The sequence below is a fragment of the Rhizobium sp. BK176 genome (assembly GCF_024808055.1).
The window spans coordinates 112,467-170,137 of sequence record NZ_JANUBV010000013.1; the positions used below are offsets into that span (position 1 = coordinate 112,467).

Annotated in this window: 51 protein-coding genes and 2 tRNA genes (2 of these 53 cut by a window edge); 14 read left to right on the forward strand and 39 right to left on the reverse strand. The window is 59.7% G+C overall.

The features are described from left to right. On the reverse strand, window positions 1-960 hold the 5' portion of the coding sequence (locus FHT76_RS29075) for a DUF3095 family protein (RefSeq protein ID WP_183862930.1). The gene continues 72 nt to the left of window position 1, outside the view; 960 of the gene's 1,032 nt are visible here — the first part of the coding sequence; the start codon lies at window positions 958-960; its stop codon lies off the left edge, out of view. A 67-nt stretch (window positions 961-1,027) separates the two neighbouring features. Next, window positions 1,028-1,423 carry an Ohr family peroxiredoxin gene (locus FHT76_RS29080; RefSeq protein ID WP_183862932.1) on the reverse strand — a complete coding sequence of 132 codons (396 nt, stop codon included), beginning with the start codon at window positions 1,421-1,423 and terminating at the stop codon, window positions 1,028-1,030. 228 nt (window positions 1,424-1,651) lie between these two features. Here FHT76_RS29080 and FHT76_RS29085 point away from each other — a divergent pair, with 228 nt between their 5' ends. The 5 genes from FHT76_RS29085 to FHT76_RS29105 all read left to right on the forward strand — a co-directional run bounded on the left by FHT76_RS29085 (window position 1,652) and on the right by FHT76_RS29105 (window position 8,161). Beyond that, window positions 1,652-2,959 carry an epoxide hydrolase family protein gene (locus FHT76_RS29085; protein ID WP_183862934.1) on the forward strand — a complete coding sequence of 436 codons (1,308 nt, stop codon included), beginning with the start codon at window positions 1,652-1,654 and terminating at the stop codon, window positions 2,957-2,959. Between the two features lie 53 nt (window positions 2,960-3,012). Then, window positions 3,013-3,420, forward strand: a complete 408-nt coding sequence (locus FHT76_RS29090; RefSeq protein ID WP_183862936.1) for an Ohr family peroxiredoxin — start codon at window positions 3,013-3,015, stop codon at window positions 3,418-3,420. Between the two features lie 96 nt (window positions 3,421-3,516). Beyond that, complete coding sequence (locus tag FHT76_RS29095) at window positions 3,517-6,363, forward strand: winged helix-turn-helix domain-containing protein (RefSeq protein WP_183862938.1); 2,847 nt, start codon at window positions 3,517-3,519, stop codon at window positions 6,361-6,363. Window positions 6,364-6,646: 283 nt separating this feature from the next. Further along, the gene (locus FHT76_RS29100) at window positions 6,647-6,844 is read left to right on the forward strand and encodes a hypothetical protein (protein ID WP_183756250.1); all 198 of its coding nucleotides are present in this window, start codon (window positions 6,647-6,649) and stop codon (window positions 6,842-6,844) included. Between the two features lie 297 nt (window positions 6,845-7,141). Then, the gene (locus tag FHT76_RS29105) at window positions 7,142-8,161 is read left to right on the forward strand and encodes a GlxA family transcriptional regulator (protein ID WP_183862940.1); all 1,020 of its coding nucleotides are present in this window, start codon (window positions 7,142-7,144) and stop codon (window positions 8,159-8,161) included. 15 nt (window positions 8,162-8,176) lie between these two features. On the opposite strand, the gene FHT76_RS29110 is transcribed toward FHT76_RS29105, so the two are convergent. From FHT76_RS29110 to FHT76_RS29140, 7 genes are all read right to left on the reverse strand, one after another. Further along, window positions 8,177-9,508 (reverse strand): diguanylate cyclase, encoded by a 1,332-nt coding sequence (locus FHT76_RS29110; RefSeq protein ID WP_183862942.1) that lies wholly within the window; start codon window positions 9,506-9,508, stop codon window positions 8,177-8,179. Window positions 9,509-9,692: 184 nt separating this feature from the next. After that, the gene (locus FHT76_RS29115; RefSeq protein WP_183756247.1) at window positions 9,693-10,523 is read right to left on the reverse strand and encodes a response regulator; all 831 of its coding nucleotides are present in this window, start codon (window positions 10,521-10,523) and stop codon (window positions 9,693-9,695) included. Window positions 10,524-10,661: 138 nt separating this feature from the next. Beyond that, window positions 10,662-10,838, reverse strand: coding sequence for a glycine cleavage T C-terminal barrel domain-containing protein (locus FHT76_RS29120; RefSeq protein ID WP_405049275.1), 177 nt, complete (start codon window positions 10,836-10,838; stop codon window positions 10,662-10,664). 74 nt (window positions 10,839-10,912) lie between these two features. Next, on the reverse strand, window positions 10,913-11,176 hold the full coding sequence (locus FHT76_RS29125; protein WP_183756246.1) for a hypothetical protein: 264 nt from the start codon (window positions 11,174-11,176) through the stop codon (window positions 10,913-10,915). Window positions 11,177-11,297: 121 nt separating this feature from the next. Continuing rightward, a complete protein-coding gene (locus FHT76_RS29130; RefSeq protein WP_183756245.1) occupies window positions 11,298-13,844 on the reverse strand; it encodes a mechanosensitive ion channel family protein in 2,547 nt (848 codons plus the stop codon). An 80-nt stretch (window positions 13,845-13,924) separates the two neighbouring features. Further along, window positions 13,925-14,482: a DUF924 family protein gene (locus FHT76_RS29135; protein WP_183862944.1), complete on the reverse strand. Its 558-nt coding sequence runs from the start codon at window positions 14,480-14,482 to the stop codon at window positions 13,925-13,927. Between the two features lie 40 nt (window positions 14,483-14,522). Continuing rightward, on the reverse strand, window positions 14,523-15,962 hold the full coding sequence (locus FHT76_RS29140) for an MFS transporter (RefSeq protein WP_183862946.1): 1,440 nt from the start codon (window positions 15,960-15,962) through the stop codon (window positions 14,523-14,525). 295 nt (window positions 15,963-16,257) lie between these two features. Between FHT76_RS29140 and FHT76_RS29145 the strand changes: the two genes are divergently transcribed. Then, a complete protein-coding gene (locus tag FHT76_RS29145) occupies window positions 16,258-17,370 on the forward strand; it encodes an acetate/propionate family kinase (RefSeq protein WP_183862948.1) in 1,113 nt (370 codons plus the stop codon). Window positions 17,371-17,380: 10 nt separating this feature from the next. Here the strand turns inward: FHT76_RS29145 and FHT76_RS29150 are convergent, their stop codons facing one another. Both FHT76_RS29150 and FHT76_RS29155 read right to left on the reverse strand, forming a co-directional pair. Further along, a complete protein-coding gene (locus FHT76_RS29150; RefSeq protein WP_246719909.1) occupies window positions 17,381-18,019 on the reverse strand; it encodes a CBS domain-containing protein in 639 nt (212 codons plus the stop codon). Window positions 18,020-18,305: 286 nt separating this feature from the next. Further along, window positions 18,306-19,460, reverse strand: coding sequence for an amidohydrolase (locus tag FHT76_RS29155; RefSeq protein WP_183862950.1), 1,155 nt, complete (start codon window positions 19,458-19,460; stop codon window positions 18,306-18,308). Window positions 19,461-19,626: 166 nt separating this feature from the next. Between FHT76_RS29155 and FHT76_RS29160 the strand changes: the two genes are divergently transcribed. Both FHT76_RS29160 and FHT76_RS29165 read left to right on the forward strand, forming a co-directional pair. Then, window positions 19,627-20,412, forward strand: a complete 786-nt coding sequence (locus FHT76_RS29160) for an IclR family transcriptional regulator (protein WP_183756239.1) — start codon at window positions 19,627-19,629, stop codon at window positions 20,410-20,412. A 215-nt stretch (window positions 20,413-20,627) separates the two neighbouring features. Continuing rightward, window positions 20,628-20,987, forward strand: a complete 360-nt coding sequence (locus FHT76_RS29165; protein WP_016554366.1) for a response regulator — start codon at window positions 20,628-20,630, stop codon at window positions 20,985-20,987. A gap of 80 nt (window positions 20,988-21,067) precedes the next feature. Here FHT76_RS29165 and FHT76_RS29170 read toward each other — a convergent pair whose 3' ends face one another. From FHT76_RS29170 to FHT76_RS29215, 10 genes are all read right to left on the reverse strand, one after another. Further along, window positions 21,068-22,726, reverse strand: coding sequence for a phosphoethanolamine transferase (locus FHT76_RS29170; protein WP_183862952.1), 1,659 nt, complete (start codon window positions 22,724-22,726; stop codon window positions 21,068-21,070). Window positions 22,727-22,889: 163 nt separating this feature from the next. Then, the gene (glpK, locus tag FHT76_RS29175) at window positions 22,890-24,404 is read right to left on the reverse strand and encodes a glycerol kinase GlpK (RefSeq protein WP_183862955.1); all 1,515 of its coding nucleotides are present in this window, start codon (window positions 24,402-24,404) and stop codon (window positions 22,890-22,892) included. 143 nt (window positions 24,405-24,547) lie between these two features. Continuing rightward, a complete protein-coding gene (locus FHT76_RS29180; protein ID WP_183756235.1) occupies window positions 24,548-26,272 on the reverse strand; it encodes an ABC transporter substrate-binding protein in 1,725 nt (574 codons plus the stop codon). Between the two features lie 78 nt (window positions 26,273-26,350). Continuing rightward, on the reverse strand, window positions 26,351-26,632 hold the full coding sequence (locus FHT76_RS29185; RefSeq protein WP_183756234.1) for a DUF2160 domain-containing protein: 282 nt from the start codon (window positions 26,630-26,632) through the stop codon (window positions 26,351-26,353). Window positions 26,633-26,648: 16 nt separating this feature from the next. Continuing rightward, window positions 26,649-27,476 (reverse strand): carbohydrate ABC transporter permease, encoded by an 828-nt coding sequence (locus FHT76_RS29190; RefSeq protein ID WP_016554371.1) that lies wholly within the window; start codon window positions 27,474-27,476, stop codon window positions 26,649-26,651. Between the two features lie 14 nt (window positions 27,477-27,490). Then, complete coding sequence (locus FHT76_RS29195) at window positions 27,491-28,357, reverse strand: carbohydrate ABC transporter permease (protein WP_016554372.1); 867 nt, start codon at window positions 28,355-28,357, stop codon at window positions 27,491-27,493. Window positions 28,358-28,360: 3 nt separating this feature from the next. After that, the gene (locus FHT76_RS29200; protein ID WP_183756233.1) at window positions 28,361-29,431 is read right to left on the reverse strand and encodes an ABC transporter ATP-binding protein; all 1,071 of its coding nucleotides are present in this window, start codon (window positions 29,429-29,431) and stop codon (window positions 28,361-28,363) included. Between the two features lie 11 nt (window positions 29,432-29,442). Then, window positions 29,443-30,519 carry an ABC transporter ATP-binding protein gene (locus FHT76_RS29205; RefSeq protein WP_183862957.1) on the reverse strand — a complete coding sequence of 359 codons (1,077 nt, stop codon included), beginning with the start codon at window positions 30,517-30,519 and terminating at the stop codon, window positions 29,443-29,445. A 41-nt stretch (window positions 30,520-30,560) separates the two neighbouring features. Then, window positions 30,561-32,078, reverse strand: coding sequence for a glycerol-3-phosphate dehydrogenase (glpD, locus tag FHT76_RS29210; RefSeq protein WP_183862959.1), 1,518 nt, complete (start codon window positions 32,076-32,078; stop codon window positions 30,561-30,563). A 195-nt stretch (window positions 32,079-32,273) separates the two neighbouring features. Beyond that, a complete protein-coding gene (locus FHT76_RS29215; RefSeq protein ID WP_183862961.1) occupies window positions 32,274-33,092 on the reverse strand; it encodes a helix-turn-helix domain-containing protein in 819 nt (272 codons plus the stop codon). Window positions 33,093-33,201: 109 nt separating this feature from the next. On the opposite strand from FHT76_RS29215, the gene FHT76_RS29220 reads away from it, so the two are divergent. Then, entirely contained in the window at window positions 33,202-34,413 is a 1,212-nt protein-coding gene (locus FHT76_RS29220) for an MFS transporter (protein ID WP_183863036.1), read from the forward strand. 82 nt (window positions 34,414-34,495) lie between these two features. Here the strand turns inward: FHT76_RS29220 and FHT76_RS29225 are convergent, their stop codons facing one another. The 9 genes from FHT76_RS29225 to FHT76_RS29265 all read right to left on the reverse strand — a co-directional run bounded on the left by FHT76_RS29225 (window position 34,496) and on the right by FHT76_RS29265 (window position 45,285). Beyond that, complete coding sequence (locus FHT76_RS29225; protein ID WP_183862963.1) at window positions 34,496-35,263, reverse strand: SDR family NAD(P)-dependent oxidoreductase; 768 nt, start codon at window positions 35,261-35,263, stop codon at window positions 34,496-34,498. A gap of 394 nt (window positions 35,264-35,657) precedes the next feature. After that, window positions 35,658-36,917, reverse strand: a complete 1,260-nt coding sequence (locus FHT76_RS29230) for a glycerate kinase (protein WP_259127958.1) — start codon at window positions 36,915-36,917, stop codon at window positions 35,658-35,660. Window positions 36,918-36,959: 42 nt separating this feature from the next. Next, a complete protein-coding gene (locus FHT76_RS29235) occupies window positions 36,960-38,615 on the reverse strand; it encodes a GMC family oxidoreductase (protein WP_183862967.1) in 1,656 nt (551 codons plus the stop codon). Window positions 38,616-38,627: 12 nt separating this feature from the next. Beyond that, window positions 38,628-39,407, reverse strand: a complete 780-nt coding sequence (locus FHT76_RS29240; RefSeq protein WP_183862969.1) for a 3-ketoacyl-ACP reductase — start codon at window positions 39,405-39,407, stop codon at window positions 38,628-38,630. After that, the gene (locus FHT76_RS29245) at window positions 39,404-40,909 is read right to left on the reverse strand and encodes a GMC oxidoreductase (protein WP_183862971.1); all 1,506 of its coding nucleotides are present in this window, start codon (window positions 40,907-40,909) and stop codon (window positions 39,404-39,406) included. The genes FHT76_RS29240 and FHT76_RS29245 overlap by 4 nt, the downstream gene beginning before the upstream one ends. Before the next feature lie 19 nt (window positions 40,910-40,928). Further along, entirely contained in the window at window positions 40,929-42,044 is a 1,116-nt protein-coding gene (locus FHT76_RS29250; RefSeq protein WP_183756224.1) for an ABC transporter ATP-binding protein, read from the reverse strand. 4 nt (window positions 42,045-42,048) lie between these two features. Beyond that, window positions 42,049-42,993 carry a carbohydrate ABC transporter permease gene (locus tag FHT76_RS29255; protein ID WP_016554384.1) on the reverse strand — a complete coding sequence of 315 codons (945 nt, stop codon included), beginning with the start codon at window positions 42,991-42,993 and terminating at the stop codon, window positions 42,049-42,051. Next, window positions 42,990-43,943 (reverse strand): carbohydrate ABC transporter permease, encoded by a 954-nt coding sequence (locus FHT76_RS29260; protein ID WP_016554385.1) that lies wholly within the window; start codon window positions 43,941-43,943, stop codon window positions 42,990-42,992. Before FHT76_RS29260 ends, FHT76_RS29255 begins: the two co-directional genes overlap by 4 nt. Window positions 43,944-44,025: 82 nt before the next feature. Next, the gene (locus tag FHT76_RS29265) at window positions 44,026-45,285 is read right to left on the reverse strand and encodes an ABC transporter substrate-binding protein (RefSeq protein WP_016554386.1); all 1,260 of its coding nucleotides are present in this window, start codon (window positions 45,283-45,285) and stop codon (window positions 44,026-44,028) included. Between the two features lie 322 nt (window positions 45,286-45,607). On the opposite strand from FHT76_RS29265, the gene FHT76_RS29270 reads away from it, so the two are divergent. Beyond that, on the forward strand, window positions 45,608-46,672 hold the full coding sequence (locus tag FHT76_RS29270; protein ID WP_246712627.1) for a LacI family transcriptional regulator: 1,065 nt from the start codon (window positions 45,608-45,610) through the stop codon (window positions 46,670-46,672). 142 nt (window positions 46,673-46,814) lie between these two features. Here the strand turns inward: FHT76_RS29270 and FHT76_RS29275 are convergent, their stop codons facing one another. The 5 genes from FHT76_RS29275 to FHT76_RS29295 are packed head-to-tail and all read right to left on the reverse strand — an operon-like array spanning window position 46,815 to window position 52,762. Further along, window positions 46,815-48,320 (reverse strand): aldehyde dehydrogenase family protein, encoded by a 1,506-nt coding sequence (locus FHT76_RS29275; RefSeq protein WP_183862973.1) that lies wholly within the window; start codon window positions 48,318-48,320, stop codon window positions 46,815-46,817. Beyond that, on the reverse strand, window positions 48,320-49,099 hold the full coding sequence (locus FHT76_RS29280; RefSeq protein WP_183862975.1) for an enoyl-CoA hydratase/isomerase family protein: 780 nt from the start codon (window positions 49,097-49,099) through the stop codon (window positions 48,320-48,322). The genes FHT76_RS29275 and FHT76_RS29280 overlap by 1 nt, the downstream gene beginning before the upstream one ends. Next, window positions 49,092-50,705: an acyl CoA:acetate/3-ketoacid CoA transferase gene (locus FHT76_RS29285; protein WP_259127931.1), complete on the reverse strand. Its 1,614-nt coding sequence runs from the start codon at window positions 50,703-50,705 to the stop codon at window positions 49,092-49,094. The genes FHT76_RS29280 and FHT76_RS29285 overlap by 8 nt, the downstream gene beginning before the upstream one ends. A 9-nt stretch (window positions 50,706-50,714) precedes the next feature. Beyond that, on the reverse strand, window positions 50,715-51,719 hold the full coding sequence (locus FHT76_RS29290; RefSeq protein WP_183862979.1) for a Gfo/Idh/MocA family protein: 1,005 nt from the start codon (window positions 51,717-51,719) through the stop codon (window positions 50,715-50,717). Beyond that, the gene (locus tag FHT76_RS29295) at window positions 51,716-52,762 is read right to left on the reverse strand and encodes a LacI family DNA-binding transcriptional regulator (RefSeq protein WP_183862981.1); all 1,047 of its coding nucleotides are present in this window, start codon (window positions 52,760-52,762) and stop codon (window positions 51,716-51,718) included. Before FHT76_RS29295 ends, FHT76_RS29290 begins: the two co-directional genes overlap by 4 nt. Window positions 52,763-53,018: 256 nt before the next feature. On the opposite strand from FHT76_RS29295, the gene FHT76_RS29300 reads away from it, so the two are divergent. Then, entirely contained in the window at window positions 53,019-54,185 is a 1,167-nt protein-coding gene (locus FHT76_RS29300) for a dihydrodipicolinate synthase family protein (protein WP_259127928.1), read from the forward strand. 537 nt (window positions 54,186-54,722) lie between these two features. On the opposite strand, the gene FHT76_RS29305 is transcribed toward FHT76_RS29300, so the two are convergent. Continuing rightward, window positions 54,723-54,799, reverse strand: a tRNA-Arg gene (locus FHT76_RS29305). A gap of 49 nt (window positions 54,800-54,848) precedes the next feature. Continuing rightward, the gene (locus tag FHT76_RS29310) at window positions 54,849-55,154 is read right to left on the reverse strand and encodes an ETC complex I subunit (RefSeq protein WP_016554394.1); all 306 of its coding nucleotides are present in this window, start codon (window positions 55,152-55,154) and stop codon (window positions 54,849-54,851) included. Window positions 55,155-55,477: 323 nt separating this feature from the next. Here FHT76_RS29310 and FHT76_RS29315 point away from each other — a divergent pair. Further along, window positions 55,478-55,554 (forward strand) — tRNA-Pro (locus tag FHT76_RS29315). Window positions 55,555-55,700: 146 nt separating this feature from the next. Here FHT76_RS29315 and FHT76_RS29320 read toward each other — a convergent pair. Further along, window positions 55,701-56,183 carry a DUF192 domain-containing protein gene (locus FHT76_RS29320; protein ID WP_259127813.1) on the reverse strand — a complete coding sequence of 161 codons (483 nt, stop codon included), beginning with the start codon at window positions 56,181-56,183 and terminating at the stop codon, window positions 55,701-55,703. Beyond that, window positions 56,183-56,761 (reverse strand): cold-shock protein, encoded by a 579-nt coding sequence (locus FHT76_RS29325; RefSeq protein WP_183756217.1) that lies wholly within the window; start codon window positions 56,759-56,761, stop codon window positions 56,183-56,185. The genes FHT76_RS29320 and FHT76_RS29325 overlap by 1 nt, the downstream gene beginning before the upstream one ends. A 195-nt stretch (window positions 56,762-56,956) precedes the next feature. Here FHT76_RS29325 and gloA point away from each other — a divergent pair, with 195 nt between their 5' ends. After that, entirely contained in the window at window positions 56,957-57,397 is a 441-nt protein-coding gene (gene gloA, locus FHT76_RS29330; RefSeq protein WP_183862987.1) for a lactoylglutathione lyase, read from the forward strand. A gap of 155 nt (window positions 57,398-57,552) precedes the next feature. Then, window positions 57,553-57,671, forward strand: partial view of a D-Ala-D-Ala carboxypeptidase family metallohydrolase gene (locus FHT76_RS29335; protein WP_183862989.1) — the start only. Its footprint extends 931 nt past the window's final position; only the first 119 of its 1,050 coding nucleotides appear in the window; its start codon is at window positions 57,553-57,555; its stop codon lies beyond the right edge, outside the window.

Sequence of the window (57,671 nt, forward strand, 5' to 3'; positions counted from 1 at the left end):
GTCCAGGAAGTGCAAATGGGCGCCCGGAGCACCGGTCGGCACGAGGCAGGTCATCAGCGCGTGAGACTGACGATGCACTCCGAAATAGACCTCACCGCGATCTTTCGCCGAGGCCAGGAGCGCTTCAATGTCCTCAATCTGCTCTGGCGTACAGTCCAGGGTCAGGCGAAGGACATCGTCGTACCTCCTGTAGTCCGAGTTCAGAACGACGTCTTCCCATCCCTTTCCGCCAAGATAGTCAGCGACGTCGTCCGTGATCACGACATCGTTGGGAACGGGGCGCGATGAGCCGTCCCTCGCACCGAGCGCAGTGAGCAATTGCCTTGCCAGCACGGTGAAGGCTTCCTGCCGCGTATGATCCTGCGGCTCAACAAGAAGGGAGACGATATCTCCACGCTGACTTGGGATGGGTGCCCACTCGCAAGTCAATCCTTTCAGATCGGGGGGTGTGTAGTCCTCGCATGGCAGGAGCGCGTGATTTCCAGCCTTGATTTCCCTGTCAGCCCAGTTCAGCCCGCCGCCCGCAAACATGGTATATGTGGCTGTTTCCGATGCGGCGAATTGCGCGACCTTCACGTCACTTCCAGCCGCTCGTATGTCCTTGACTTCCACCAAGCCGATTCTGAGGTCGAGCCGCAGTTGATCGCGCGCATAGCCCGCGACGCGGCGCAGGACGCCGATCGCGGTGCCTCTTGCACCAGGGTCGAAGGCAAATGCTGCACCGTCGCCGCGAAACACGAATGGAAAGTCGAAGTTGCCGAAAGCATTGCCCAACGCCGCAATCGCCGACGCACCGGCGAAATTCACATCCTTATAGTGCCCTCGGGCAATAGCCGAGGTTGAATCGACGACGTCGGTGATTCCGATCAGCCAGTCATCGGGTAAGGGCGTGTAGCTTGTCGTGTCCAGCAGTTCGGCGAAATCACGGCTGGCTTCGGGTCGTCGGAATGCCTTGTCCATTGAATCCTCCTACATCAAAGGTTTGCCCACCTGGCCCACCAAAGCGGCAGACCAGGCGGGTTTCCGTTCACATAAGGGTCGTCACGACATCGACATTGCCGTGTGTTGCCTTCGAGTACGGGCAGATGTTGTGGGCGTCATCCAGCAGCTCGGTTGCCACTGCGGGGTCGATGCCAGGAACGCTTACGTTGAGGCGAGCACTAAGGAAGTACGAACCTTCCTCCAGATTCAGGTCAATCTCGGCGTCAACCGCGACTCCGGCCGGAAGCTTGATGTGCTTCAGCGACGCCGCATACTCGATAGCGCCCATGTAGCAGGCGGACCAGGCGGCACCGAACAGGTTTTCGGCTGCCGGATGTGGCTGCTTCATCTTGATGTCCAGATGGCCATCGCTGCTGCGTGCGCCGCCATCGCGACCGTTTGTGTTGTGGGTCTTACCGGTGAAAAGAACCTTGTGTGTCATGGCGAAACTCCTCTGTGTTGGTTGAGTGTCTGCACCGTTGTGCTGCCAACAGAGGTACTGCCGCACGACCGAAATCGCACGTTAGGCGTTGTTAGACGTTGATTGATGCGGCGCTCCAACAAACAAGGATTAACAACGCCTAACGTGAGCGTCGGACCTCCTCGGCGTAGCTTTTAGGGCAGCACAACGGTGCAGACTCTCAATCGCCATTTCTCGAGGAGAGAGACCATGACCACCACCAGAACCGAAGTTATCGACGTGAACCGACGCCGGCTTTTAGGCGCGGCCGCAACTGGCGCCGCCGCACTCGGCATCGCAAACCTGTTCCCCGACCGCTCTATTGCAGCGAGCGATCCCGAAGCGATCCGCCCGTTCCGGGTCAACGTTCCAGAAGCTGATCTTGATGACCTACGTTATCGGCTGGCCCGAACCCGCTTGCCGGAGAAAGAAACGGTGAGCGACTTCTCGCAAGGGGTGCCGCTGAAGACCATCAAGCAGGTCTTGCGGCACTGGCAGACCCAGTATGATTGGCGCAAGGTCGAAGCCCGGATCAATGCCGTGCCGAACTTCCTCACGGAGATCGATGGCCTGGATATCCACTTCATCCACGTTCGTTCGAAGCACGAAAACGCACTGCCGCTGGTCGTGACGCACGGTTGGCCGGGCTCGATCGTCGAGCAGCTGAAGATCATTGGCCCTCTGACCGACCCGACTGCCTATGGAGGTGATGCCTCCGACGCGTTCCACGTCGTCATCCCGTCCATGCCAGGCTATGGCTTTTCCGGAAAGCCCGACGCCACCGGCTGGGGACCGGAGCGCGTGGCGGCCGCATGGACTACCCTGATGCGTCGGTTGGGATACAAGAACTTCGTTGCCCAGGGCGGCGACTGGGGTGCAGTGGTCACCGACATGATCGGCGTACAAGCCCCACCCGAACTGCTCGGCATCCACACCAACATGCCCGGAGCAATTCCCGTGGAGATCAACAGCGCATCCTTTGCCGGCGCTCCTGCTCCGGAGGGCTTGTCCGACGAAGAGCGGAGCACGTACGACCAGCTCGTCTTCTTCTACAAGCACGTGTACTACGCCTTCCTGATGGGAACGCGACCGCAGACGCTGACTGGATTGGCCGACTCTCCGATCGCCCTTGCGACATACATGCTCGACCACGATGCCCGGAGCCTTGAACTGATCGCCCGCTCCTTTGACGGCCAGAAAGAAGGTCTGAGCCCCGACGACGTACTCGACAACGTCACGCTGTTCTGGCTGACCAACACAGGTGTGTCGGCCGCTCGTCTCTACTGGGAAAACAAGCTCGCCTTCTTTGCGCCCAAGGGCGTCAAGGTACCTGTCGCGGTGAGTGTCTTCCCGGATGAGCTTTATCAGACGCCGCGCAAGTGGGCCGAGGCCGCCTACCCCAACCTCATCCACTACAACAAGGTGGCAAAGGGCGGCCATTTCGCGGCCTGGGAACAGCCCAAGCTCTTTGTCGATGAAGTGCGGACCGGGTTCCGCAGCTTGCGGAAATCTGGCTGACCACTTCAGGCGCGTGCACGGCGCGCGCCTCCCTCCTTCCCCGGGGTACGATCATGCAACATGTGCATACTGCCAGGACAGAGACGATTGGCAGCCGAGAGAACGGCTTCGCCCGCAGCTCGGACGGTGCTCTCGATATCAGACTTTCCAATCCTGCCGGCAATCGGCTCGGTACGAACCCGGAGCAGCTTGTCGCGATCGCCTGGTCGGCGAGTTTCGCAAGTTCGCTGAAGCATGTCGCCGACCTTAGGCGGATCAAGCTCCACGCAGATGTCAGGATATACGCCAATGTGGAGTTATCCTCGGACGACCAGGGATACGTCGTCGGCGTCCGCCTAGACATCTACCTGCCAGGGCTGGATCGCGAGAGTGCATCACTTTTGATTGAGGCGGCTCGGCATGAGTGCCCATACTGCCGGGCAACACACGGCAACATCCGTGCCTTCTACAATCTCGTCTGAGTACTCGAAGTGCGCAAACCGAATGTTGAGCCGCCATGGCTCCGAAGAAGGCGTTGGAGTATAACGAGGGCGGTGGAGGTGGTCAGGGGGAATGCCATGACGCGGGCTGGTGGCGATGCAGCAGGTGACCTGTCCTTCGGCCCCTTTTGTTTGAATGTCGGTCAGCGGCTGCTTGCGAAGGAAGGGGTTCCGGTCGAGCTTGGCGCCCGCGCCCTGGATCTTTTGATCGCGCTGGTATCCGCTCCGAACACCCTCTTGAGCAAAAGTGATTTGATGTCCCGGATTTGGCCGGACGTTATCGTTGAAGAGGGTAATCTGCGCTTCCACATGACCGGGCTGCGCAAAGCCCTTGGCGATGGGCAGGACGGTGCTCGCTATATCACCACGATCCCCGGCCGCGGCTACTGCTTCGTCGCGCCCATCACAGGCTCGGCCCACGTGCTGGTGACTGATGATGGCGCGGCGAAATTCAGGCATGCCAATCTCCCCAACCGCTTGGAACGCATGGTCGGGCGCGAGGGTGATATCCTCGACCTCTCGGAGAGACTGTCGAGGTTTCCCGTCGTATCCATCGTAGGGAGTGGAGGCGTCGGCAAGACCACCGTCGCGATTGCATTGGCCAATCATTTGGCGACGACGTTCGATGGAGCCGCGGTACTTGCCGATTTCGGAACGCTAAGCGATCCATCACTTGTTTCGCCCGCCCTCGCGTCCATGCTTGGAATACCCGTCGGCTCCGATGACGTGCGCCCCAGCCTGCTCGCTTATCTCCGTGACAAGCGGATCCTTCTTGTGTTCGATACCTGCGAGCACGTGGTCGATACCGTGGCAGACCTTGCAGCTAGCATAATCGACGCCGCGCCGCAGGTCCGCATCGTGGTCACGAGCCGCGAAGCTCTCAGGATCGAAGGCGAAAGCATCTACAAGCTCGACACCCTTGCCTGCGCACCGGACGATCCGGAAATTACAGCCGAAACCATTCTCTCCTATCCGGCTTCCCAATTGTTTGTCGAACGAACTGCCGCAAGCGGCGCCGCGTTGGCCATAACTGACGAGGACGCGCATATCATTGCAGCGATCTGCCGTAAGCTCGACGGTATGGCGCTCGCGCTGGAACTGGCCGCGCGACGGGTCGAGGCCTATGGCCTTTCCCAGACGGCTGCCCTACTCGATCAGCATCTTGCCCTCGCATGGGTGGGATCACGCAACGCGCCGCCTCGTCAGAAGACCCTGCAGGCGACACTCGACTGGAGCTACGGGCTGCTGCCGGAACTGGATCGCACCGTTCTTCGGAGACTGGCGATCTTCGTTGGCGATTTCACGCTTGATGCCGCCTGGGAAGTGATCGCGACACCTCCCCTTGATCGACCTGCGCTTTTTGGTGCCGTCGATAGTCTTGTTGCCAAGTCCCTGCTGAGCGCGAATTCCTTCGGCGCGATGATGCGCTATCGATTGCTCGATACCACGCGAGCCTACGCGCTCCATGGGCAGACCGAAGATGATCGCGCGGAACTGGCTGCAAGCCACGCCTCATACTACCGACGTTGGCTTGAGCAGTTTGGCCCAGATTGGCCAACGCTCTCCAGCGGACCCGAGCGACTACCCTATTTCCTTGGAATCAACAACGTCCGGGCTGCCTTGGAATGGGCGTTCGGCAACAACGGCAACGCCGACGTCGGCATCGGCCTGGCCGCTGCGGCGGTTCCTGTATTTCAGGCGATGTCGCTCTTTCCGGAATGCCAGCGCTGGTCCGAGCAGGCTCTTTCTGCAATGGACGATCGCCATCGGGGAAGCCGTGAGGAGATGCATCTTCAGGCCGGCCGCGGCATTTCCCGCATGTATCTTCACGGCGGCCGTGACACGCTCCCCGCCCTCACCAGGAGCCTCGAGATAGCAGAGGGACGAGGAGACGCGGTCGATCAGCTAAAGGTTCTCGGCCCATTGAACATGTTTCATCTCCGGACGGGAGATTTCAAATCGGCGCTCCAGTGCGCCTTTCGGTGTTCTTCCGTCGCTGAGGCAACCGGAGAGGCGTCCGCGATTTCGCTTGGGCACTTCTTCCTCGGCAATTCATTGCACTTCAGCGGCGAACTTAGCCGCGCCAGGGTCGAACTGGAGGCCGCGCTATCGAGCGACCCGCTCCCGGGCCGCGCGCCCGGAAGCTATGTCGGTTTCCAGGGTCGCGGGCTGGCAGGCGGAATACTCGCGAGAAACCTTTGGCTACAAGGCCTTCCTGACCAAGCTGAATTCAGGGCACGGCAAACGATCAAGGAAGCGGCTGAAGCGGACCATTCGTTGACGCTTTGCATCGCGCTGCTCGGTGGCATCGCGGTTTTTCTTTGGCGCGGCGACCTAGAGAGTGCGCAGCAGCACATTGATTGGCTCATATCCCGTGCGGGGCTGCACTCCCTGTCGCCATACGTATCGGTGGCGAGAGGCTTTGAGGGAGAAATCGCCATCCGGCGGGGCGACCCCAGCGCAGGTGTCCGTAGCCTCCGAAGCTGCGTCGAAAGACTGCATGGGGCGACCTATGAGGTCTTCACCACCATGCTGGAACTCTCGCTTATCAAAGGGCTGGCGTTGTCGGGCAAAGCCTACGAAGGGTTGGAACGGGTCGAGAAAGCCCTCCAATCGGTCGAAGCCAACGGAGACTTCTGCTACAGCCCTGAACTCTTGCGAATAAAGGGGAACCTTTTGCGATCGACTTCTCCTTCGGAGGAGGCGCGCAGATGCATTAGAGCGGCCATCGACGCAAGTCGAAAGATGGGCGCACGCGGGTGGGAATTGCGCGCTTCCTGCGATCTCGCCGCTCTTGAAACGGAATACGGGAAAAAAGAGGAAGCCGCGGCAATTCTTCAACCAATCGTTGTTGGGTTCGACGAGGGCCAGAACACGGAGGATCTGAAGGCAGCTGAAGATATAATGATGCGTACCGAATGCTAGGGACGGACCATACCAGTTCCTCCGTGGCCTCACCGCAAGGGCTGCGCCGGTCCACACTTACAGGCCCTACGGCTCCACAATCGTGAGCAAGGCGGCCGAGCCCCTCGACGAACCGACAGTGGTTTCATCAATCAACTCGCGAGCGGAACGGTGCGCGGCGGGCGTGCCCATCATTCAAAAATGCTGATGGTATCCATAAACTCTATTCGTTTGATTGATGGGAGCAGAACACCCATATTCCATACATCAAACAAGCGTCATCCGACGATGAAAGGAAACGGAAATGACGACGATTACCTTCAGGCACACCAAGACGCCTTCAACCGAAGCCCATTTGCATATTGCCGACTACGCCCGTAAGCTGGTTCATGCATGGCACCAGTGGCAGGCTGCTCGCGAGATCGAATCCATGTCTTTCGATATGCGGAAGGACATTGGTTGGCCGTCGGCGGATGGCGCGGATGAGCGCAAGGTTATGTAATGAATCCGACATTCCTCCCCGTGTGAAAGCGGCGCCTTGCTTTCGAGCAGCGCCGCTTTCTCCGTTTTTAGGGCCACCCAATTAAATCTTGAATTTCATACACATATTTTTGCTGAAGCCGGCTTTTGTGAACTTTTGAAGACGGCAATCGTCATTTGATCATCGTCAATTTCAGCAATGTCGCAAATTTGCTCTTTGCGGCCGCATTTATCCATGAGAATGTCGCTTTCAGGATATCGAAACGACGTATTCCAAGCAACGAATAGTGCATTCGCACCTCCAGCACGGATTTGTCTCATGAACAAGATGTCGCATAAGCAACGCTCTCTCGTCTTCTTCATGGTTCCGCAGTTTACGATGCTGCCGTTTTCGGCGGCAATCGATACGCTGCGCATCGCCAACCGCATGCTCGGCTACCAGGCCTACACGTGGCGACTGACCTCGGTTGACGGCCAGAAGGTCTATTCTTCCTGCGGCATCGGCGTCGAGGCAAACACGTCGCTTTCTGACGAGCGCCGCAACCTCGGTGGCGAGCATCGCCCGAACATGGTGCTGGTCTGTTCCGGCATCGACGTCGAGGACTTCAACAACAAGTCCGTCAGTGCCTGGCTGCGCGAATCCTACAATCGCGGCGTCGCCGTCGGCAGCCTCTGTACGGGCGCACATATCCTCGCGCAGGCGGGCCTGCTGAATGGCAAGCGCTGTGCGATCCACTGGGAAAACCTGCCGGGTTTTTCGGAAGCCTTTCCGCAGGCCGAGGTCTATGCCGATCTCTATGAGGTCGACAGCAACCTTTATACCTGTGCCGGCGGCACCGCGTCGCTCGACATGATGCTGAACCTGATCGGCCAGGACTTCGGCGAAACACTTGTCAACCGGGTCTGCGAGCAGCACCTGACCGACCGCGTCCGCAGCCCGAACGATCGCCAGCGGCTGCCGCTCCGCGCGCGCCTCGGCGTCCAGAATGCCAAGGTTCTTTCGATCATCGAATTGATGGAGGGCAATCTCTCGGAGCCGCTATCGCTGCTTGAGATCGCGGATGGCGTCGACCTGTCACGCCGCCAGATCGAACGGTTATTCCGCCAGGAAATGGGGCGTTCTCCCGCCCGCTACTATCTGGAAATACGGCTAGATCGCGCCCGCCATCTGCTGGTACAGTCCTCTATGCCGGTCGTCGAAGTCGCCGTCGCCTGCGGCTTCGTTTCGGCCTCGCACTTCTCCAAGTGTTATCGCGAACTCTACCACCGTTCGCCGCAGCAGGAGCGCGCAGAGCGCAAGATGACGATGGCAACGGCGCGCCAAGCCATCGCAGCCTAAATGACGCCGGGGCGGCTATTGAGCCGCCTCCTCCGTCATCCGCGCGTCGGAATAGACCTGATTGCGCCCTTTGTGCTTGGCCATATACAGAAACTGGTCGGCGGCATTGAGATAGTTGTCGAAGGTTTCGTAGTCGGAAACTTCGGCAACGCCGATCGACACGGTGACGGAAAGTTCCTCGTCGTCCGCCATCACCTTCAGGCGTGAGATATCCGACCGGATCTCGTCACACAGTTTGCTCGCGGCGCTCGAATCCATCATCGGAAACAGGATCGCAAACTCCTCGCCGCCAAGGCGTGAAAGAAGGTTGTCGCTTCCCTCGAAGATTGTCGCCAGTCGATCCGCGACCGCCTTCAGCACCTCGTCTCCGATCTCATGTCCATAGGTGTCGTTCAGCCGCTTGAAATGATCGATATCGAGAATCGCCACCGCGGCCGCAGCCTTGTGACGCAGGCAATCATTCACCAGCTTCGGTCCGAGGTCGTAGAAATAGCGTCTGTTATAGAGGCCCGTGAGATAGTCGCAGGCCGCGGCCGCCCGAAGTTGCTTCAGCTGCGCCAAGGTCTCGACGTTGTTAGCGATACGGCACTGCAGTTCTTCGGCCACGAACGGCCTGTAGAGAAAATCGGATGCGCCGGCCTTCAAGAAACTCGCAGAAAGCATGCGGTCGCTCGAGGATGAAACACCAATGATCCGCAACCTGTCTGAGCCATAGTGCCGACGTATCCGCCGGGTCAACTCGTAACCGCTCATATCGGGCATATGGTGATCGGTGATGACGACCTCGATGTCGTCGTAGGCCTCCAGCGCGGCGAAAGCCTCGAGCCCGGAAACCGCTTCGATAACCATGTATTGCTGTGCTTCCAGCAATCCGACAAGGATCTGGCGTGCGGAAGCCACATCATCGACCACGAGGATCCGTGTCTTCCTGTTCGACAATACACGTCTGGCGCTGGCGACCACGTTGTCGAGCGCGAACTCGTTGTCCTTCAGTACATAGTCGACAACACGGCGCTCCATGATGCGGTTGCGCGTATCAAGATCGAAGGTGGCGGTGAAGACGATGGTTGGCACACCTGCCTCGATGGTGCAGTCGAGCGCCTCGCCATAAGGCGCATCCGGCAGATTGAGGTCGACGATCGCCATCATATAGTCGTTCGGCGACTGGGCGATGGTCTCGTTCAGTATCCTTAGAGAGGAGCACGGTTTGACGTTCAAACCAAGTTCCGCATGAAGCCGATGGCACAAGACCGCGGAAAACATCCGGGAATCCTCAACCAGAAGTACCCACTGGCCACCAAAGCGTGGCCCGGATCCATCCCGATGGAGATCCTCCCGGAAAGCCATTCACCCTTATCCCCCAGAAAGTCGCCGCGGTTCGAATCGACCATCTTTTCGACTTTTGTGAAGATAACTCACAGAAACACGCGTGAGAAGATATCGAGACTTGGCAACACTTGAAATTGCAAAAATCTCAATCTCAGAAGGGTGAGCGGGCCTCCGCCTAACATCGCCGGGCGGAGGCCGTTTGTCAGGCAACGGCCCGTTCCTTACGCATCGACTGGATCTGCAACAGTGTGTCAAGGTTCTGGTTGACGCGGCAGTAGAACTCTTCGTCGATGAACGGCCGCAGCATGAAGTCATTGCCGCCCGCCTTGAGGAACCGTGCGGACAGCAACCGGTTCGACGATGACGATACGCCGATGATGCGCAACTCATGCGAACCAATGCTGGCGCGGATGCGCCGGGTGAGCTCGAACCCATCAATGTCGGGCATGTTGTAATCGGTGATCATCAAGCCGATGTCGCGGTTTGTCTTGAGGATCTCGAGCGCCTTGGCGCCGCTATCAGCCGTGCTCACACGGAAATTGTAGCGCTTGAGGCGGCTCGACAGCAGAGCGCGAGCCGTCGGGCTGTCATCGACAATCAGGACGTGGTGACGGTGATTGGTGAGGAAACGGCAGATCGATTCTGCAAGCAGATCAACGGCGAAGACATTGTCCTTGAGAATGTAATCGACGATGTCCTTAGCCATCAGCTTGTCGCGCATACCCTCCTGGAAGGTGCCGGTGAAGACGATGGTCGGGATGCTGAGATCGATCAGGTATTCCAGCGCCTCGCCATTTTCGGCGCCCGGCAGATTGATGTTGGAAATGGCAAGCGTGATCGGGTCCGTGGATTTGTCATAGGACAGTTGCAGCTCTTCGAAACTCCGGCAGATTTCCACGTCGATATCGAAGAGCTCTTTCAGCCGTTTGCCGATCATCGACGTAAATACGTTGGAATCCTCCGCCAGAATAATGCGCGCATCAGCAAACATGCCTCCGGAATATTGCATTCCCGAAATACCCAAAAACGCCATTTCCAAACCTTTTGATGAAACTCCTGTCCCCGGCTGAAATCGGTACAACACCCGGTTTGAATAAGTATTAATCGGCCATCGCCACTGACCAACAAAAAGGCGACCACAAGGGCCGCCTTGGCATTCTTCAAAACATGCTTAAAAGACTATGCGCGCAGCCGCATTGTCAGGATCGAACTGGCTCTCGCCGACAAGGGTGGCGTTGTACGTCGTTCCGAGAATCTTGATCCTCAGCCTTGTGCCTTCCTTGGCATAGTCGGGCCGCAGCATCGCCAAGGCCAGCGATCGATTGGTACTTGTGGACCTGGCCGACATGCAAATAGGCAAGCCGCAAGAGGCCTTTGGCCGAAAATCCGTGAACAGAAATGGCAGTCAGAGTGTCGCGTCATTCACTTTACGACGGCCGAACCCTTGATGATGTCGATCGTTTCACCGCCGCTGAGACCAATCCGATCGCCATCAGGCGCAGTGATGAAGCAGCCCGCCGGGCAGAACGTTTGCGACGCGCCGGGATCGAGCACAAGCTGCATCTTGTTGCCGCCCTCGGTAAGGACGATCACAACAGCGGCGCTGTCGGTGTTGGTGATGGAAGCTGCGTAAGTTTGGCCTGCGGCCATGAGTGACAGAAACAGTACGACGGCAAATTTTGCCATGCAGTGCGGCGCGGATGAAGCGCCCTCCCTTGGAGCGTCTCGGCGCTGCTGCCCCCAGCAACGAAAACCCGATTGCCGACGTTATATAGCGACCGCTCTGAACGATCGCTGAACAACGCCTTTACCCCTTGAGATTGCCATCTGCCGATTTGCCGCGCAACCGGCGCACCGTACCGGCTTCTTCGTCCACTTCACTCGCCTCGGAGGCGTCTTCGATCTTCGCTGGTGGTTTGCCGGCGGCAGTTGCCGTTCCGACGTGGTCCGCCTGACGATGGAACACGACATCGCTCTGCGGGAGGGGAATTTCGACGCCCTCCTCCCGGAACCTCTTGAGGATCGCGATACGCAGATCATTCCTGACCTTCAGGCCGTCACCCATGTCCGCAAGCATGAAACGAAGCTCGAAGTCCAGCGAATACGGCCCGAACCGCAGGAACTCCACGTGTGGCTCAGGATTGCGGAGCACCACGGGTACGGCGTTGACGAGTTCCAACAGAATATCCATCACCTTTTGCGGGTCGGACTCGTAGCTTACCGAAACCGGAATTTCGGACCGCCCCATCTTGTTGCGGTGCGTCCAGTTGCCGACAGATGCGTTGATCAATTCGGAATTCGGCACGATGATCGACTGCTTGCGGAACGTCTCGATCTCAGTCGCGCGCACGGAAATCCGCTTCACGATGCCTTCGGCGGTGCCGGAGACTACGTGGTCGCCCACCTTGAACGGCCGCTCGACAAGCAGGATCAGGCCGGACACGAAGTTCGACACGATGTTCTGGAGACCGAAACCGATACCAACCGAAAGCGCGGAGGCAACGAGCGCGAAGCTCGAGAGGTCAATGCCCGCTGCTGAAACGCCGACAATCGCCGCAAGGCCGACGCCGAGATAACCGATGCCCGTCTTGACCGAATTCCGAACGCCGAGATCGACATGGCTGCGGGCCATGACGTTGCCGTCAAGCCAGCGCTGGATCCAACGGGTCAGCAGGTAACCGCCGGCAAAGAGCAGGATACCGGTCATGATGCCGACCAGCGAAATACTGATACCGCCCAGCCGGACCTCCGTAAGAAGGCGATAGGCGATGAGCTGGAGGTCCTGGATATGGAAGCCCCACAGCAGCAGCACCAGCGGAATGCCGACCATCAGCGCAATCGCCGAGATGCACATCCCGACCAACAATCCCGCTTGGTCGATGGCGACCGGGCCGAGTTTGAAGCGTCGCTGAAGGAAGCGGCCAAACGACGTCTCGCCGAAGGTCTCGCTGCGAGAAATGGCCTTCCCCGACAAAAGACCGATATAGGTCGTAACGATGATCGCGCCGGTGATGATCAACTGGGTGGCAACGAAGCGGGCAAGCCCGACGTAGCCGGTCAAAGCTGTTATGATCAAACCTGCACCAAGCACGCGCAAGATGATCGCCATGCCGCGTGGCCAATGCCGTCCCGGCGCGTCCGGATCACCGTTTCGCGCCAGCATTGGACGACCGAAAGAGGCTGCGATCAGGATGAGGCCGATGATCAGGGCCGCGATCAGACTCTTGACGACGGTCAGGACCAGTGGAGATCCGAGCTCCTCGCTGATGCTGCCGAGGAGATAATCGAGCGCGTTGACGACGGCCATCGCAAGCAGGCAAGCGCCAATCGAGCTCGCGCCGCGGTTGGAAAGCTTGACAAGGCGCCAATGCGGCTCCTTGGGCGCGAACACTGCATTGGTGAAGCGCCTGACGAAATAGATCAGCCCTATCGACCCGAAGAGAGCGCCGATGATGGGCGCGATATCAGGCCTCAAAACGTTGAAACTGTTGAGGAAGAAGTAGGACGTGACCAGCAGGGCGGCGAGCGCGAGCGTCCTGATGAGCGTCGACCAGAAAGCAATGGAGAGACGGTTTATGTAGGAAGGTTGCTCGTCCGTCTCCTTGCGCTGCAGGTAGCGGCCGAAGACTCGATAGCCGCCGGATAGAAGCACAAGGGCTGTCGCCAGGGACATGAAGATGGCGGCAAAGAAGGCGAAAGCCTTGAACTTCAAGACGAAGCCGAGCCAGCTGCTCAGGGCCTGGATGAACTCCGAGCCTTCCTGAACGAAGGCGCGTCCCGCATCGTCGAGGACAGAAAACGAAATGTCCGTGCGCCGTAGCAGAGTAGCGGCGAAGAGCTGACGGCGGGTCTCGGCAATGCGGTTGCCAAGCTTGCCAATGGCGGCAGAAAGGGTTTCGGCATCGCCGGTGACGGCGTTGATCTGCGCACGCTCCGAGGTCAAGGCGTTACGCTCGGTCGTGACGATCTCAGCCTCTGCCGGTTGACCTTCCTTCGGCGGATCGCCCAGTTCGGCGAGGCGGTTCTTGATCTGGTCGAGCCGTGGCCTCAGGCCGACGGAAACGTTGAGGACCGTGCGTCCGAGTTCATCGGTCTTTCCGGCAAAAGCCACCAGCGCGTCGTCATCGTCGCTCTTCTGTTTGACACCGTCCTCCAGCGAGGCGAGATCCTGCTTTGCCTTCTCGATCGCCTTCGCGGCCTGCTCGACTGGGCTGTCGACGACAGACGGCTGCTCAGTCGCTTGCGTCGGCTGCGCGGCCTGCGGTGCAGCCGTCTGGGCGCCCGCAAGGTTCGCGCCGACTACCGCCAGCGTTGCGACAAGGAGAATGCGAAGCAAGAATTGTGTCGGCCGCAAAATGTCCCCGCTCGGGTTTGCTGGATCAAATTGAAATCCAGCTTTTCATAAGAAAGAAAGGCGACAGAAAGGCGACGCGATCAGAAGCCTGCGCCCGGCTGCGCCAGATACTCCAGTTCTGCCGCACTCGACTGCCGCCCGACGATGGCGTTCCGGTGCGGAAACCGCCCGTAGGCTGCAATCACGTCCCGGTGGCGAAGCGCATAGTCGATATATTCCTCATCGCCAAGCGCCCTGAACAACGCGACCGCGCGCTCCTGTTCTTCCAGATCTTCACAATGCTCGAAAGGCATGTAGAAGAACGTCCTGCACTCCGGGCTGACCTGCATATCGGCGCCAACTTCCAGTGCGAGCTTTGCCTCGCGCAGTGCAAGCCCGTCGGTCGCGAAGGCGAACGGTGTCGCACGATAAATATTGCGCGGAAACTGGTCGAGTACGATGACGGCGGCAAGCCTGCTGTTTGGCGTCGCACGCCATTCCTCGGTCACGCCACGAGAGAGTGCGAGATGGGTGTCGCGGAAACGGTGGCGGATATCCCGATCAAGCTCCGTTGTCGTGGCGAACCATTGGTCTCGCCCGCACTCCTCGAACCAGAAGTCGAAGACCTCCTGCGGCGTACAGACATATCCGAGCTCCATATTTCCTCCCGACGAACACCGACCGATTGCAAGGCACAAGCTATTTCGTGCCGATCTTGTGACCCGACACTTCGGCGCCGGCATCCGGCGCCAGTTGCAAGAAGCGCAGAGACGATATGATGCCGATCGTACCGACGACAAGAAACGCCCAGCGAAAATCGACCAGCCCCGGCCCCTCGACACCGCGCAAAGAGACGGAGACGTTGAGCGCCGCTGCCGCGATCGCGACGCCAAGCAGCATGGCAACCTGCTGCAACATGCTCGACAGCGTGGACGCCGAACTGCGTTGCGCGGGATTGATATCGGCAAAGGCTAGAGTATTCAGCGCCGTAAATTCCATCGACCGCGAGAGGCCGGCAATCATCAGCAATGCATAGATGATGAGGCGTGGTGTCGCCGGAACGAGAAAGCCGCAGGCCGCAATCGACAGAGCGGCAATCAAGCCATTGCCGAAGAGCACCGTGCGAAACCCAAGCTTCGCGAGCAGCGGCGTCGTTACGGCTTTCATGCCGAGATTTCCGAGAAAGTAGACCAGCAGGTAGGCGCCAGCCTCGATTGAACTCAATCCAAAGCCGAGCTGGAAGAGCAGCGGCAGGAGAAACGGCGTCGCATTGATCGCGACGCGGCTTGCCGTCCCGGCTGAAAGCGTCGCTATCGCATAGGTCTGTACCTTGAAAGCGGAGAGCTCCAGGAGCGGATTGGTAACCCGTAGGAAGTGTCGTGTCGCCATGACCGACAGCACGATGCCCGCCGCGAGCATCAAAAGGATCGGAAGCACGCCGCCATCCCATTTCACGGAGAGTTCCAGCGCTGCGAGCAGAAAGGTCAGCCCGCCTGCGCTGAGGATAAACCCCAGCACATCCAGCCGGCCGGCATCCTCTTCGCGTTGCTCCGGCACGAAACGAAGAACCAGCGCCATGCCGAGAACGCCGATCGGCAGGTTGATGAGGAAATTCCAGTGCCAGCTGGCATATGTCGTGATGAAGCTGCCGAGCAGCGGCCCGATAACCGGAGCTGTCAGCGCCGGCCAGGTAATGAGTGCGATCGCCTGAACGAGCTCCGACTTTCGAGCATTCTTCAGGACGATGATCCGTCCGACCGGCGTCATCAACGCGCTGCCCGCGCCTTGGACGGCACGCGCGACGACGAACTCGCCCAGACCACTGGCCAAACCGCAGAACAGCGAGGCAATGGTGAAGACGGCAATCGACGCCAGGAAGATGCGCCTTGCGCCGTATCGGTCCCCAAGCCATCCCGAAAGCGGAATGAAGGCCGCCATCGTCAGCATGTAGACCGTAATGCCAATACTCATCGATACCGGCTGAACGCCGAAACTCGCAGCCATCTGCGGCAGTGACGTCGTGACTATCGTGCCATCGAGAATCTGCATGAAAAACGAAACGGCGACGACCAGCGCAACGATTTTCGCCTTGCGGATACTCTCCACATCGTCCTTCTCTGTCGTCTGCATAGTTGTCATTGATCTGCCGATGTGGAACCTGAACATCCGGACGGAGCGCGGGAGGCGGCGTCCGACACGTGCCGAACGGCACTTCTGCTAGATAGGCCGATCGGCGCAGCACGGAAAGAGAAAATCCTGAAATCTCAAAGGATTTTGCTCTCCGGAGCCCATCCGAGCACGCCGCAAGCAACACGCTGCGCGCGAAATTTCGAAACAGAAACAATTTGACAGCTATTGCTTCTGCAGCCACCGTAGCGAAACAACGGGGGCAGCCTGGCGCCGTATTATCTTCACCCGATTGGGGCACAAGTCGATGAACGAAACGCTGCTTGTTCTCAACACCGGCTCGTCGAGCCTGAAGTTCCAGATCTTCGAGGAACGGGATCTCACCGTGCTGATGAGCGGCAAGGTCACCGGCATCGGCGACACGCCCGAAATGCGCGCCAAACTGCCCAACGGGCGGGAGACGAAAAACTCCTTGCCCGCGGACACCGATCACAACACAGCCCTAAGCGCCGTGATGAACCTTATCCGCGACCATGATCATGCCTGGCGGACGGCCGCAGTTGTTCATCGCGTCGTTCACGGTGGGCAAGATTTCGCAGAACCCGTTATCGTCACCCCGGAGGTGATGCGCCGCCTAGAAGCACTCATCCCGTTGGCGCCGCTTCACCAACCACACAATCTCGCCGGCATCACCGCTTCGGCCCGATTGGGGAGCGGCGCGCCGGATATTGCCTGCTTCGACACCGCCTTTCACGCGGGGCACGACAAATTGGCAAGTAGCTTCGCGCTGCCACAGGATATGCGCGACAAGGGCATTCGCCGCTACGGCTTCCACGGGCTTTCGTATGAATGGATCTCGCAGGTGCTGGCTAGAGACCATCCGGGTCTGCATGCGGGTCGAGTTGTCATCGGACACCTCGGCAACGGCGCCAGCCTCTGTGCGCTAAAGGCAGGCGTCAGCGTCGATACGACAATGAGCATGACCGCGCTCGACGGCATTCCGATGGGGACGCGAAGCGGGGCAATGGACCCCGGCGCCATCCTCTATATGCTTCACGACCTGAATCTTGGCGTCGAAACCGTCCAGGACATCCTCTATGAACGCTCCGGCCTGAAAGGATTGTCCGGCCTCACCAACGACGTCGAAGCGCTGCTTCAAAGCGAGGATCCGCAGGCGACGTTCGCACTCGAATACTTTGCGCTGAAAGCTGCCCAATACGCAGCCATGATGGCCGTCTCCATGGGAGGGATCGACGCGGTCGTCTTCACGGGTGGGATTGGCGAGCACGCCGCTTCCGTTCGCGAAGCGATCCTTGCAAGGCTGCGCTTCCTCGGTGATTTCAAGGTACTGGTGATCCCGACGAACGAGGAACGCGTGATGGCGACGCACGCGAAAAAGCTGCTCCGCTCCGCAGCCTGAGGACGTCAGATCAGGTTAGGTTCAGCTTGTCGATGAAGCCATCGACACCCTTGACGTTCTCAACCAGCACCCGGATCGCACGACGTTCCAGCTCGCTGGATACAGTTCCTTCCAGGATGGCTCTGGAATCCTGAACCGATACCTTGATCGCATCTGTCTCGAGACCGAGATCGCCCTGCAATCGAGCGCGAATGGCACGCGCAAGTGCATCGTCACCACTTGCCGTTCTCTCTTTCGGCGCTGCAACGATGGCCTTGAGAAGATCGACGCGACTGACGATGCCAAGGAGCCGCTTGTCGCTGACGACGGGAACACGCTTGATCTTGTGCTGGAACATCAGTTCAGCAATGGCAGCGGCCGGCGCATCCGGTGCAACGCTGATGACGCTTGCGGACATGACATCGGATACGCGCCAACTGCGGCTACGAATATAGTCGTCGAAATCGACGAGCGATGCGTTATCGGAGTTGCCGGCCGATCGACCGCCACCAAACTCGATCCGCCGCATCAGGTCGCCCTCCGTCAGGAGGCCACACAGGTTGCCATCATTGTCGATGACGGGCAGGCCACTGATGTCCTTGGCCACCATGAGGTCGATTGCCTGATGCACGCTGCTGTCGGCGCTGATCGTCGTGATGTCAGTGTTCATGATGTCTTGAGCAAACATGTCAATCCCATTGCGCTCTGGAGGAAGTCGAATGGTGCCGGCGCGCGGCCTCGCTTTGCTAGAGGCACGCCTGATGCTGCGAATATTGCGCAATTCCACGCGGCTGTCGATCAATGATCGCGAACCTAATTTCAACCTGAGAGATTAGTTTCCTAAGACGCTTTTGACTCGGCAATCCGACAGGATCATCCGACGACTCTCGGCATCCGGTTCCCGCCGGTCGCTGATGTGCTCCTTGTCGCTGTGCTCCTTCAGGCGAGGTTTCAGGTCATCCCAGTATGTTTCTGATGGCTCGCATGAAAACGCCCGAACCAGTGGCAATCAATTCATCGGGAAAATCGTAATCCGGGTTGTGTAGGCGCGGATGAGCTTCGCCGGCGCCGAGAAAGAACATCGCGGCCGGTGCCACGGTTCGGAACAGACCGAAATCTTCGGATGCCTTCATCGGCAACATACTGCTTGTTGCGTCATGGCTCACGCCCTCGTCATCCAGCGCTCGCCGCAACTCCGCCACCGCTTCGGCAGAGTTGTAGCATTGATGGAACACGTCCTCGTAGCTGATCTCCACCTGCAGGTGTCCAGTATCTGCCTCAGTCCGAACCAGTTCCTCCGCGCGTGAAACCAGGGCGGCCATGGCTTCATCGGTCAATGTCCGTAGGGTTGCCCAGATCTGCGCCTCTCCAGGACTGATGCCAAAGGCCGGTTCACCGAGACGCGCATGCGTGACCGTAACCAGCGAGTAATCCGGCCCCAGCGGACCATTGTTGCCGAGCGACGTCAAATCACCGAGCAAGCGCGCCATCGCGAAAGTCGGTGCGATGCCCTGCTCCGGATAGGAAGCGTGCGACGTCTTGCCTTTCAAAGCGATCTTCATTCCGCGCGAGGCGCAGTTGACGGGCCCCTCCTTGAGAAGGACATGGCCAAGCCGAACACCTGGGAAATTATGAAGTGACAGCGATAGATCCGGCTTTAAGGCGGCAAACTTGGGATCCGCAAGCACGGCCGCTGCGCCCGCGCCGTTTTCTTCGGCCGGTTGGAACATCAGGATTGCGCGCCCGCGGGCTGGCCGCATCTGCCCCAACCCCTTCGCAACCGCCATAAGGATCGCCATGTGACCGTCATGACCGCAGAGGTGCCCCCGGCCGGGTATGGCAGAGCGATGCGCCGCGTCAGAGATTTCCTCGATCGGCAGGCCGTCCAGCTCCGCACGGATCAAGACGGTCGGGCCTGGCTTCGTTCCTTCGAAGACAGCTGCCAGGCCGTGTCCGCCGATGCCGGTAACGATGCCGTCGGGTCCAGTGAGTCCAAGTGCTTCTTCCACACGCAACGCCGTTTGTGCCTCTTTGCCGGATATCTCCGGATGACGGTGAAGCTCCCGCCGAAACGCCTTGATTACACTGAACTCTTCATCCGTCAGAAACATCGTCGAAAATCCTGGCAACACGTGAAGCGAGATGGAACGGCAACGAACCTAGCCTCTTCGACATCCATAGTCGACAGAACCGGCCGCGCGACACTGCATCCGCCTTTCCTCGCTTTCCCGCGTCTGTGCATTTGTATATGTAAAGTAGCATTCACAGGAGAAGTTGATGCAAGCAGACGACGCTGATCGGTACCGCGCACCGGCGCTGGATAAAGGGCTCGATATCCTTGAGCTTTTGGCGGGCGTCGAGCAAGGCCTGACCCAGGCAGAAATCGCCAAGCGTCTCGATCGCAGCCCCAACGAATTCTATCGAATGCTCGACCGGCTCGTCCGACGCGGCTACGTGACAAAGCTCGAGGGCGACCGATTCACCCTCACCCTCAAGCTATTCGGCCTGTCGCAGTTGCATGCGCCAACGCGTCGACTGGCGTCCTTCGCCACGCCGCTGATGCGCGAACTCGCGCAGCGGACAAAACAGGCGAACCACCTCGTCGTCTTTGATCGCGGCGCGGCAGTTGTGATCGCCCAACACGAGGCACCGGACTATTGGGGTATCTCGATCCGCGTCGGCTCGCATATGAGTCTTTTCGATACCGGTTCCGGCCACGTGCTTCTCGCCTTCAAAAGTAACGAGGAGCGCCAGATGATGATCGCGGAACACGCGCGCAGCCGCGACGAGGTGAAGCTCGAACCGGGTTTCTACCAGCATCTCGCCCTTATTCGCGAACGCGGCTACGAAATGATGGCCAGCGCCCAAACGGCAGGCGTACACAACCTATCGGCACCGATTCTTGGCCCGGATGGGCGCTGCATAGCGGCCCTCACCTGCCCCTATATCGCGCTGGTCAACGCGCCTGCTGCACCGGACATCAGCCAAACGATAACAATGGTGATGAAGACGGCCAGCGAGCTTTCGTTGCTCGCCGGCTCGGACGTCAAAACACCCGGCTGAGGACCAGAACTTATGTTTGGCTCGACGGTCCTGCTGAAGATGCTGTTTTTGAAGTTCATACTTCAACAACCCATTTCGGCACGCATGTTTAAGGCCGCTGTCAGCTAACGATCCCATTAGAAATCCTTGCGGCGCAAAAAAAGCGACGCCAAACGAACCCTCATGGTGACTGCGCACGCTGTCGCACAGCAGGCATGCAGTAGTGGAGACAGCGCGTGAACGTATTGTTGGTCGAGGACAACATCCTGTTGGGCGACGCGGTGCGTGATCACATCGCAGCCGACGGTCATTCAGTCGACTGGTGTCTCAATCTCGCGGAGGCGACGCAAGCCGCCGAAACGGGCAACTACGGCGTGATCCTGCTCGATCTGCGCCTGCCCGACGGCAACGGCCTAACGCTGTTGAAGGCCCTCCGGAGAAAGGCAAACTCCGTTCCTGTCATCATTCTCACCGCGCACGACCAGGCCTCTGACCAGATCGAGGGCCTCCGGAGCGGCGCGGACGATTTCCTGGTGAAGCCCTTCGGGCTCTCGGAGCTTTCCGAGCGCATGAAGGCGGCAAACTGCAAGCACTGAGACGTGAACTGGCCGCCTGAAGGAGCGGCCATCCGAGCGTGATTAGCTCAGCAGGCACTCCTGCCTACGCCACGTGGTCATTATCGGATGCTCGCGACCTTGTCCGTCCGCCGGCACGCGGCGAACACGTCCAGGTGTGGATCATAGATCTTGGTCGTCACGTCCATGAGCCCGAGCACGCTGTGGAAGAAGTTGTCGTGCGAACGGCCTTCGTCTGCTTGCTTGGCCATGCAACTCATATCGAAGCCGGCGGATTTCGCGAGATCGTCGCCGACCCATACGAGGAACGGCACATGGGTCTGCTGCGACGGCGCCACGATATAGGGCGCGCCATGGAGGTAGATCCCGTTCTCGCCAAGCGATTCCCCATGGTCCGAAAGGTAGATCGCCGCACCAGCAACTTTGTCGGAATGTTGCTTCAGCCTATCGATGACACTTGAAACCACGTGATCCGTGTAGAGGATCGTATTGTCGTAGGCATTGGTAATCTCTTGGGCCGTGCAGCTGCCAAAGTCGTTGGCCCTGCAGTCGGGAACGAAACGCCTATACTCGTCGGGATAACGAGCAAAGTAGGCCGGCCCGTGGCTACCGAGTTGGTGCAGGACCAATACACTGTCGCCCTTCACATGATCGAGCCAATCGTCGACCTGGTCGAGCAGGATACCATCGAGGCACTCACCGTCCTTGCAAAAGCGTGGGTCGGCGGACTTCGGCAGTGAGGTGTAGGCAACCCGGTCAGTAACGTGGTAGCTGCCGGTATCATTGTCCATCCAGGAGACGTCAACCTTTGCGTGGCTCAGCACGTCGAGCAGGTTCTCGGTCGCAAGGCTCTTCCGATGCGTATAGGCAGTGCGCGGATAGACGGAGAACATGCACGGGATGGAGACCGCCGTCGCCGTCCCGCAGCTGGTCGTATTCGGAAAATAGACGACATTCTGCTTTTCAAGTTCAGGATTCGTCTTGCGCTGGTAGCCGCCCAGCGAGAAATCGTCGGCGCGGGCCGTCTCGCCCGCGACTATGATTGTCACACGTGGCTTGTTGAGACCGGCTGTGTTGATCCTGTGTGCATCCGTACCAAGCGGCGCCGCGACGACCCGCGCATCCTCTTCCGACGAAACGGCATAGCGAATGGTGCTGGTAATCGGCAAAAATGGGTTCAGTCGATCGAGGATGTCCCGGTGCGCACGCCCGACCCCGGCAAAGGCCCTGTAATCGCCGAAGCCGACGACGGCGAAAACCGCCAGGCAGGCCAGGATCACGCCCGTATTATGAGCAAGCTTGGACAGCACCGGTCGATGCCGAATACGCACCCAGCTAATCACCAGCGACGGCAACACTCCGGCCAGCAGCATATGCAACGCAAACCGCACCGTTATCAGATGCCCCGCCTCCGCGCCCGTTGACACCGCAGCGTTGCGGATCATCTCCTTGTCGACGATCACACCGAACTGATCGGTAAACCAAGAACCGGCGGCGGCTGCGAGCACAAAAAAGATCAAGAAAGGTTTGGTGAGGTACTTGGCGGAGAAGGCAGTCACGATTGCCATGCAGACTGCAGAAATCCCGATGACAAAAAGTACAAACGACAGGTGATCAGTCGCGAAATCGCCGTAGGCCGTACTCCAAAACGAGCGGTTTGTCACAAAGAGCAGGTAGAGAGTGGTGGCAAAGCAAAGCGTCACGCTGCCGATTTCAGGTCGCCGGTCGATCAGGCGGACCTTGGTGGCATTCTCGTTCAATTGGTCGTCTCCGCGTCAAAATTTGGCGTCGACGAAACCAGGATTGGATCAGAAATAATTCATGGCTGTCGACAATATTCGCCAGCCATGGCCGGATTTTCTGACAGCCACCTGAAGACTTCATGGCGAGGCGGTGCCCACAATGAAGGCGCATAACTACAATTCAGGCCAGCGGACTGCCATATTGCGCGCCCGACAGCGTACGAGACACAGCGTTGCGCCAGCCCGCGATTTTCGTCTGCCTCTCTGTCTCTTGCATCGACGGCTGGAATCGGCGGTTGCAAGCCCAGGCCTTTCCAAATTGCTCCTGATCCGGCCAGACCGCGGCTCTGGAACCGGCGAGCCAGGCGGCGCCCAGCGCCGTTGTCTCGACAACGGCGGACCGGTCCACCAGATTGCCGACAACATCGGCAACACGCTGCATCGTCCAGTCGGAACTTGCCATGCCGCCATCGACCCGCAAGACCGTCTCGATGTGATGGCCGCCCCAATCTTTCCGCATCGCGATCAGGAGATCGAGCGTCTGGTAGGCGACGGATTCGAGCACCGCATGCGTCAGTTCCGCCGGGCCGCTGTTTCGGGTCAAACCAAAAATCGCGCCACGCGCCTCCGGATCCCAATACGGTGCGCCGAGCCCCGTAAAGGCCGGCACGACATAGACCTGCTGGCTTGGGTCCGAGCGCGTCGCCAGTGCACCACTCTCCGAGGCGTGCGAAATAAGACCAAGGCCGTCGCGCAGCCATTGCACCGCTGCGCCAGCGATAAAAATCGAGCCTTCCAGCGCATAGGTCGTCTTGCCGGCAAGCCGGTAAGCGACCGTCGTAATCATCCTGTTGCTGGAGGCCACGCAGTCTTGGCCGGTATTGAGGAGAGCAAAGCAACCGGTGCCATAAGTTGATTTCATCATGCCGGGCTTGAAGCAGGCATTGCCGATGGTCGCCGCCTGCTGGTCACCGGCGACCCCAAGGATCCGAATGGACGCTCCGAAGATCTCGCGATCGGTGACGCCGAAATCGTCGGCACAATCCTTGACCTCCGGAAGCATCGATGCCGGGATCCGGAGAAGGCCGAGAAGCTCCTCGTCCCACCGACCCTCGGTGATATTGAAAAGCAGCGTTCGGGACGCGTTGGTGGCATCGGTCGCATGAACCCGCCCGCTGGTTAGATTGAAGATCAGCCAGCTATCGACGGTGCCAAAGCACACTTCGCCGGCTTCGGCGCGGTCCCGCAGTCCTTCGACGTTGTCGAGCAGCCAGCGCAGCTTCGTCCCGGAAAAATAGGGGTCAAGCAGCAGGCCGGTCTTCGCGTTGAAAAGCTTCTCGTAGCCGTCAGCCTTGAGACTGTCGCAGACTTCAGCCGTGCGCCGGTCCTGCCATACAATGGCCTTGTAGAGCGCCCTACCCGACCTGCGTTCCCAGACGACAGTCGTCTCGCGTTGGTTGGTAATCCCGATCGCAGCGATATCGGTGACCGGAACATTGGCACTTCCCAAAGCTTGCCGGGCCGTATTGACTACCGTGGTCCAAATTTCGTCCGGGTCGTGTTCGACCCAGCCCGGTTGAGGATAGGATTGCTTGATCTCCTCCTGTGCTGACGAGATCATCTTCATCCCGGCGTCGAAGACGATCGCGCGCGAGGACGTCGTGCCTTGGTCGATCGCGAGAATATGGCCGCTCATGCTCTTCTCCGGCGCAATAGTTCGCCTTGCCGCCGCAAACGCGCCAGCCTAATAGGTCGTTTTCTTATCGTGGTGGGTGCCGACGGCGGCTCAGCGCCGTCGGCATTGCTATTGGCCGGGCCTCGTACCCGACCGAGCGCTGATCAGTTCGACTGCCAGCTCTTGACCAGTTCGTCGTAGTTGACGGTAACCGGCTTTTCCTTCTCGTTCTCGATCTTCAGCTGGGGAGCGAGGTTGCCCTTGGCGACCGCATCCTTGTTCCAGTATTCGAGATCGTGCTCTTCAGCGAGCTTCGGACCGATATCGCCCTGCACCTTGGCACGCTCCAGGCGCTGCAGGACCTTTTCCTGCTCGGCGCAAAGCGAATCCATGGCTTCCTGCGCGGTCTTGGCACCGGAGGATGCATCGCCGACGGCCTGCCACCAAAGCTGTGCCAGCTTCGGATAGTCAGGAACGTTGGTGCCGGTCGGCGACCACTGGACGCGGGCCGGCGAGCGATAGAACTCGATCAGACCGCCGAGCTTCGGAGCGCGCTCCGTGAAGCTCTTGTCGCGAATGGTGGATTCGCGGATGAAGGTGAGACCGACATGGCTCTTCTTCACGTCGACCGTCTTCGAGGTGACGAACTGCGCATAGAGCCATGCGGCCTTGGCACGGTCGTCAGGCGTCGACTTCATCAGCGTCCAGGAACCGACGTCCTGATAGCCGAGCTTCATGCCGTCCTTCCAGTAGACCCCGTGCGGGCTCGGAGCCATGCGCCACTTTGGCGTGCCGTCCTCGTTGACGACGGGCAGGCCCGGCTTGACGGCATCAGCCGTAAAGGCGGTGTACCAGAAGATCTGCTGAGCCACTTCGCCCTGCGCCGGCACGGGGCCGGATTCGGAGAAGTTCATGCCCTGCGCTGCCGGCGGTGCATAGGCCTTCAACCAATCCAGGTACTTCTGGATCGAATAGACGGCAGCCGGGCCGTTCGTGTCGCCGCCGCGCGCGACGCACGAACCGACCGGACGCGAGTTCTCATCAACCTTGATGCCCCACTCATCGACCGGAAGGCCGTTCGGAAGACCCTTGTCGCCGTTGCCGGCCATCGAGAGCCAGGCGTCGGTGAAGCGCCATCCGAGCGACGGGTCCTTCTTGCCGTAGTCCATGTGGCCGAAGACCTTCTTGCCGTTCACTTCACGGCCGGTGAAGAACTCGGCGATATCTTCATAGGCAGACCAGTTGACCGGAACGCCGAGATCGTACCCGTACTTCGCCTTGAAGTCGGCCTTGTTCTTCTCGTCGTTGAACCAGTCGTACCGGAACCAGTAGAGGTTCGCGAACTGCTGGTCAGGAAGCTGATAGAGCTTCTTGTCCGGCGCGGTCGTGAACTTGGTGCCGATGAAGTCGTTGATGTCGAGTCCCGGGTTGGTGACATCCTTGCCTTCGTTCGCCATCCAGTCGGTCAGCGAGCGGGCCTGCTGGTAGCGCCAATGCGTACCGATCAGGTCAGAGTCGTTGACATAGGCATCGTAGATGTTTTCGCCCGACTGCATCTGCGTCTGCAGCTTTTCGACGACGTCACCTTCGCCGATCAGGTCGTGCGTGACCTTGATGCCGGTGATTGCCGTGAAGGCTGGCGCAAGAACCTTCGATTCATACTCGTGCGTCGTCAGGGTTTCGGAAACGACCTTGATGTCCATGCCGGCGAAAGGCTTCCCGGCATCGATGAACCACTGCATTTCCTTTTCCTGGTCGGCGCGGGAAAGCGTCGAGAGATCGCCGACTTCCTTGTCCAGAAAAGTCTTTGCTTCATCCATGCCGGCATAGGCGGCGCCCGCCATGGCCAGCAAGATGCCTGCTGTTGTCGTTAGTAAGTGCCTTCGCATGATATCCTCCCAGGGTTGCGATTGCAGTCTTCACGTTTCAGGCGGCCAGTACCCCCGGCCATCTGTCTTTTCCTGCCGTCACACGTAGCGGAAGACGCCGATGGCGTAGACTACGGAGAGGGCAAGAGCCCACCACAGGTTGGGCCCGACGAGGCCCAGCCATGCGAGATGAATGAATGCTGCGCCAAGCAGCGATACGAAGAGCCGGTCGCCACGCGTGGTTTCGAACCGGAGGACGCCGACGCGTGGTGAACCCCCCGGCGCGAAATATTCCCAGATGCTCATGCCCACCAGCAGCGCGAGGATCGTCAGGAAAAACAATGCGGTCGGCAGCGTCCACGCCATCCAGGAAAAGTTCATGAGTGGTTCTCCCTTGTCAGACGCGACCGAGCGCGAAGCCCTTGGCGATGTAATTGCGGACGAAGTAGATGACGAGCGCGCCCGGAACGATGGTCAGCACGCCGGCCGCCGCCAGCACGCCCCAGTCCATGCCGGCAGCCGACACGGTACGCGTCATGATTGCCGAGATCGGCTTGGCCGCGGTCGTCGTCAGCGTACGTGCCAGAAGCAATTCAACCCACGAGAACATGAAGCAGAAGAAGGCGGCGACACCGATGCCCGATGCGATCAGCGGCATGAAGATCTTCACGAAGAAGCGCGGGAAGGAATAGCCGTCGATATAGGCGGTCTCGTCGATTTCCTTCGGCACGCCGGACATGAAGCCTTCGAGGATCCAGACCGCCAGCGGGACGTTGAACAGGCAGTGGGCAAGCGCGACCGCTATATGCGTGTCGATCAGGCCGAAGGCCGAGTAGAGCTGGAAGAACGGCAGCGCGAAGACCGCGGGCGGTGCCATCCGGTTCGTCAGCAGCCAGAAGAACAGGTGCTTGTCGCCGAGGAACCGGTAGCGCGAGAAGGCGTAGGCCGCCGGCAGCGCTGCCAGCACTGAGATCACCGTGTTCATCACCACGTAGATGATCGAATTGATGTAGCCGTTGTACCAGGACGGATCGGTGAAGATCACCATATAATTCCCGAGCGTCGGGTTCTTCGGCCAGAGCGAGAAGGCACCGGTGATCTCGGCATTCTCCTTGAAGCTCATGTTGACGAGCCAGTAGATCGGCAGCAGCAGGAAGATGATGTAGATCGTCGAAACGACCCAGGAGAAGTTGCCCGCAGGCTTGTATTTCATTGTCTGAGCCATGGTCCTCTCCTTTCTCAGGCGTTCGCGTCGCTGCTGGTCATGACGGTGTAGAAGATCCACGACAGCAGCAGGATGATCAGGAAGTAGATGATCGACATTGCCGCAGCGGGACCGAGGTCGAACTGGCCGACGGCCATCTTCACGAGGTCGATCGACAAGAAGGTCGTCGAGTTGCCGGGGCCGCCGCCGGTGACGACGAAGGGTTCGGTATAGATCATGAAACTGTCCATGAAGCGCAACAGCACGGCGATGAGAAGCACGCGGTTCATCTTCGGCAGCTGGATGTAGCGGAACACGGACCAGCGCGACGCACCGTCGATCTTCGCCGCCTGATAGTAGGCGTCAGGGATCGAGACCAGGCCAGCATAGCACAAGAGCACAACGAGGCTCGTCCAGTGCCAGACGTCCATAAGGATAACCGTGATCCAGGCATCGAGCGGATCGCGAACATAGTTATAGTCGAAACCCATCGCCTCGAGCGTATGGCCGAGCAGGCCGATGTCGACGCGACCGAAAACCTGCCAGATCGTACCGACCACGTTCCACGGAATGAGCAGCGGCAGCGCCATCAGCACGAGGCAGACGGGAACTCCGAGGCCCTTCTTCGGCATGTTGAGCGCGATGAAGATGCCAAGCGGGATTTCGAGCGCCAGGATGATCAGAGAGAAGATCAGGTTTCGCTGCAGTGCCGCCCAGAAGCGGTCGGAATGGAGCGTCTGCACGAACCAGTCGGTACCGGCCCAGAAGAACTCGTTGTTGCCGAACGTATCCTGTACCGAGTAGTTCACAACCGTCATCAGCGGGATGACGGCCGAGAAGGCGACCAGCACCAGGACCGGCAGAACCAGAAACCAAGCCTTGTTGTTCCAGGTCTTTTCCATGGTTCAGCCCTCCCTGCCGACGCGCCAGGAATTGGCGTAAATATTGATTGCAGCCGCATCGAAGGTCACCCGCGCATCCGCCGGGATTTCCGAGTCTTCCGTCACGACGATAGCGATGGGTTGCCCCGCAAAGGTCGCGCGCACGATCTTCTGTCGGCCGATATCTTCAACCCTGTTGACGGTCACCGACATTCCTTCGCGGCCAATATTGATGAACTCCGGACGGATGCCGAGCTCCGTCTTCGCACCGGCAGCTGTTTGCGGCGCATAGTCTAGCGACAGCGTTTCGTTACCGATGCGAACCGCATTGCCCTGCAATTGCACGGGCAGCACATTCATGCCCGGCGAGCCGATGAAATAGCCAACGAAGGTGTGGCTGGGACGCTCGAAAAGCTCCGCCGGCGTGCCGATCTGGACGATTTCGCCCTCGTACATGACGACGACCTTGTCGGCGAAGGTCAGCGCCTCCGTCTGGTCGTGCGTCACATAGACCATCGTGAAGCCGAACTGCTTGTGCAGTCGCTTCAACTGCGAACGCAGCACCCACTTCATATGCGGGTCAATAACCGTCAAAGGCTCGTCGAACAGGATCGCATTGACGTCGTTGCGTACCAGTCCACGGCCGAGCGAGATCTTCTGCTTCTGGTCGGCGGTCAAGCCCTGCGCCTTGCGCTTGGCCATCCCCCCGAGGTCGATCATCTCGAGAATCTCACGTACGCGGCGATCGACTTCCGGCTCGGCAACACCACGGTTGCGCAGCGGAAAGGCCAGATTGTCGTAAACGGTCATCGTGTCGTAGATGACAGGGAACTGGAACACCTGCGCGATATTGCGCGCCTGTGTTGAGAGGTTCGTCACATCGTTTCCATCGAACAGGATGCGGCCATGCGATGGCTGCAGCAGGCCGGAAATGATGTTGAGCAGCGTCGTCTTTCCGCAACCGGACGGTCCGAGGAGCGCGTAGGCGCCACCGTCCCGCCATTCGTGATCGACTTCGCGAAGTGCGTAATCTTTGTCCGACGTCGGGTTCGGTCCATAGGCGTGACGGATGTGGTCGAGCGTGATGCGTGCCATGTCCTTCTCCCTTACGCCTGAACGCCGCTTGCAATGGCATGGCCATCGGTGCCGAAGGCCATGACGTGACGTGTGTCGAGATAGATGTCGACCTCGGTATCCGGATCGATGTTGTGGATGCCGTGGGCGAGCATCACCCAGCGGATGCCATCGAAATCCAGATGCACGAAGCTTTCGGAACCGGTGATCTCCGAAACCTGCGTGCGAGCCTGCAACCTTGCCGCGGCTGACGTCTGCGGTGAAAGACCGAGGTGGTGCGGGTGGAAAGCAATGGTGACGGACCCGTCAGCCATTCCGGCCAGATGCGCAGGCACGGGCAGGATATCGACCTCCTTCCGCCGAAACACACTGCCAGCCTTGACGACATCGATGAAATTGAGCGGCGGATCGGCGAATGTTTTCGCGGTCACGAGATCGCGCGGGTTTCGATAGACGGAGATCGTCGGCCCGAACTGTGTCACACGTCCTTCGGAAAGCGTCGCCGTATTGCCGCCGAGCAGAAGCGCCTCGGAAGGTTCCGTCGTCGCGTAGACAAAGATGGCACCGGATTGCGCAAAGATACGCGGCAGTTCGGCCCGCAACTCCTCGCGAAGCTTGTAGTCAAGGTTAGCGAGCGGTTCGTCCATCAGAACCAGGCTGGCGTTCTTGACGAGAGCACGGGCAAGCGCCGTACGCTGCTGCTGGCCACCGGACAGATTAAGCGGCGTCCGGTCGAGATACGGCGTGAGACGCATCAGGTCGGCGGCTTTGCGCACCTCGCGATCGATCGTCGTCGTATCCTTGCCGGCAATGCGCATCGGCGAGGCGATGTTCTCGTAGACTGTCAGAGCCGGGTAGTTGATGAACTGCTGGTAGACCATCGCGACATTGCGCTTCTGCACCGGCATGCCGGTCACATCAACGCCATCGAAATGGACCGAACCGCTGGTCGGTCGGTCGAGCCCGGCCATCAGTCGCATCAGCGACGTCTTGCCGGACAGCGTCGGTCCCAGCAGCACATTCAACGTGCCTTTTTCAAACGTAAGATCGGTCGCGTGGATATGATATTCCCCACCCACCATCTTCGCGGCGTTCCGCAACTCAAGCATTCCGGTTCCCGTGCCTCCTCAACAGCGGGGACATTGCCGTTTCAACCAGCCATCTGTGCCGGTCGTGCGGCCATGTACTCCTCCAACAGCACAGCCTGTTCCTTGGTTAGACGCAGGCCGTCTTTCGTTCTCCGCCAGAGCACATCGTCTGCGCTTCTGGCCCATTCGTGTTCAATGAGATAGCGAACCTCTGCCTCGTAGAGATCGCCACCAAAACAGTGCCCGAGATCCTCGGTGCTGGCCGCTTGCCCAAGCAGGACCGACGCCTTCGTACCGTAGCGGCGCACCAGTCGGCGCGCGTGGCGGTCGGCCAGGAAGCCATAACGCCCCTTCAGCTTCGTCACCTCCGCCTCATAGCCGGTTGCGGGAAAATCGCCGCCGGGTAGATGGCTCTTCGCTGTCCATGGCGCGCCTTTCGAACCGATCGCCGACGCGATCTTTTCCAAAGCATGCTCGGAAAGGCGCCGGTAAGTGGTGAGCTTGCCGCCAAAGACGTTGAGCAGCGGGGCGCTTTCACCCTCGCCTTCGACTTTCAGAACGTAGTCGCGGGTTGCCTCTTGCGCCTTCGAGGCGCCGTCGTCGAATAGCGGGCGCACCGCCGAATAGGTCCAGACGATGTCGTCCGGCCGCACCGGTTCTTTGAAATATTCGCTTGCCGCGTTGCAGAGATAGGTCGTCTCTTCCTCGGATATTTTCACATCCTTCGGATCGGCCGAGTAGTCGCGGTCGGTGGTGCCGATCAGCGTGAAGTCCTGCTCGTAGGGGATCGCGAAGATGATGCGGTTATCAGGATTCTGGAAGAAATAGGCCCGCGGATCGTCGAACTTCTTCTTCACGATGATATGGCTGCCCTGCACGAGCCGCACATGATGCGCCTCGTTCTGCCCGAAGGCCGCACGAATAACGTGATCGACCCAGGGCCCGGCGGCATTCACCAGCATCCGCGCCTGGAAGCTGCTCGCCTGCCCGCTCACGGTGTCTGTCGTTTCGATGGACCACAAGCCGTTCTCGCGCCGCGCCGAGACGACCTTCGTCCGAGGCATGATCAGCGCACCGCGGTCGGCAGCGTCTCGCGCATTGAGAACGACCATGCGCGCATCATCAACCCAGCCATCCGAATACTCGAAGGCCTTGGTGAAAAGCGCCTTCAGCGGCTTTCCGGCCGGATCCCGTCGCATGTCGAGGACCGCCGTGGGCGGGAGCAGCTTGCGACCGCCGAGATGGTCATAGAGAAACAGTCCAAGCCGAATGAGCCATGCCGGGCGGATACCGCCCTTATGATAGGGCAGCACGAAGCGCATCGGCCAGATGATGTGCGGCGCCATCGCCCAGAGCACTTCGCGCTCCATCAGCGATTCGCGTACCAGACGAAACTCGTAATGCTCGAGATACCGCAAGCCGCCATGAATGAGCTTGGTCGCCCCGGAGGACGTGCCGGAGGCGAAATCGTTCATTTCGGCAAGCGCGACCGAATAGCCGCGCCCGATCGCGTCTCGCGCGATTCCGCAGCCGTTGATGCCACCACCGATAATGAAAAGATCGTGAATCTGACGGCTCACGTTCCCCCTCCAAGCCACAATATGCCGCAACGCAACATGCCTGCGCAGTTGCGAAAGTAAATGCAGTTAAAACGAAGATTATTCGAATGTCAAACGAATGTTATCCGAATTTCGGAAACCCACAGATCTGCCGTGGACGTAAACGTAATACCCGGAAAGGACTGCGGGTGATAGGTGCACATTCCGGCCCGCAAATCAGGGGTTTTCAGGCGTTTTGAAATAGCCTCGCGGGGCGGTCCCCAGCATGCGCCTGAACATCGTGATGAAGGCGGCGACACTCTCGTAGCCAAGATCGAGTGCGACGGCGGTGACCGCCTCCCCGGCTGCGAGGCGTGGTAAAGCGGTAAATACGGCCGCCTGCTGCCGCCACGTCGACAGACTGATTCCCGTTTCCTTCCGAAAGAATCGCGTAAACGCCCGCCGGCTCATCGCAAGACGCTCGGCCCAGTCGTCGATCACCAGCCGAGCACTCGGATTTTCCATGAAGCCGCGGCAAAGCGCCGCCAGACGCGCATCGGACGGAAACGGCAGTCCCAGCGGGCGATCAGGTAGCCGCAGGACCTCCTCGAGCAGTAGCGCCATGACAAGATCGTGCCGACTGCTCCTGCCATCCGCCGGCGCAACGGCTTCGATGATCAAAGCTCGGGCAAGATCTGTCAGAGCGACGACGCGGATGGCCGTTGGAGGATCCGCCAGCTCACTCGGCGCGACATAGGCCGAGAGCATCGCGACGTCACCCAGCATATCGACGGTATGGACGAGCCCTGCCGGAATCCATAACGCATGCTCTGGCGGCACCATCCAGCGCCCCTGCACAGAGGACACCATCAGGACGCCCGCGCTGGCATAGACAAACTGCGCGCGGCTATGCCTGTGAGCCTTCACATGATAACCGGCCGGATATTCCGAGGGGATCGCGTAGACCGGCTCCGAGGCGGCCTCAATAGCCGCAAGGCGCTCTACGTGGAGCTTGGCCAGCTCGCTCATCGCCAACCTCTGTCCAGATTTTGTCATTTTTGGCCCACTCGCGAAACAACAAGACCAAAACACGAAAGCGGGACATCGGCAAGTCGTCTATCTCCAGATCGTCAAAGGACGGAGCAGAATCGTGACAGACAGCGCAATGACGGCAGAGCGGCACTCTGCGGAACAGACAGTTTTCGGCATCATCATGGCCGTGAGCTTCTGCCATCTCCTCAACGATACCATGCAGTCGCTGATCCCTGCCCTCTATCCGATGATCAAGGATGGCTACGGCCTCGACTTCACGCAGATCGGCTTCCTTGGCCTCGTGTTCCAGGTCACGGCATCGCTCCTACAGCCGCTGATCGGTATCTACACCGACAAGCGCCCGTTGCCTTATTCCTTGGCCGTCGGCATGGGCTTCACGCTGATCGGCCTGGTGCTGCTCGCCTACGCGCACGCCTATTGGGTGCTTCTCATCGGTGCGGGTGTGGTCGGGCTCGGCTCGGCGGTATTCCATCCGGAATCTTCGCGTGTCGCTCGGCTGGCATCGGGCGGACGCCATGGTCTTGCCCAATCGCTGTTCCAGGTTGGCGGCAACTTCGGTACCGCGATCGGGCCGCTTCTCGCGGCATTCATCGTGTTGCCGCGCGGCCAGCATAGCGTCGCATGGTTCTCGCTCATCGCCTTGACGGGCATTATCATCCTGTGGCGCGTCGGTGCCTGGTATGCCGACCACCGCAGAAGCAATGCCGGCCGCAAGGCAGCGGTACCTGCTTTACACCTCCCGCGCGCGAAGGTCATCACGGCGATCGGCATCCTCGCGCTGCTGGTGTTCTCGAAATACGTCTACATGACAAGCCTGTCGAGCTACTACACCTTCTACATGATCGAGCGCTTCGGCGTCTCCGTGCAGCACGCGCAGATTCTGCTGTTCGTGTTTCTCGGCGCAGTCGCTATCGGCACCGTTGCTGGGGGTCCCATCGTTGACTGGTTCGGCACCAAGTTTGTGATCTGGTTCTCAATCCTCGGCGCGCTGCCCTTTACACTTGCCCTGCCCTATGCCGACTACAACTGGACGGTCTTCCTGACCTTCCTGATCGGCGTCATCCTGGCCTCCGCCTTCTCTGCCATTGTTGTCTTTGCGCAGGAGTTGGTGCCCGGTCGCGTTGGCATGATCGCCGGTCTGTTCTTCGGCTTTGCCTTCGGAATCGGGGGCATTGGTGCCGCGGGCCTCGGCATGGTGGCTGACCATATGGGCATCGAGTTCGTCTACAAGATCTGCTCGTATTTGCCGCTGCTTGGCCTGCTGACCATCTTCCTACCCGATATCGGCAAGGGCCGCCGCCACGCCGCGAAAACGGCCGAGTAAGCGAGTTCACGCAGCACACGAATGACAAGGGCCGAGATGACGATCTCGGCCCTTAATCTTTGCGCTGGCAAGTCACCCACACCTAGATAGCGGTGAACCCATTATCGACAAAGAGGTGCGCGCCATTGACGAACATCGACTCGTCACTGGCGAGGTAGAGCGCGGCGCGCGCCACGTCCTCTGGCTCGCCGATCCGACCCTGCTGAGCGGCGATAGCAGCGTCCGACACATCGACGCCAAGCTTCTGCAATTCGCTCACCTCGCGCAATCCGTGCGGCGTGCGGATGAACCCGGGGCAGACGGCATTGCAGCGAATGTTCCGGTCCCTGAACTCCACTCCGATCGCGCGCGCGAACATATGCACCGCTCCCTTCGTGGTGTCGTAAAGCACTTCCATCGGCGTCGCAGCCACGGCCGAGATCGATGACGTGCAGACGATGGAGCCGCCGCCCGCGGCGATCATCCCCGGCAGAACGGCCCGCGTCATCAGAAACATCGAACGCACATTGACCGCATGGAGCCACTCCCACTCATCGAGCGTCGTTTCCAGAAACGGCTTGATGACAATCGTGCCGGCGTGATTGAAGAGCACGGTGACCGCGCCGAACTTTTCCTCTACGCCCTTCACCGCCTGGATCACGGCAGCCTCTTCGGACACATCGGCGACCCAATAGTCCGCCACATGGCCAACTGCGCGGATTTCCTCCGCCGTTTGCCGTGCCGCGGCTTCATTTCGGTCGATGATCGCTACTTTGGCGCCCTCGGCAGCGAAGAGCCGCGATGCCGCCCCGCCCATGCCCGTTGCGCCACCTGAGATGATTGCGACTTTCCCCTTTAGCCGATCGACCATGACCTATCCCTTGTTCCCTTTGTTCCGTCGTCGCTCGCTCGCCGTCGAGGAGCGCGCCCGTACGCAGTGTTGAAGAGAGTCCCGCCGGATGTCCACACACAGGACTCTGTCGGTAACCTTACCAAATAACCAACAGAACAGCTTTCGGTTGTCTCATCGCGCAACACCGGGCATTTGTATTTCCAGCGGCTCACCATCAGCCGCGGTCCGGAAGGGGTCCGGATCGGTAGAGCCCGCCCCCGAGGGGCCTGGGGCGGGCTTCTTAAACACAACAAAGACTTAGCGTCGAATGCATCTCGCGTGCTTGCTTGCGGCGCGCTGATTTGATTGTCCGGACGCGTCACGCAACGCGTTCAGAGCCGGCACACGCTAAGGCTGATGTCTTCCTATAACCCTAAGCTAAAAGAAACGCGCGGAAGTCATTCACGTTGGTACCGGTCGGCCCCGGCACAAAAAGATCGCCGGCAAGGTTGAAGGCCGACCATGCGTCATGACCCGCCAGGAACGCGCGCGCATCGCCGCCCGCACTTCTGATCCGCGCCACTGTTCCGCCGTCGCAAAACGCGCCGGCATTGTCTTCCGAACCGTCGATGCCGTCGGTATCCGCAGCCATCGCCACGACCCCCTCGAACCCCTGTAGATCGATCGCCGCAGAGAGAAGCAGTTCGGAGTTTCGCCCGCCCTTGCCGTACGTTCCGGCTCCGATACTCACGGTTGTCTCGCCGCCGGAAAGCAGCACGAGCGGCTTGGAAGCGGGAGGCCTTGCCAAAAACTCGCGGGCGAGTGCCGCATGCATCCGGCCGATATCCTTCGCCTCCCCTTCGATCGAATCCGAGAGAATAAGAGGTTGCACGCCCAAAGACCTCGCCCGGTCGGCCGCCGCCTCCAGAGACACCCGCGCCGAGGCAATCACATGAACCTCGTTGTTGGCGAAGACACCGTCGCCGGCGCGTGGCGCTCTGGCATTTCGAATACAATCGATGACGCGCGCCGAAAGATCTATCCGATAGTCCCGGATCACTCGCAGCGCCTCCTCCGCATCGCTGTTGTCCGGAACGGTCGGCCCTGACGCAACAAAGGCCGGATTGTCTCCGGGAACATCGGATACAACAAGGCTGACGACCCTGGCGGGGTGGGCAAGAGTAGCAAGCCGTCCTCCCTTGATGCGGGAGAAATGCTTCCGCACCACGTTCATGCCTGAGATGGGAGCCCCGGAGGCCAGCAGCGCTTCGTTGAGGGCGCTTTCGTCGGCGAGGGTGAAGCCGGTCGGCGGTGCTGGGAGAAGCGCCGAGCCGCCGCCGGATATCAGCGCAATGACCAGATCGTCGGAGGTCAGCCCATGCACGTGGTTTATAAGAGCTTCTGCCGCGACAAGCCCGGCCCTATCTGGAACGGGATGGGCCGCCTGAAGAATTTTGGTCGATTGGCATTCGGCGATCGGCCCATGCCTGGCCACGACGAGGCCCTCAAATGGATGAGACCAGGCCCGCTCAAATGCGGCCGCCATTTGGCTCGCTGCCTTGCCCGCCCCGACGACGATCGTCCTGCCTTTCGGCGGATCCGGCAGATGACGAACCAGTGCCTCGTAGGGGTCCGCGGCCTTGACCGCCTCATGAAACAGGGTTTGCAAAAACGCTCGTGGATCGGAAATCAAACCCTACTCCCATTTTCAAAGTTCGCCGTCCGAATGCCCGGTCTAGCGGACGGTCGCTCTTGCCCTCGGCCGCGTCTCGTTGCGCTCATGAGCAAAAATCGCTGCAGGCAACGGCGGCAGTCCACGGATAAGGTCGGAGCCTCGTTCGCCAACCATGATGGTCGGTGCGTTGGTGTTACACGATGGGACCCGCGGCATGACCGACGAATCGCATACCCGAAGCCCCTCGAGACCATGGACCTTGAGATCGAGACCGACAACAGCTTCCGGTCCCGTTCCCATCTTGCAGGTGCCGACCGGATGATGATCGGTCTTCGCGTTCGCACAGCCATAGTCGAAGAGCTGCTCATCGGTCATGACCTTCGGTCCAGGCAGCCGCTCGGCCAGAACATACGGCTTGAGCGCCGCCTGCTGCATGATCTCGCGAGCAATCTTCAACCCTTCGAGGGACATAACCTTGTCATGTGGGTCGGACCAGTAGTTCGGATCGATCAGCGGCGCAGCGCCCGGATCAGCCGAGGAAAGTCGCACGGTTCCCCGAGAGCGAGGATGAAGATAAGCCGAATTCAGAGTGACACCAGCGTTCTTCAGGCGCTCAACCCCAGCCTCGATCCCGGATCCCAAGCCAAGATGGAACTGGATATCCGGCGACCGCGCATCCGGGTCGGCATACCAGAAGCCGCCGGTCTCAAAGAGAGAGGAGGCGACCGGGCCGGTTCGGAACAGCACATACTGAACGCCCGCCCAGATCGTTCGGTGAAGTTTCGCAACCCCGTCATAGGTGTGGTCGCCCGTGCACTCGGCAATGACGAATAGATCAAGGTGATCCTGAAGGTTGCCACCGACGCCCGGCAGATCGTGGCGGACCTTGACCCCGACCGACTTAAGGTGGTCGGCCGGACCGATCCCCGATTGAAGCAGCAACTTGGGCGACCCAATCGCACCGGACGACACAAGCACCTCGCGTTCGGCACGGACGATCTCGGAGCCGCGCTCCGTCGCGATCTCGACACCGACGGCACGATGGCCCTCGAGGACGATGCGCGCAACTCTTGCGCCTGTCCGGACTACCAGGTTCTTTCGGGCCTTAATCGGAGAAAGATACGCCAACGATGCCGATGATCGGCGGCGGTCCCGCTGCGTCAACTGATAGAAACCGACACCCGCCTGCTGCCGGCCATTGAAGTCATGATTGTAGGGAATGCCGAGTTCCTGCCCGGCCCGGATATAGGCGTCGCAGATCGGCAGCGGAGAGGCAGGCATCGAGACACCGAGCGGGCCGCCGTAGGAATGATAGTCATCGGCGAAGCGCTGATTGTCTTCGGCGCGCTTGAAGTAGGGCAAGATCGAGCGGTAGTCCCAGCCCTCACATCCGTCCTCGCTTGCCCAGAGGTCGTAGTCTGCAGCGTTACCCCGCGTATAAAGCTGGGCATTGATCGATGAGCCGCCGCCGATCACCTTCGCCTGTGTATAGCGAAGCACCCTGCCCTTCATGTGTTTCTGCGGCACGGTCTCCCAGCCCCAGCTCGCAACACCCTTCGTCATTTTCGCAAAGCCCGCAGGCATATGGAACAACGGATTCCAGTCGCCTCCACCCGCCTCAAGCAGCAAGACGTTGACGTTGGGATCTTCGCTGAGGCGATTGGCAAGCACGCATCCCGCAGGGCCGGCGCCGGTAATGATGTAGTCGAAACGCATATTTCTATCCCGTTACAAGCGAGGAATGGACAGGCCGCCATCGGCGTCGATCACGGTGCCGGTGGCAAAACCGAAGTCACCGGATGCCAGCGCCGCACAGATTTTTCCGAGGTCATCCGCCTCGCCCCATCGTTTCATCGGGACGAGGCCGCTGTCGATGAGGGCGTCGTATTTCGACGTCACGCCGGCCGTCATGTCGGTCCGGATGATCCCGGGGCGCACTTCGAAGACGGCAATTCCCGAGTCGGCGAGCCGCAGTGCTAGTCCCTGCGAGAAGGCGGCAAGACCGGCCTTGCTGATGCAATAGTCCAGTCGCTCCGGCGAGCTGGCTTCGGCTGAGACAGACGTGATGTTGATGATCGATCTCGGATGGGGAACGGCACCCGTCACGAGCATTGCCTTCACGACGGCCTGCGTGAAAAACACCGTGCCCTTGAGGTTCGTCGCCATGATCGTGTCGAAATTTTCCGGAAGCAGACTTAGGAAGTCGCCACGGACGACCGCTGCCATGCCGGCGTTGTTGACGAGGCAATCGATACGGCCAAAGTTCGAAAGGACCGCGCGGACCGTTTCATCATGTCTGGAAACGTCCGAGACATCCGCCTGCAGATAGACCGCATCGATCCCGAAGCCGCGAAGCCCGTCGATGACGTCCCTGCTCTCCTCCGCCGCTCCGACACCTGTAATCACGATGTTGTGGCCGCTTTTGGCCAGCGCGCTCGCGATCCCAAGACCGATGCCGCGTCGTCCGCCGGTTACAATTGCGACTGGCCTTTCGACACCTTCCGTCATGCTCGCAGGTCCTTCGAAGCAATGTGGTCGGCGACCCGCAATGCCTGACTGGCGACCGTGAGGGCGGGGTTTACCGCAGCCGAGGTCGGCAGGAAGCTGGCATCCACCACAAAGAGGTTCTGGTGATCGTAGGAACGGCAATAAGGATCTAGCGGCGCGCTGGCGGGGTCATTGCCGATCCTGACGGTACCGCACTGGTGGGAAGGCGTGCGCTTGTCGAACGGCTTCGAGAGGACGATCGGGAAGCCGATCGACTTGAGAACGGCCTTCAGCTTCGAAACCAGTTCGAGATGCGCATCCCAATTTGTCCGCTGCCACTGCAGGACGATACGGTCTCCGTCCACGCGCACGCGACTTTCCGGGTGAGGTATATCCTCGCTCATCGCATAGAAATCGATGGCATGGCCGGTGATGTTTTGGAGCAGCCATTCCGGGGCCCAGGACAGCGAGCCCTTCAACACCTGAGCCGAGATCCTGCCCAGCAACTGAACGTTCCCGAGCGGCGGCCCGCCGTTGCCGTCCGATAGGTAGAAATCGTTGAACCCGAACGTTTTCTGGTAGACCGACGTGTTCCGATAGGTTGGCGACACGGCGATTACCGCTGACGAATTGTGGTTCATGAAATTCCGCCCGACCTGATCGGACGAATTTGCAAGCCCCTTCGGGTGGCGCGCGTCAGCCGAACGCAGCAGCAGGACGGCGGACTGAACGGCACCGGCCGATAGAATGACCAGCTTCGGAGCGACAGCAAGATCCTCGTCGTTCTTGCGGTAGCGGACCCGCTCGATATTCCCGTTTTCTCCTGCCTCGAGCCTCGTCACCTTGGCGTTCGTCTCGAGACGAACGTTCGGAAATTTCAACGCCTTGAGCAGCGCGGCGGTCTCCGCATCCATTTTCCCATCGCGAGAGTTCGGGTGCGCGTCCCAGGGCGTCCTGGCCTTGGCTATCCAGGCGTCGATGTTCACGCCCAACGGCAGCGAAAATGGGTGCAGCCCCTTCGCCTTCAGTCTTGCTCTGACATCGGCAACCGGCGGCTCGTCGGGCACCGGCGGATACTCATAACCGCTTGAGTGGGCGGGCTCTGTGGGGTCATCTCCGAGGTTGCCCCGAACCTCGTACATCCGTTCCGCGCGGCTGTACCACGGCTCAAGCACCTCATAGGGAAATGGCCACGCAGGCGAGACACCTTCCCTATGGCGGATCTCCGTGAAATCCTCGCGGCGATAGCGTGAAAGGACCGCACCGTAGAACTTCGAGTTGCCGCCGACATTGTAGTAGTTGCCTGGATTGAACGCCGTGCCGTCCGCCTCGTACCACATCTCCTTCGGGCGAAAGTGCCCGCGCTGGAAGATGGCCCGCTGGTCGCGGTTCTCCGGGCGATCGGCGATGAAGTCGCCGGCCTCGAGGATCAGGATCTCGGCCCCGGTCGCCGCCAGTCCGGCGGCAACAGTCGACCCACCCACGCCCGAGCCTATGATGACGATATCAGGAGTGCTGTTCATCTCAAAAATCCAGACCGGACTACGCGATGCGCGTCTGGCTTTGCGGATCGAAGAACACGGCCTTATCGAGATTGAACGCAAGGCGGGCATTCTGGCCGGCCTGAATGCGAGCGTCCGCACGCAGGCGCGCGACAACCTCTTTACCACCGAGCTTGGTGACGGCGAACGTGTCCGATCCCGCCGGTTCAACCACTTCGATCAGGCAGTCGCTCTCGGCAAGAGCCTTGGCGTTGCGGTCTGCACCATCCGGGTCGGTCAGCGCCTCCGGGCGGATGCCGAAGACAATCTCCCGGCCCGCATGTGCCTCAAGCGCACCATTGCCCGACGAAACTGGAAGCTTGATCGGTTCTCCATGAGGCCGAGCCAGTGACACGGTCAATCCCGAGGCGGCCTTCTCGATCGTGCCCGACAGAAGGTTCATGGCCGGCGAACCCATGAAGTCGGCGACGAACATGTTTGCCGGGTTGTTGTAGATTTCTGCGGGCGTTCCAAACTGCTGTACTTCGCCATCCCGCATGACCGCGATCTTGGTGGCAAGCGTCATCGCCTCGATCTGGTCATGGGTGACATAGACGATCGTCGTGCCGGTCGCCTGGTGCAGACGCTTGATCTCGATGCGCATGTCGACACGCAGCTTGGCGTCCAGGTTCGAAAGCGGTTCATCGAACAGGAACAGCTTGGGATCCCGCACGAGCGCGCGCCCCATGGCGACGCGCTGCCGCTGGCCGCCCGACAGCTGGCTCGGCTTGCGATTGAGCAGGTGGCCGATCTGCAGCACCTTGGCGACCTTGTCGATGGCCTTGTTGCGCTCTTCCACCGGTACGCCGCGCATCTCCATGCCGAAGGAGATGTTTCCGGCGACCGTCATGTTCGGATAGAGCGCGTAGCTCTGGAACACCATGGCGATATCGCGCTTCGACGGATGCAGGTCGGCGATGCTCCGGCCATCGACGCGGATGTCACCCTCGGTGATCGATTCCAAACCGGCGATCGTGTTGAGCAAGGTCGACTTGCCGCACCCGGACGGACCGACCAGCACGAGGAAGCCACCTTTCTCCAGCTCAACGTTGATGCCCTTGAGGATCTCCAATGAGCCGAAACGCTTCTTGAGACCGGAAATTTCGAGGAAAGCCATTGGATTATCCTTTAACCGCGCCCGCCATCAGGCCACGCACGAAGTAGCGGCCGGCGAGAATGTAGACGAGGAGTGTCGGAAGGGCTGCGATCATCGCCGCCGCCATGTTGACGTTGTATTCGACGACGCCGGTGGAGGTGTTGACGACGTTGTTCAACGCCACCGTCATCGGCATGGAATCGCCCGTTCCCGCATAGGCCGAAGCAAACAGGAAGTCGTTCCAGATGTTGGTGAACTGGTAGATCACAGTGACGACGATGATCGGCAGTGAATTGGGCAGCATGATGCGGCGGAAGATCTGGAAGAAGCTTGCACCGTCCACCTGCGCCGCCTTCACTAACTCGGTCGGAAAGGCCTCATAGTAGTTGCGGAAGAACAGCGTCGTGAAGCCGAGGCCGTAAATCACGTGAACGGTGACGAGATTGACGGTCGGATTGCCAAAGCCCAGCGACATGCCGATTTGGTCGCGCAACGTCGCCCCAAACCGACCGAGGCTGCCGAGAATCGTCGCCATCGGCAGAAGCACCGACTGGAACGGAATGAAGCAGGCAAACAGCATCAACCCGAAGACCAGAGTGTGGCCAGGAAAGCGCCATTTCGTCAGCACATAGCCATTCAGCGCCCCCATGATCGTGGAGATCGCCACCGCCGGAACCACCATCTTGATCGAGTTCCAGAAGTAGCCCTTGATGCCGGCGCAGGTGAGACCGACGCAGGCCTCTCCCCAGGCCTTGAACCAGGGTTCGATGGTCGGCGCCTTCGGCAGCGCCAGCATATTGCCACTTTGGATCTCGTCCATCGTCTTGAACGAGGTCACCAGCATGACGAACAGCGGCATCAGGTAGATGATCGCGAAGATGACCAACAGACCGTAGATGAAGATCCGGCTGAACATTTTGGAGCGTGACGCGCTGGCCGCGCTTGGAAGAGTCGAGGTGACAGCGCTCATCGCGATTTCTCCCGCAGTTCCGAATAGAGATAGGGAACGATGATTGCCGAGATCGTCATCAACATGATCACGGCGCTGGCTGAACCAACCGCCATCTCGTTCCGCTTGAAGGTGTATTCGTACATGAAGTTGGATGGCAGCCAGGCCGAGCCACCGGGGCCGCCTGAGGTCAGCGCCACGACAAGGTCATAGGACTTGATCGCCATGTGGGCGAGCACGATGAAGGCCGAGAGGAAGATCGGCCGCAGCAATGGAATAATGATGCGCCGATAGAGCTGTACCGTCGTTGCGCCGTCGATCTGTGCCGCCTTCATGATCTCGCTATCGATGCCGCGGAGGCCAGCGAGGAACATCGCCATGACGAAACCGGAGGCCTGCCAAACGCCGGCGATCACCACGGTATAGATCACGAAATCCTTGTTCTTGATCCAGTCGAAGTGGAAGCTCGTCCAGCCGAACTGATGAAGTGTCTGCTCCAGGCCGAGACCCGGATCGAGGAACCATTTCCAGGCAACGCCTGTCACGATGAACGACAGCGCCATCGGATAGAGGAAGATGGGCCGCAATATGCCCTCGCCTCGAATTTTCTGATCCAGCAGGATCGCCAGAAACAGGCCGAGCGCCAGGCAGATGCCGATGTAGAGGAAACCGAAAATGCCCATGTTGGTGATCGAGGTGTACCAGCTGGAGGGCGGATCGCTTTCAAACGTCCAGCGCCAGAGCCGTTGATAGGCGCGCGGCCCGGTTAGTGCGTAGGATGGGAAGGTCTTGGAATTGGTGAAGGACAGATAGACCGTCCAGATGATGAAGCCGTAGACGAAAACAAGCGTGATTGCGAAACTCGGCGCGAGCACGATCTTCGGCAGCGCGTCCTGCAGGCGCGCGCGGATTGAAATGGGCGTTCCACGATGCGAGGTGAGAACGGTTTTATCTGTAGCGATGGTGCTCATGGGGTGTCATCTCCTCCGACGATGTCGTCCGTTGCGGAATCTTCCCCGCCACGAAGGCGGGGAAGACCGCGGGAGGCCTTAGTTACTTGGCGTCTTCAATTGCCTTGACGAGTTCTTCGACCGCCTGATCGGAGGTCTTGATCTGGCCATGCACGAACTTGGAGACGACGTCCTTATAGGCGTTGGCAACTGCCGGAGGAGCGCCGTAGCCCTGTGCCAGCGAGCCGAACAGCGTGCCGCCTTCGTTGGCAGCCTTCAGGTCGGCGATACCCTTCTTGCCGCAAGCGTCAAAGTCGGTATCAGGAACGTCTGTACGGGCCGGAACCGAGCCCTTGACGACGTTGAATGCAGACTGGAAGCTCTTGGAGAGCGTCGCCGTTGCAAGCGCAACCTGAGCCGCCTTGCGATCATCCGGCACGTTGAACATGCCGAACATGTCGGAGTTGTAGATCACGCTGCCGTCAGTGCCCGGGAAGCGGTAGCAGAGGAAGTCCGTGTTCGGGGTCTTCTTGGCTGCTACGAATTCGCCCTTTGCCCAGTCGCCCATGACCTGAACGAGTGCATCGCCCTTGATGACCATGGCGGTTGCGAGGTTCCAGTCACGTCCGGAGAAGTTCGGGTCGACGTACTGGACGATCTTCTGCAGATTGTCGAACGACTTCTTCATCGTGTCCGACTTCAGCGACTCCTCGTCGAGGTCGTTCATAGCCTTCTTGTAAAACTCGGGGCCGCCAGTCGACAGCACAATCGAGTCGAACATTGTGGCTTCCTGCCAGTTCTGCCCACCCAGCGCCAGCGGAGTGACACCAGCTGCCTTGGCCTTGTCGAGCAAAGCGATCAGGTCGTCGAAGGTCTTCGGCTCGGTGCCGCCGATCTTTTCCATGACGGCCTTGTTGATCCACAGCCAATTGACCGAGTGAACGTTAACAGGGGCAGCAACCCACTTGCCGTCGTAGACGGAGAACTTCTGCAGCGCTGCCGGAACGGACTTGTCCCAGCCTTCCTTCTTTGCCGTCTCCGTTAGGTCGCCCATGACGCCAGCCTGCGCATAGTCGAGAACGGTGTAGCCGAGCATCTGCGAAGCCGTCGGATAGGTGCCCGCAGCAACCATGGCCTTGAGCGCGGTCATTGCCGCATCACCACCACCGCCGGCGACCGGCACGTCTTTCCAGGCAAATCCTTCCTTGGACAGATCTTCCTTGAGGACGTTGAGGGCCGCAGCTTCGCCGCCCGACGTCCACCAATGCAGCATCTGTACTTCCTTCACGTCAGCAGCCTTGGCAGCACCAAGGCCGGCAACGGTCATCGTCACCAATGCAGTCGTCATCAAAAACTTGCGCATCGTTTTCCTCCCGGATTGCAAGTTTACAAAAGCGGAATATCCGCGTTCAAAAGCCCGCGCACACTCCCCGCACGAAGGCTTTGGTTACCACGGCGCGAACGCCGCGTAAGTTATTTAAAACGTTATAAACTTGACCAAGTCAAGTCACCCGCGTTACCTTTCCACGTCAGCACAACGGCACGTTAACACCTGTTTTTACTTCATTTTTAGAAGTAGCTAGAAGACGAACCGAATAGACGCCGAAATTTAAAACGTTTCCAGTCCAGCATTGCATCGGCTTCGCCGTCGCGTTAGTGTCCCGCCATTCGAGCCCTTTGGAGGAATGCCGAGCGTGCCTCGCGTCGCAATGCCGCCCACGACCACATCGACCCGCAGGAGCGGCAAGCCGACGCTGCGCACCATCGCCGATATGGCTGGCCTTGCCGTAACCACGGTATCGCGGGCGTTGTCCGACGACCCGGTGATCAATCACGAAACCCGCAAGCGCGTCCGCGAGATCGCGATTGAGGTCGGGTACTCCCCTGATCGCGCCGCCCAGCGCCTGAAGACCGGCCGGACGAATGTCATCGCCATCCTGCTGGAACCGCACGAGGAAATCCTCGGCTACGGCACTTCCATCATGTCCGGCATCGCCAATGCCCTGCAAGGAACCGCCTATCACCTGATCGTCATGCCGAACCTGCCGCACACCACCAACATCGATGCGGTCAACTACATCATGCGCAACCACATGGCCGATGGCCTGGTGCTGTCGCGCACCGAGCCTTTCGACCCGCGCGTGCGATTGCTGATGGAGCACGATTTTCCGTTCGTCACCCATGGCCGCACGGAACTGTCGACCCCGCACGCCTACGTCGACTATGACAACTTCACCTTCTCCTACGAGGCAACCAAACGCCTGATCGCCAAGGGGCGCCGCAAACCGGCGCTGATCAGCGGACCGATGCAATTCAGCTTCGGCAGTCACATCCTGCACGGCTTCATGACGGCGGTGCGTGAAGCCGGCTGCGCCTATGAGGTCATCTCCGATATAGACCTCGACCATCCGGCTGGCGCGATTCGCGATCGCATCGCGCGACGTCATCGCGAACCCGATCCGCCCGACGCCTTCACCTGCGGTGGCGAAGTGTGCGCACTTGCCACCATCACCGGCATGAGCGACTGCGGACGCACCCTTGGCGTCGAATACGACATTGTCGCCAAGCAGACCTCGCAGCTCCTTTCCGCCATCCAACCGAAGGTCGAGACCATCTATGAGGACCTGACGGCCACCGGCGAGCAGATCGGCCGCATCCTCAAGGAACGGATCGGCGGCGAGACGGACATGGATCAGTTGCAGGTCCTGCTGACGCCGCAGCCGCCGCTCTCTGGAAACGGCGGACCGTAATCGTCCGCACGATCGACCAGCAGGTGCGGGCATGAGGAAGCAAGAGGCATGCGAGTGCCAAAGCGCGAACGTCGTGCGATCTACGAATGTCGATCCAGCCATATTGCCCTCCTTTCTCTCGGTTGCGTTTCGCTCTGTAACCTTAGCGCGGCATCCACCAGCCGGTGCGTCCGCCGATATGCATGTTGAGCGTCTTGGTCTCGGTATAATCCTCCACTGCGTGACGACCGAGTTCACGCCCGAGGCCGGATTGTTTGTAACCACCGAACGGCAACTCGGACGCCCCGTCCATGAAGGTATTCATCCAGATTGTCCCCGCTCTCACCTTGCGCCCGACGGTCAGGCAGGTATCGAAATCGCGGCTCCAGACGCCGGCCGAAAGCCCGTAGTCGATCGCGTTTGCGATCTCGATCGCCTCCGCTCTGGTTTCGAACGTGAGCACGGAGAGCACAGGGCCGAAGACCTCTTCACGCGCAACCGCCATATCAGGCGTCACAGCTTCGAGGATGGTCGGCGCCATGTATTGCCCCATGCCCAGGTCGAGCTTTTCGCCGCCATGTGCAACTTGCGCGCCGCCGCTGGTCGCACCGGCAACGTAGCCTGCGATCTTCTCCAGATGCTGCGGCGTGATGATAGCACCAACTTGCGTGGTTGGATCGAGCGGATCGCCGACCTTGACGTCCTTAGAGAGCTCCGCGACACGCTTGACCACGTCGGAAGCGATACTCTTGTGCAGGATCAGGCGGGACCCTGCATTGCAGCATTCGCCGGCATTGAAGTAGGCACCGAAGACTGCGGCGTCGATAAATGCGTCGAGGTCCGCATCGGGAAACACGATCTGCGGGTTTTTGCCGCCGAGTTCCAGCGAGACCTTCTTCAGCGTTTGCGCCGCGTTCGTCATCGTCAGCTTGCCGACACCGGTGGAGCCCGTAAACGACACCATGTCGACCTCTGGATGGGAGGTCAGGACGGCCCCGACCTCCGGTCCCGTACCGGTGACAATGTTCACGGCACCGTCCGGAACGCCCGCTTCCTGCAAGATTTCGCCAAGGACGAGGGTCGATCCCGAAGTGAGCTCCGACGGCTTTACGACCGTGGTGCATCCAGCGGCAAGGGCAAAGGGCAGCTTCTGGCCGACGATCAGGAACGGGAAATTCCAGGGCGTAATAATCGACACCACGCCGATCGCCTCGCGCAGGACGACCCCCAGCGTACCGTCTCCAAGCGTGTTGTAGCTTTCACCGTGCAGATCGCGGGCAAGGGCCGCTGCATATCGCCAGATATCGACGGAGCCGGCTATTTCGCCACGCACTTGCGAAATCGGCTTGCCTGCCTCGATCGCGTCCAGGAAAGCCAGTTCTTCCGCACGAGCCGCGATCAGGTCAGCGGCCTTGAGCAAAATCGCCGACCGTTCGGATGCGGTCATCCGCGGCCACGGACCGTGATCAAAGGCTTTACGGGCAGCAAGGATCGCACGTTCGGCATCTGCCTTGCTGCCGGTCGGAAAGCGGCTCACAACGACGCCATGGCTCGGAGCAACGCGCTCGATCGGTTGGGCGGATCCGGCCTCCCACTTGCCGTCGACCAGCATCCTGAAGTCGCGGGTCTTGTGGTCGCTAAGCGCTCTTGGATTAACCAGAACCGTCATTACCATTCTCCCTTGAATTTAGCCGGGCGTTTCTCGCTGAAAGATGCGACGCCCTCTCTGAGATCAGCAGTTTTAGCGACGAGGATCGACCCGAGCGCTTCGACGGCGGTGCCGTTGTCCTCGCCATTGGCCGATGCGATCATCAGCTTCACGATCTCCAGCGCCGCCGGGCCTCTCGACGCGATCCGTTGCGCATATTCCTTCGCGGCCTCCACCGCGTTTCCACTCGACGTGACGGCATCGACGATGCCGAGCACCCGAGCCTCGTCGGCGGTGAAGATCTCGCCACCCAGTGCCATGCGCCGCACCACCTGCGCACCAAAACGCTTCACAAGACGCTGCGTGCCGGACCAACCTGGCACCATGCCCAGACCGGTCTCCGGTAGTCCGATCTTGATGTGCTCTTCGGCGATGCGAATGTCCGCCACACCGGCAAGCTCCAGCCCGCCACCGAGAGCGTGGCCGTTCAGGGCGGCAATCAGCGGCACCCTCAGTGTTGCAAGCCTTTCGAAAACGCGATGGCCATGGCGGACCCAGGCATGGCCGAACTCCTCCGGCCGCATTCCACCCCACGCCTTGATATCACCGCCAGCCGAGAAGCCCTTGCCCTCACCCGTCAGGATCGCAGCGCGCACGTCGGCGTTTGCCTCGACTTCATCGGCCGCATCCGCCAACGCCTTCAGCATGTCCAGATCAAGCGCGTTCAGCTTCTCCGGCCGCGATACCGTCATGATCGCGATGTGATCCTCGACCTGAACTCTGACCGTGCCGCTAGCCATGGAAGACACCCTCGAGCACGCGGGCGCCCTTCTCCGGCAGAGACAGACCGATGTTCGCTTCGGCGAAGAGCTTCGCATCCATGACCTTGAGGTCCTTTGCCACGATGAGCGGGAACTCGGACTGATCGAGGATGTGGGTCTGCAGGTCGACGCCAGGTGCGATTTCCGTCAGGACAACACCTTCCGGAGTCAGCTTCATCACGCACCGCTCGGTGACATAAGTGATGTCCTGCCCCTGCTCGATCGCCCGCTTGCCGGAGAAGGTGACATGCTCGACCTCGTTGACGAGCTTCTTCAGCTTGCCTTCCTTCTCGATGACCAGCTTGCCGTCAGCGATCGCAAGCTTCGCACCCGCGTTGAACATGCCGGAGAACACGATCTTCTTCGCCCGCGCCGTGATATCGACGAAGCCGCCTGCCCCGGCCGTGACGTGCGGTCGGAACGAAAGTTTCGAAACGTTGACAGAGCCGTCCCTGCCGATTTCGAGGAAAGACAGGAGCGAAGCATCGAAGCCGGCACCCTGGAAGTAGGTGAATTGGTATGGCGACGGCATATAGGCATCAGCGTTGGAGGCGCAGCCGAACGCAAAATCCAACAACGGAACACCACCGACGGCGCCCTGTTCGATCACCCAGGTGACCGAGCCGTGCAGCCCTTCCTCAAGCAGGATGCGCGGCACGTTGGCGGAAATACCGAATCCGAGGTTGACGCAGCTACCGGCCTCAAGCTCCTGAGCCACGCGGCGGGCAATGACCTTCTGGATATTGAATTCCGGAACGCGGAAGGTATCGAGCGGCCGGAAAATTTCGCCTGAAATGGCCGGATCGTAAAGCGTCTGCGTGGTTTGCTTCTGGTCCGGATCGACGATGACATAATCAACCAACATGCCAGGCACACGCACGTCATGCGGCTTCAGCGAACCTTCCTTGGTGATGCGCTTGACCTGGGCGATCACGATGCCGCCATTGTTGCGGGCAGCAAGCGCCTGATCCAGGCCGCCGAGATAGGCACCCTCGTGCTCATAGGTAAGATTGCCACGCTCGTCGGCCGTCGTTGCACGAATGATAGCGATCTGCGGCACGATCGACGGGAAGAACAGCCAATCCTCTCCTTCGAACACGACGCGCTTGACCACCGGCTCCTCCGCAGCCAGGTCGTTCATCGCGCAGCCCTGTCTTCTCGGATCGACGAAGGTGTCGATACCGACCTTCGTCAGGACCCCAGGGCGCTTGGCAGCGGCTTCTCGATGAATATCGAACATGATGCCCGACGGGATGTTGTAGGCCGGAATCTCGTTGTTGGTGATCATCTGCCAGATCAGCGGCGGCTCCGCGCTGGATGGGCCCGATGGATAGGAACCACCGAGGATCTTTTTCAGCAGTCCCTTCTTGGCGATATAGTCGACACCCTTGATGCCGCTCATGTCACCTGCTGCGATCGGGTGTAGCGTCGTGAGATCGCGGGGGTGGCCGGTGCTGTCGAAACGCTCGCCAATCGCCTTCAGCATCAGGTCGGGGCAACCGAGGCCGCTCGATGACGACACGGATACGACGGCTCCGTCGGGGATCAGTGCGGCAGCTTCGGCCGGCGTGATGTGCTTGCTCATCGGGATTACTCAAAGTCCTGTTTTGATTTTTACGACGGCGCCGCTTCTCGCAGCCTCGACAACCGCGAGGCCCGTTGCGAGCGACCAGATTCCATCCTCCACTGTCGCCGAAGGACGGCCCTTGCCGGCTACCGCGGCATGGAAGGCCTTGAGCGCAGTTTCGTAGAGACTGATCGCATTGGTCGGCAGCTGCTGCTCGCCATCGGCGTTTTTCAACGTCACCGTTCCAACCGGCCGCTGGGTCATGACATTGCGGCCGATCAGCGAGCCTTCGGTACCATGCACCTCAAAGCCGGTTTCGGCATATTTGGTGGTGAAGGCATCATGAAACTGCGCGAGGATACCGTCCTCGAAACGCATCACGCCCATGACGCCATCTTCGACGCCAGGCTTACCCATCCCCGCCGCCTGCGAGAATGCAACGACCTCCACCGGATCACGCCCGAGAACGAACCGCAGCGTGTCGGTGTCGTGAACAGTGATGTCAAGAATGACGCCGGCACCAGCCTCCGGCTTGTCCAGTCGCCAGCCTTGCAGGTGAGCTGGCAGATACACGGCATGAAAGACGCGCGCGGCAAGCGGCTTGCCGATTTTGCCGGCCGCAATCGCGTCGCGCATGGCGATGTGAGTGGAGGCGTTGCGGAGATGATGGTTGGTGGCAAGCACGACGCCAGCGTCATTCGCCGCCTTTGCCATCGCATGCGCATCTCGCAGCGACATCGCCAACGGCTTTTCGCAAAGGACATGCTTGCCGGCGCGTGCCGCCGCGATCGCCTGGTCGCAATGAAGCTCATTCGTCGTGGAGATATAGACGGCATCGACCGCGGGATCGTTGACCAAGGCCGCGACGTCGGAAACATGCTTCGGGATGCCGTTCTCCTTCGCATAGGACTGACCGCGCTCAGCATTCGAACTCATGACGGAAGCGATATCGCCACCCGTCGCGCGGATCGCACCAATCACCCACTCGCGTGCAATGGTGCTCGCGCCAATCAGGCCCCAGCGAATCGTCATGCCGTCTTCCTCCCTGCTTTTTTCTGGGCGGCGCCGCAGCTTTCGCGAACGACGAGCCGGACGGCGGTCGTCACACTTTCGGGTTCCGCCTTGCCTGCGTTGATCTGCTTGAGCAGAAGCTGTGCCGTACGCCGGCCCATGCCTTGCGGATCGACGGAAACTGTCGTCAAAGCAGGAACGGCCGTCTGCGCCTCGATGACGTCGTCGAAGCCGACGACAGCGAAGTCTCGACCGGGCTCCATGCGCCGCGCGCGCAGACCGTCACACACACCGAACGCAACGGCGTCATTGAAACAGACCGCTGCCGTCGGCCGATCGCTCATCGTCATCGCGCGCCCGATTGCATCGACACCGCCCGCCCTCGAGGGCGCTGACGACACAACCAGCTCTTCATGAAAGCCGAGCCCCGCCGCTTTCAGACCGTCGACATAGCCTTCCAGACGCTCCTCGAAGACCGCCGTATCCGGAAAACCGCCGAGAAACGCAATTCGAGTATGCCCCAAGGACGCCAGATGCTCGACGGCCGCTGACGTTCCTCCCTGATTATCGGACACGACCGACGAGACCTTCGCGCCCGGCAGGTTGCGAACCACGACAACCACCGGAATGCCGGCGGCGACAAGCGGCTTGAAATCGACGGATTCGGTGGCGCGCGCCGGAGAGACGATGAGCCCGGAGATTCCGTGCTCTCGCATCGAGGCAATGACTTCCCGCTGACGATCTATGCTCTCGCTTGTATTGGAAAGGAATTGCACAAAGCCGGCGGACTGCACGACCATGTCGACACCGACGGCGAGCTCGGCAAAGAAGCCGTTGGTCAGGTCGTTGACGACGACCCCAATGATCTTCGATTTCGCGCCGGCCTGACGAAGGTTCGCCGCCCCACGATTATAGACATAACCCAGCTCGCGCATGGCCGCATTCACCTTGGAACGCGTCCCTTCATTCACGAGCGGAGATCCCTGCAAGACCAGGGAAACCGTCGACTTCGAAACGCCGGCGGCCTTCGCAATGTCAATGACGGTGACCCGCCCCTTCGCCATGAATTCCTCCTCGGCTTTCGCCAGCTTGGGGCTTAAATAATTGGAACGTTCCAAATTTGTCAAGTCTGCTTTCCAAGAAAATGCATCGTCAGGAATTAGGTTATGTCGACATAAATAGTATTACTTTGCAGATGATTAGTGCCTCTGAAACGGGAAAACCAGGCGCGCCGCCCCATAAGAAATGTTGATTCAAAAAAGCTGTTGCAATTTGGAACGATCCAAATTATTGCCTCAGTCACCATTGAGGAGGATCGCAATGAGCTTGTGTTTGAATCTGCCGAACCCCGACGGTTCCACGGAAGAGTACCGCCTTGCCGGGACGCCGATCGGGCGCCCTTCCACGCCACCCCAATTCAACCGGATCGCTTATGCCGCCGCCCACGTCGTGTCGGACCCGAAAAACGACATGGATCCTTGGGGCCTCCCGGCGATCGATTGGGACGCAACCATCGCTTTCCGTCGGCATCTGTGGAGCCTTGGCTTCAAGATCGCCGAAGCGATGGATACCTCCCAGCGTGGCATGGGCCTCAATTGGGCTGGCGCACAGGAACTGATCCGGCGATCACTGGACGAATCTCGCAATATTGCAGGCGCGGATCTCGCCTGCGGCGCTGGCACCGATCATCTCGCAGCATCCGACGCAAGATCGATTGACGACGTCATCCGGGCGTATGAGACCCAGATAGAATTCGTCGAAAAGAACGGCGGCCGCGCCATCATGATGGCAAGCCGCGCCCTCGCCCGGGTCGCGTCCTCTGCCGACGACTACGCCAAGGTTTACGGCCGGATTCTCTCCCAGGCCAAGGACAAGGTCGTCCTCCATTGGTTGGGCGAGATGTTCGATCCGAACTTAGCCGGCTACTGGGGGAGCTCCAAATTTGAGCCGGCCCTGGCCTCTGTTCTCAGGATCATCAACGAGAACAAGGACAAGGTCGAGGGAATCAAGATCTCGCTGCTCGACAACGCCAAAGAGGTACAGCTCCGCAATCAGCTTCCTGAAGGCGTACTCTGCTTTACTGGCGATGACTTCAACTATGCCGAACTGATTGAAGGAGATGGCGAGCGTTACAGCCATGCGCTCCTTGGCATCTTCGATGCCGTTGCACCGTCGGCATCAAAGGCATTGGCATCGCTCGCAGCCGGCGATGCCGCTACGTTCCGCTCTGTTATCGAACCGACCGTCCCTCTCTCGCGCAAGATCTTTGAAGCGCCGACGCAATACTATAAGGCTGGCGTCGTCTTTCTGGCTTGGCTGAATGGCCACCAAAGCCATTTCAGCCTGCCGGCGGGGTTGCAGTCGGCGCGCGGCGTCAATCATTATGCCGAGATCTTCCGCCTCGCAGACAAGGCGAACGTCCTGGACAAGCCGGAGCTTGCCACCGCCCGCATGAAGCATTTCATGGGCGTGTTCGGCATTGGGTGAGCCATCGCGAGAACCACGCCAGGGCGCGCTCTAGCGCTCAACATACGGGTCGCGTCGGGATTGCCTGCGCGACCTGTCGAAGTCTCTTGTCCTAGTTCCCGCCACACGGCGGGTTCCGTTCGACCGCTCTATCTAGTAGCTACAAGGTCGGTCGTTATCGAATCCAAGTGCACAAGCCGAGTTCAGCGGAAGATTTCGATTCTGTTGATTGGACGTCGAAGTACAGGCCGACGTGATTATCGCAAGGCTGATCAGCGCTCCGATCACTACAAAAACGCGAAATCGGTACATCTACTCCTCCTCGCAGCAACACACGACGACCGTCGGCCAATAGGTTCGAAGTAACCTCGCATTGCGCGGGAGTTCCAGGCACGCTCGTTCAGATCGAACCAGCACTCGTCTCCGTCACCAGGTTGCGGCAAGACGAGGCTCGTCAGTCTCGAATATAGACGACCGAAGTCGATTGCACATTGGACCTTGGTCTCGCGATCGTTGTGGCGCTAGATGCGCTTCATGCGATGTCGAAACACACAAGAGTGGCGACCCCTGCAGGAATCGAACCTGCGACAACCTGCTTAGAAGGCAGGTGCTCTATCCAGCTGAGCTAAGGGGCCACGCGACCGGGCACTCGGTCCGGTCATATCTGTTATCGCTGGACGCGGATCAATGCGTCCAGGGTTGCGTCCGCGTATAGCGGAAATTGTCGGGATAGGCCACGATCTGACGCTGCGGATCCTTTGGCGCAATCACCCGGTACTCGATACCGTTACGCTTGGCATAAGCCTCGGCGAGTTCCTGCGTTTCGAAGGTCAGCTTCAACTGCTGGCGCATATCCGAGGAGGACGTATAGCCCATGATCGGATCGATGGTGCGCGGCGTCTCCTGATCGAACTCAAGAACCCAAATATGTGTCTTTGCCTTGCCGGACTGCATCGCTGTCTTGGCGGGACGGTAGATCTTGGCAGACATTGCTGCAGCGCCTCCGGTTAACGGGCTTTCGCACTCAAAACTTCGTCTTCCCCATGTCCGGGGCCTCTCTTCATTCAAACATCGCACGAAGAGATGAATTTTGCTTAGCGGCGAATCCCTTTCTTTTCAAGAGAAAAGCCGTGGCGCCGGAAGCTGCATTCATGAGCCGTTTCCGACGCCCATCCACTACCCTTCCCTAATTCGCACTGACGTCAACAGACGCACACCGCGTTGAACGAAAGAGCGCTCACCAAGCGGGGGATTAGGTGATTTTAGATATTGCGGGCTCGAGGCGAACCGTGTATTGCCCTCCCTCGTCGGCACGGAGTGTAGCGCAGTCTGGTAGCGCATCTGGTTTGGGACCAGAGGGTCGGGAGTTCGAATCTCTCCACTCCGACCACTTTTCTCGACAATTCATGATACGACTGGCTGCCTTAACCGGCATTGCCAACCCATTCACATTGCCCCCCGCCAATCGGCGCGGCTGCGCAACGCCCCCGAATCGATTGCGTATAGGTCGATCTCGCGGTGCTTTGGAGTGGCGCGCTATTTCTTCTTGGTGGTCGTCGCGCTCATCACTTTGTCACCCGGCTTGATGCCGAGCTTTGCCGTCACGCCGGCATTAAGCTCGATCACGTACTTCACCTCCGTCATCGAATCGATGATCTCCTGCGAGTACGGCACGGCGTTCTGCTTGATGTTGCGAATCGTACCCGTCGAATCAACGAACAGCATATCGAGGGGCAGGATGGTGTTTTCCATCCACATCTGGACCCGTCGAGACACACCGAAATCGAAAATCATTCCAGCGTCTTCGGCCATTTCCTTGCGATACATGAGCCCGCGCTGGCGCTCTTCGTTCGTGTCGGCGATTTCGACGATGAAATTCAGCCGCTTGCCAGATGCCGTGTGGATGATGAGCGGCTCCTTGTCGAACGTCATCGGCTGTTGCGAAAGGGCCGGCAGGGCGACGATGAAAAAAAGCGCCGCAAGGGCGCTTCTTATCCAGTGCGAGCGGGACACAGGCATCAGTGTGCGCGGCTCACCGGGCTTGGCACATCCGGATGAATCTCGGCAGCCATCAGCCCCTTGTCGCCGTCGCCGTAACGCACGAGTACGACCTGACCCGGACGCAACTCGGTGAGACCGAACCGGCGCAATGTTTCCATGTGCACGAAAATATCCTCGGTCCCCTCGCCCCGCGTCAGAAAACCGAAACCCTTGGTGCGGTTGAACCACTTTACCAGCGCGCGCTCCAGCCCGCTCGTCGGTGTCACCTGCACATGCGTGCGAACCGGCGGCAGCATCGAGGGATGGACGGCCGTCGACTGGTCCATGGAAAGGATCTTGAATGCCTGGTAGCCGCGTTCGCGGCGCTGAATCAGCGCAACGATCCGCGTGCCTTCGAGAATTGTCTGGAAGCCGTCGCGACGCAGGCAGGTCACATGAAGGAGGACATCCTGCATGCCATTGTCGGGGACAATAAAACCGAAGCCCTTGGCTACGTCGAACCACTTGACGACGCCGGTGATTTCAATGAGGTCGACCGCTTCCCCCGCGAGTTGTTCGAGGTCGGTGAATTCCTTTGATGAAATCCTGTCAGCCATGTCGCCAGCCCCTCAATACGCGTCACACTGTTACGGTTAACTGATTCTTGAGATCAAGATTAACATGTTGGTAACGGATTAGCGCAAGTCCTACTTTTCGATTATTCCCAGTTGCCAATCATACCCCGCTGTCTTGCCCGAAACTGGTGTTCCGCCACATAAGATTCCGTCACCCCGCAATAGAGAGGAAATAGAATGCGTTATCTCCACACCATGGTCCGCGTGAAAGATCTGGATGCCTCCCTGCATTTTTACACGACCCTCTTCGGCCTCGAGGAACTCCGACGCACGGAGAACGAGAAAGGCCGTTTCACGCTCGTTTTCCTTGCGGCCCCCGGCGACAAAAGCGACGCCAGCGCCAAGGGCGCGCCATGCCTGGAATTGACCTACAACTGGGACACCGAAGACTATACCGGCGGGCGCAACTTCGGCCATCTCGCCTATGAGGTCGACGATATCTATGCCGTCTGCCAGAAGCTTATGGACAACGGTATCACCATCAATCGTCCGCCGCGTGACGGCCACATGGCTTTCGTGCGTTCGCCCGACGGAATCTCGATCGAGATTCTGCAGAAGGGCGGCAGCCTTCCATCCGCCGAACCCTGGGCTTCGATGGGCAATACCGGCGCCTGGTAGCCGAGGCTTTTGCGAGGCTTGCGGCTTTTGCGATTTCGGACCGACGTGTCCGCGCCGCGCTTGCCGCAGCCTGGTGGCGCAGGCACTCTCCAGCCGACTCGAGGCGAAACGACGCGACTTTTGCGCAGCTTCGCCATCTCCTGGAGACTGCTCGCGTGCTCGCTATTGAAAAGCGGATCCCTTTTGGACCTGCCCTTCTGATCGCCACATCGGCACTGATGCTGACCGGCTGCATGTCGGACAAGAAGGGTACCGATGCCGCAGCGGTGGTCGC

What these genes read in the sequence shown, in the direction of transcription:
- FHT76_RS29235 (WP_183862967.1), bottom strand. Translation starts at nt 38,615, where the DNA reads ATGCGTTTCGACTACATCATTACCGGCGCCGGCCCTGCGGGATGCGTG.
- FHT76_RS29300 (WP_259127928.1), top strand. Translation starts at nt 53,019, where the DNA reads ATGAGCTTGTGTTTGAATCTGCCGAACCCCGACGGTTCCACGGAAGAG.
- glpK (WP_183862955.1), bottom strand. Translation starts at nt 24,404, where the DNA reads ATGAGCGGCCATATTCTCGCGATCGACCAAGGCACGACGTCCTCGCGC.
- FHT76_RS29115 (WP_183756247.1), bottom strand. Translation starts at nt 10,523, where the DNA reads ATGGCGTTTTTGGGTATTTCGGGAATGCAATATTCCGGAGGCATGTTT.
- FHT76_RS29310 (WP_016554394.1), bottom strand. Translation starts at nt 55,154, where the DNA reads ATGTCTGCCAAGATCTACCGTCCCGCCAAGACAGCGATGCAGTCCGGC.
- FHT76_RS29160 (WP_183756239.1), top strand. Translation starts at nt 19,627, where the DNA reads ATGCAAGCAGACGACGCTGATCGGTACCGCGCACCGGCGCTGGATAAA.
- FHT76_RS29140 (WP_183862946.1), bottom strand. Translation starts at nt 15,962, where the DNA reads ATGACAACTATGCAGACGACAGAGAAGGACGATGTGGAGAGTATCCGC.
- FHT76_RS29240 (WP_183862969.1), bottom strand. Translation starts at nt 39,407, where the DNA reads ATGACGGAAGGTGTCGAAAGGCCAGTCGCAATTGTAACCGGCGGACGA.
- FHT76_RS29095 (WP_183862938.1), top strand. Translation starts at nt 3,517, where the DNA reads ATGACGCGGGCTGGTGGCGATGCAGCAGGTGACCTGTCCTTCGGCCCC.
- FHT76_RS29220 (WP_183863036.1), top strand. Translation starts at nt 33,202, where the DNA reads ATGACGGCAGAGCGGCACTCTGCGGAACAGACAGTTTTCGGCATCATC.
- FHT76_RS29260 (WP_016554385.1), bottom strand. Translation starts at nt 43,943, where the DNA reads ATGAGCACCATCGCTACAGATAAAACCGTTCTCACCTCGCATCGTGGA.
- FHT76_RS29225 (WP_183862963.1), bottom strand. Translation starts at nt 35,263, where the DNA reads ATGGTCGATCGGCTAAAGGGGAAAGTCGCAATCATCTCAGGTGGCGCA.
- FHT76_RS29290 (WP_183862979.1), bottom strand. Translation starts at nt 51,719, where the DNA reads ATGACGATTCGCTGGGGCCTGATTGGCGCGAGCACCATTGCACGCGAG.
- FHT76_RS29285 (WP_259127931.1), bottom strand. Translation starts at nt 50,705, where the DNA reads ATGAGCAAGCACATCACGCCGGCCGAAGCTGCCGCACTGATCCCCGAC.
- FHT76_RS29275 (WP_183862973.1), bottom strand. Translation starts at nt 48,320, where the DNA reads ATGACGGTTCTGGTTAATCCAAGAGCGCTTAGCGACCACAAGACCCGC.
- FHT76_RS29100 (WP_183756250.1), top strand. Translation starts at nt 6,647, where the DNA reads ATGACGACGATTACCTTCAGGCACACCAAGACGCCTTCAACCGAAGCC.
- FHT76_RS29155 (WP_183862950.1), bottom strand. Translation starts at nt 19,460, where the DNA reads ATGTTTCTGACGGATGAAGAGTTCAGTGTAATCAAGGCGTTTCGGCGG.
- FHT76_RS29150 (WP_246719909.1), bottom strand. Translation starts at nt 18,019, where the DNA reads ATGAACACTGACATCACGACGATCAGCGCCGACAGCAGCGTGCATCAG.
- gloA (WP_183862987.1), top strand. Translation starts at nt 56,957, where the DNA reads ATGCGTTATCTCCACACCATGGTCCGCGTGAAAGATCTGGATGCCTCC.
- FHT76_RS29320 (WP_259127813.1), bottom strand. Translation starts at nt 56,183, where the DNA reads ATGCCTGTGTCCCGCTCGCACTGGATAAGAAGCGCCCTTGCGGCGCTT.
- FHT76_RS29135 (WP_183862944.1), bottom strand. Translation starts at nt 14,482, where the DNA reads ATGGAGCTCGGATATGTCTGTACGCCGCAGGAGGTCTTCGACTTCTGG.
- FHT76_RS29270 (WP_246712627.1), top strand. Translation starts at nt 45,608, where the DNA reads ATGCCGAGCGTGCCTCGCGTCGCAATGCCGCCCACGACCACATCGACC.
- FHT76_RS29185 (WP_183756234.1), bottom strand. Translation starts at nt 26,632, where the DNA reads ATGAACTTTTCCTGGATGGCGTGGACGCTGCCGACCGCATTGTTTTTC.
- FHT76_RS29325 (WP_183756217.1), bottom strand. Translation starts at nt 56,761, where the DNA reads ATGGCTGACAGGATTTCATCAAAGGAATTCACCGACCTCGAACAACTC.
- FHT76_RS29245 (WP_183862971.1), bottom strand. Translation starts at nt 40,909, where the DNA reads ATGAACAGCACTCCTGATATCGTCATCATAGGCTCGGGCGTGGGTGGG.
- FHT76_RS29120 (WP_405049275.1), bottom strand. Translation starts at nt 10,838, where the DNA reads ATGTCGGCCAGGTCCACAAGTACCAATCGATCGCTGGCCTTGGCGATG.
- FHT76_RS29295 (WP_183862981.1), bottom strand. Translation starts at nt 52,762, where the DNA reads ATGGCGAAGGGGCGGGTCACCGTCATTGACATTGCGAAGGCCGCCGGC.
- FHT76_RS29180 (WP_183756235.1), bottom strand. Translation starts at nt 26,272, where the DNA reads ATGCGAAGGCACTTACTAACGACAACAGCAGGCATCTTGCTGGCCATG.
- FHT76_RS29200 (WP_183756233.1), bottom strand. Translation starts at nt 29,431, where the DNA reads ATGGCACGCATCACGCTCGACCACATCCGTCACGCCTATGGACCGAAC.
- FHT76_RS29280 (WP_183862975.1), bottom strand. Translation starts at nt 49,099, where the DNA reads ATGGCTAGCGGCACGGTCAGAGTTCAGGTCGAGGATCACATCGCGATC.
- FHT76_RS29085 (WP_183862934.1), top strand. Translation starts at nt 1,652, where the DNA reads ATGACCACCACCAGAACCGAAGTTATCGACGTGAACCGACGCCGGCTT.
- FHT76_RS29265 (WP_016554386.1), bottom strand. Translation starts at nt 45,285, where the DNA reads ATGCGCAAGTTTTTGATGACGACTGCATTGGTGACGATGACCGTTGCC.
- FHT76_RS29145 (WP_183862948.1), top strand. Translation starts at nt 16,258, where the DNA reads ATGAACGAAACGCTGCTTGTTCTCAACACCGGCTCGTCGAGCCTGAAG.
- FHT76_RS29195 (WP_016554372.1), bottom strand. Translation starts at nt 28,357, where the DNA reads ATGGAAAAGACCTGGAACAACAAGGCTTGGTTTCTGGTTCTGCCGGTC.
- FHT76_RS29090 (WP_183862936.1), top strand. Translation starts at nt 3,013, where the DNA reads ATGCAACATGTGCATACTGCCAGGACAGAGACGATTGGCAGCCGAGAG.
- FHT76_RS29255 (WP_016554384.1), bottom strand. Translation starts at nt 42,993, where the DNA reads ATGAGCGCTGTCACCTCGACTCTTCCAAGCGCGGCCAGCGCGTCACGC.
- FHT76_RS29250 (WP_183756224.1), bottom strand. Translation starts at nt 42,044, where the DNA reads ATGGCTTTCCTCGAAATTTCCGGTCTCAAGAAGCGTTTCGGCTCATTG.
- FHT76_RS29080 (WP_183862932.1), bottom strand. Translation starts at nt 1,423, where the DNA reads ATGACACACAAGGTTCTTTTCACCGGTAAGACCCACAACACAAACGGT.
- FHT76_RS29125 (WP_183756246.1), bottom strand. Translation starts at nt 11,176, where the DNA reads ATGGCAAAATTTGCCGTCGTACTGTTTCTGTCACTCATGGCCGCAGGC.
- FHT76_RS29110 (WP_183862942.1), bottom strand. Translation starts at nt 9,508, where the DNA reads ATGGCTTTCCGGGAGGATCTCCATCGGGATGGATCCGGGCCACGCTTT.
- FHT76_RS29105 (WP_183862940.1), top strand. Translation starts at nt 7,142, where the DNA reads ATGAACAAGATGTCGCATAAGCAACGCTCTCTCGTCTTCTTCATGGTT.
- FHT76_RS29205 (WP_183862957.1), bottom strand. Translation starts at nt 30,519, where the DNA reads ATGCTTGAGTTGCGGAACGCCGCGAAGATGGTGGGTGGGGAATATCAT.
- FHT76_RS29215 (WP_183862961.1), bottom strand. Translation starts at nt 33,092, where the DNA reads ATGACAAAATCTGGACAGAGGTTGGCGATGAGCGAGCTGGCCAAGCTC.
- FHT76_RS29190 (WP_016554371.1), bottom strand. Translation starts at nt 27,476, where the DNA reads ATGGCTCAGACAATGAAATACAAGCCTGCGGGCAACTTCTCCTGGGTC.